Source organism: Actinopolymorpha sp. B17G11 (genome assembly GCF_040196095.1).
GTDB lineage: Bacteria > Actinomycetota > Actinomycetes > Propionibacteriales > Actinopolymorphaceae > Thermasporomyces.
Map to the genome: position 1 here is coordinate 114,649 of NZ_JBEFTW010000006.1, position 56,898 is coordinate 171,546.

Here is a 56,898-nt window from a genome sequence, read left to right on the forward strand (position 1 = left end):
CCGCGCGCGGCTCCTCGCGATCGCCCAGGAGCAGGCGGATGCCGAGACGGCGGCGGCGCGGCGCAGCCAGGTACGCACGGTCGACCGTTCCGAACGGGTGCGGACGTACAACTTCCCGCAGAACCGCATCACCGACCACCGGGTGGGGTTCACGGCGTACAACCTCGACCAGGTACTCGACGGTGAACTCGACCCCGTGATCGGTGCCCTCATCGAGGCGGACCAGGCCGAACGCCTTGCGGCATTGGAGAATCAGCCCGGATGAGCAGGCCCCGCGTGAGCTTGGTGCGTGGCCTGCTCGACCAGGCGGCGGAGCAGCTCGCCGCGACGGGCGTCGCCTCGCCACGCTTCGACGCCGAGGAGCTGCTCGCCCATGTCCTAGGCGTTCCGCGGAGCCGACTGGGCCTGTGTACCGACATGCCGCCGGCGGCTCAGGACCGGTACGCCCACCTGGTCGCCCGCCGGGCTGCCCGCGAACCGCTCCAACATCTCACCGGGAAGGCGCCGTTCCGACATCTGGAGCTCGACGTCGGTCCAGGTGTGTTCGTTCCACGGCCCGAGACCGAGGTGGTGGCAGGTTGGGCGATCGACGCGCTACAGGCGACGAAGCGCACCGGACCACCCGGCGCCACGCTCACCGCCGTCGACCTGTGTACGGGATCGGGCGCGATCGCGGCTTCCATCGCCGGTGAGGTGACCGGTGTCCGCGTCTTCGCGGTCGAACTCGACGATGCCGCTCACGCGTGGGCTGCCCGCAACCTCGCGGGCACGCGCGTCACCCTGGTCCACGGCGACGCGGCATCGGCTTTCCGTGAGCTGGACGGCACGGTGGACCTGGTGGTCGCGAATCCGCCGTACATCCCGTTGGAGGCCTACGACGGTGTCGAGCAGGAGGTGCGTGACCACGATCCCGCGCTGGCCCTGTGGTCAGGCGATGACGGGCTCGACGCGATCCGGATGGTCGAGCGGTCCGCGCGACGGCTGCTGCGACCCGGCAGCGGCCTCGTCGTGGTCGAACACGCCGACGTCCAGGGCGAGAGTGCTCCCGCGATCTTCGCCGCCACAGGTCACTGGTCCCGCGTCCGCGACCACACCGACCTCGCCGACCGCCCGCGCTTCGTCACCGCCCAACGGATCCGCCCCTGACCCTGATCATGATGGATTCTCGGCGTATGGCCGACTTTCTCACCGCGCCTGAAGTTTGCGGCGCCACCGGGTGAGGAGATCGCGGAACCACGGCTCCCAGAAGTAGAGGTGCCGCACTGTCACCGAACCCATGTGGCAGGTGCCGGTGACGGTGAGGCGGAGCTGCGCCGTGCTGGCGTACTCCGACGGTGTGTCCGTGCGGACGTGGGTGCTCCCGAAGCTGGTCTTCAGATCGCTCGTGTCGACCTGGGTGCCCGGTGGAACGACGATGGTGACCGAGCCAGCCGATGCGTCGAGGGCAATCTCGACGTCCTGGGACAGCAGTCGCGCCTGGGTGAGGTCGAGCATCGTCGAGCCGGCCTTGCCCTTGACCGAGACCTTCCGGGGCACGACCCACGTGCCGCGACGGGAGACCGACGAACCCACGGCGTGCAGTGTGATCTCCGCCGGCCCGGTGGGGGCGGGCGCCACGGACGTGCCGTCGAGGAGATCGGCGGTGAGCGGAGCGAGTTCGGCGAACGTCTTCGCGGTGTAGGCCGCCGACATCCGCTCCTCGAACTCCGCCAGGTCGAGGCGGCCATCGGAGGCCGCGGCTCGCAGGCGTTCGACCACCGCTTCGCGGTCGGCATCGCCCGCACGGTAGGCCGACCGGTCCGGGAGGTTGTCGCTCACGCGCGTCAGCCTACTGGCGCTTCCTCCCGACATCAGCCCGTACGCCGGCAGCGGTCGACGCGAGCCTCCGCCGGCGTCGTACGTTCGTCAGTGGAGACGAGTTGATCAATGGCGGGACCGGACGGCCACCGCGTCGGCCGACCGATTCGTCCACCGTTGATCGACCTCGGGCCCAGCACGCCGGGCATCGCGTCGTTCCCTCAGCTCGGCATGGCACGATGAGCAACTGTGAGCGAGCGCTACGCATGCAAGGACCGGGACGAACGCACCATCGGCCTGGAGATCGCCGCCTCCGCCATCAGGCGCGGCGACCTCGTGGTCCTGCCGACAGACACGGTTTACGGCATCGCGGCCGACGCCTTCGTCCCTGAGGCCGTCGCCGCCCTGCTTTCGGCCAAGGGACGCGAGCGGTCCATGCCCCCGCCGGTGCTGGTGGGCTCGCTCGGTGCTCTCGACGGCATCGCGACCGACATCCCGGAGTACGGCAGGCGCCTGGTGGAGGAGTTCTGGCCGGGCGCCCTCACCCTCATCTGCCATCAGCAGCCCAGCCTGGTCTGGGACATCGGGGACTCAGGCGACACGGTGGCCGTACGCATGCCCGACGACGAGATCGCGCTCGACCTGCTCAACAAGACCGGACCGCTCGCGGTGAGCAGCGCCAACCGGTCCGGTGACCCGCCGGCGGTGACCTGTGCCGAAGCACAGGACCAGCTCGGTAACAATGTCGCGGTCTACCTCGATGCCGGGCCCACCAGAGGAGCCGTGCCGTCGACCATCCTCGACCTGACCGGACCGACACCGCGGATCCTGCGCTCCGGCGCTGTTTCGATCGAGCGACTGCGTGCCGTCGTTCCGGATCTCGACCTGCGTGTGACACCCTGAGGCCGGCCGGGATGGACCAGCACCTGTGTGACGAGGAGCGACTGCGGCCATGACCACGTTCTCGATCATGTTCGTGTGCACCGGCAACATGTGCCGGTCTCCCATCGCCGAACGCCTGGCCGTCTCCGCCCTGGAGCGTCACCTCGGCGACGCCGCGGGGACGTTCCGGGTCTTCGGCGCAGGTACCGGTACCTATGCCGGCCGGGAGATGACGCCGGAAGCCGCGGCGGTCGTCTCGGCCTACGGTGGGGATCCCGACGGGTTCCGGTCGACCGAGCTCACCGCGGACCTGGTGGGCGCCGCGGACCTGATCCTCACCGCCACCCGGGCCCACCGCAGCGCGGTGGTCACGCTCGACCCGGGCGCGTTGCGCCGAACCTTCACCCTGACCGAGTTCGCGCGTACGACGGCCGCCCTCGCCGACCGGGCACCCGAGCCCGACCCGGCGGTCCTTTCGGCCGCGACGGAGGTCGCTGCCGCCTCGGGCGCGGTGGGAGCGACCAGCCTCGCGGCCACCGACCCGGCAGGCACTGCCGACCGGTTGGCGGCGGCGTCCGAGGCCGAGGGCGACGGGGCGGTCGACGCGTCCCCCACCGATCCGGTCGAGCGGGCCCGTGCCGTGGTGGCGCTGGTCGCCCGGCAGCGCGGTACGGTCCGGCCGGGCACCCCGGACGAGGACGACATCCCCGATCCGATCGGGCGACCCATGGCGGTCTACGAGGCGGCTGGTGCGACGATCTCCCAGGCGGTCGCCACCTCCATCGCCGCCCTCGTGGGTGCCCGCGCACGAACGCCGCACGACGGCCGCGCACGAACGCCGTACGACGGCCGCGCATGAACGCCGTACGACGCGCATGCCCAGGCAGTGCGAAGGCTGGGGGAGCCGCTCGTGCGTGAGTACGTCCTGGTTCTCATCGTCGCCGCGGCGACGACGTACCTCCTGGGGGGCGTTGCGCGCCGGTTCGCGGCCAGGATCGGGGCGGTCAAGCCGATCCGCGACCGCGACGTCCACTCGGTATTGATGCCCCGCCTCGGTGGCATCGCCGTCCTGGGCGGCGTGGCCGCCGGATTCGTCGTGGCAACCCACCTGCCGTTCCTCGGGATGCTGCCGGAGATCAAGGAGGATGCGTGGGGTCTGTTGATCGCCGGGTTCGTGATCGCCGTCGTGGGAGGCGTCGATGATGTCGTCGACCTCGACGCGCTCACCAGGCTCGCCGGGCAGGTGGTGGCCGCGGGAATCCTCGTCGTCTACGGGGTTCAGCTGAACTGGCTGCCTCTGCCCGACGGGACCCTGCTGTCGTTGTCGCCGGCGCAGAGCGCGGTCATCTCCGCCTTGATCATCATCATGATGGCCAACGCGGTGAACTTCGTCGACGGCCTCGACGGCCTGGCCGCTGGCGTGGTGTTCCTGGGGGCTGCGGCGTTCTTCACGTATTCGTACGGCCTGACCGTCGGGCTCTCCCTCAACCGCGCCACCACGGCCACGCTCGTGACCGCGATCATGGCCGGCGCCTGCCTCGGGTTCCTTCCCCACAACTTCTTTCCCGCCCGCGTCTTCCTGGGCGACTCCGGTGCCTACCTGTTGGGTCTGCTGTTGGCGGCCTCGACGATCAGCCTGACCGGTTGGCTCGACCCGAGCGTGATGTCGAGCCCGCAGAACGAGAGCCGGAGCCTGCTGCCGGCGCTGCTGCCGTTGGTGTTACCGATCGCGGTGATGGCGCTGCCGTTCATCGACCTGTTGCTGGCGGTGATCCGCCGGACCAAGGCAGGCCAGTCGCCGTTCGCCGCCGATCAGAAGCATCTCCACCACCGGCTCCACCTCGAACTCGGCCACTCGCACAAGGGCGCCGTCCTGGTCATGTACCTCTGGGCCGGGCTGCTCGCCTTCGGTGTCGTCGTGATCGGCCTGTGGGCGACCTGGGTGACCGCCTCCATCGTGGGTGTCGTCGTCGTGGCGGCGATCGCCTGCACGGCTCTCCTGCCGCGCCGCAACCACCTTCCGCACCCCCGCTGAATGGCGCCACAAGGTTCGGGCTCGCCGGGGCCGATTCGGCGTACGCCCGGACCTTGTGCTAAGTTTCACAAACCCCCACCGCACGAGGGACGGCCGCCATCATGACGACCGACAGAGTCACCCCCCTGATCCGCGGAGCGTTGAAGCCCACGCTCGCCGTCGCCGCAGTCGCCATCGCGCTGAGCACCGTGCTCGCCGGCACCCGCGGACTCGCCGGCGCCGTCCTCGGCGCCCTCGTCGTCGTGTCGTTCTCCGGTGGCGGGCTCTACTCCCTCCGGCTCGTACGACAGACCTATCCCGAGGTCGTCCTGATGGTCGCGGTCGCCAGCTACTTCGTCCGCGTCCTGATCTTCGGCGGCCTGCTGGCGCTCCTCGGCTCGCTCGAGGTCGTGGACGTCTACGTCGAACGTATGGCGACCAGCCTCACCGTGATCGCCTGCGTCGTGGCGTGGTGCACCGGCGAGATAAGAGCGTTCGTCCGGATGCGGGTGCCGCTCTACGATCTCGACGGACGTACGACCGGGACCGGCGCAACTGGGTCGGCCGAAGCCACAGAATCGACCGGCGCAACGGGCACAGCGGCCGTGACGCCCTCGATCGCGCCGGACGACGCGCCGTCAGGAAGATCATCATGAGCGTCCTGACCTGCGCGGATGCCCTGCGCATGGGCGCGACCCGCACGGATTTACTTTCTCTTTACCCCAGTCTCAGCGCGCTCCGTGCCGGCTGCTACAGTCCGGTGCGCGATGAGCCAGAACGGGTCGCCCCCCGAGTCATCGGGCCCAGCACCATCGGGGGCAGGGCACGGCGCTTGGGGCGTCTTCGGTTACCTGGTAGCCGGAGTCGGGATCTACGGCGGACTCGGCTGGCTCGGGGACCACTACTTCCGAACCTCGTTCCTACTGCCGGTGGGAATCCTGGTCGGTCTGGCGCTGGCGCTGTACCTCGTGTTCAAGCGGTACGGCCACCACGAACCCAAGGACAGCACGTGATCGTGAGCGAGCGCAGCGAGCGAACCAATGAGCACAGCACGCGGGTTCGCAGCGAAGCAAGAACCCGCGTGCCCACCACCGATGTTCGACCGGTGCGAGAGGAGAGCCCGTGAGCGTGACGATCCTCGCCTCGGGGGGGTTCACCCCGCCGGGTCCGGCCGACTTCCTGCTGCCCCCCTTCGTCGCCGGTGTCACCAAGCCGATGGCGCAGTTGGTCCTGGCCGCGGTCCTGGTCGGAGGTTTCTTCGTCCTTGCCGCGCACAAGCAGGCAATGGTGCCGGGCCGCATGCAGTACGCCGGAGAGATCGCCTACGGCTTCGTCCGCAACTCGATCGCCCGCGACATGATCGGTTCGCGCGATTTCCTGAAGTTCGTGCCGTACCTCGTCGCGCTGTTCTTCTTCATCCTGGTCAACAACCTCTTCGGGATCGTCCCGTTCATCCAGTTCCCGACGTTCTCCCAGGTGAGCTTCGTCTATCCGCTGGCGGCGATCACCTGGATCGTCTACAACGCCGTCGGGATCGCGCGGAAGGGTTTCTTCGGCTACCTCAAGCACCAGACGGTGACGCCCGGCATCGCGCCGGCGATGCTGGTGCTCCTCATTCCGCTGGAGTTCGTCTCCAACATCATCGTCCGGCCGTTCACGCTGGCTCTCCGGCTCTTCGCCAACATGTTCGCCGGGCACCTGGTGCTCGCGCTCTTCGCACTCGGTGGCGAGTACCTTCTGTTTCATTCCGACGTTCTCTACTTCAAGCCCATCGGCGTCATCTCGATGGTGCTCGACGTCGCGTTGTTCTTCCTCGAACTCCTGGTGATCGTGCTCCAGGCGTACATCTTCACCCTCCTGACCGCCAACTACATCTCCGGCGCCCTCGCCGAAGAGCACTGATCGAAACAACCAAAGATTAGAAGGGAACGTACGAATGACTGGCTCGCTCGCGATCATCGGCTACGGCCTGTCGGCCATCGGCCCTGGTATCGGTGTCGGCCTGATCTTCGCGGCCTACATCAATGGCGTTGCCCGCCAGCCCGAGGCGCAGGCTCGACTGCAGACGATCGCGATTCTCGGATTCGGTCTCACCGAGGCGCTCGCGATCATCGGTATCGCGCTCGCCTTCGTCTTCGCTGGCTAGCGACGGAGTCTTGCCATGACTGTGTACTTCGCGAAAGAAGCAGGGTTCCTCGCGGCGGAAGAAGGGGTGCCCAACCCGCTGCTTCCGCACACCACGGAGATGCTGCTCAGCTTGGTTGTGTTCGGCATCCTCTTCTACGTGGTGCGCCGGTGGGTGGCGCCCGCGTTCGAGAAAGCCTTCGCCGAACGTACGAAGGCGATCGAAGGCGGCCTCAAGCAGGCCGAGGAGACACAGGCCAAGGCCGAGGCAGCTCTGGAGCAGTACCAGCAGCAGCTCGCCGAAGCCCGGCACGAGGCTTCGCGGATTCGGGAGGACGCCAGGGAGCAGGGCGCGGCGATCATTGCCGAGCTGCGCGCCCAGGCGCAGGCGGAGTCCCAGCGCATCGTGGCGCAGGCCCACACGCAGATCGACGCCGAGCGGCAGCAGGTGCTCGCCCAGCTCCGTACCGAGATCGGCGAGCTCTCCACGCAGCTCGCCAGCCGCATCGTGGGGGAGTCGCTGGAGGACGAGGCGCGTCAGCGTCGTGTCGTCGAGCGCTTCCTCGCCGAGTTGGAAGAACCTCAACCGGTCGGTGAACCGTCATGATCGACTTCCGCGGGGCGTCTCGCGACTCGCTCGCCTCGACCCGGCAGGTGGTCAAGGACCTGCCGGGCGGCGCGGGTGAGCTCGAGACCGCCGGTTCGGAACTGTTCGCCGTGACCGCCCTCCTCGACGAGGAGACAGCGTTGCGTCGGGCGCTCACCGACCCGGCGCGGACGCCGCAGGAGCGGGCCCGGTTGGCCGAGGAACTGCTCGGGAACCGGATCGGTGCGGATGCCCAGGCCGTGGTGACCACCGCGGTGAAGGGTGCGTGGGCACGCACCCGGGACCTCGCCGACGCGTTGGAGCACGCGGGGGTTCTCGCCCTCATCCGCTCGGCCGACAGCGCCGGCCGGCTCGACGACCTCGAGGACGAGCTCTTCCGCTTCGCCCGACTGATCGAGAACGACGCCCGCCTGGCACAGGCGTTGACCGGGCGTACGCTGCCGGTCGAACGACGGGTCGAGCTGGCCCGCGGGCTGCTGGCCGGCAAGGCACAGCCGTCGACCGTACGCCTGGTCGAGCAGGCTGTGGCCGCTCCACGTGGGTTGGCGCTGACCGAGGCGCTCGACGGCTACGGCAAGGTCGCCGCGGCATGGCGTGAGCGCCTGGTCGCGACGGTTCGCAGCGCCGTACCCCTCGGCCAGGCCGATCGTGACCGACTGGCCGGTGCGCTCAGCCGGCAGTACGGACACGACATCCATCTCAACGTCCTGCTCGATCCAGAGGTGATCGGAGGCCTGCGGGTCGAGCTGGGTGACGAGGTCATCGACGGAACCATCGCCGGCCGGTTGGACGACGCGCGTCGCCGGCTCGCCGGATAGGCACGCTTCCCGCACCAAGAGACGAGATTGCCGAGAGAGCAGGGACCAACAGATGTCGGAGCTGACGATTCGCCCGGACGAGATCCGGGACGCACTGGAGCGCTTCGTCTCGAGCTACGAGCCGGAGGCCGCGGCAGCCGAGGAGGTCGGCACGGTCGTCGACGCCGGTGACGGTATCGCTCACATCGAGGGCCTGCCCTCGGCGATGGCCAACGAACTGCTGGAGTTCGAGGACGGCACGCTGGGTATCGCCCAGAACCTCGACGTCCGCGAGATCGGTGTCGTGGTGCTCGGCGAGTTCGGCGGCATCGCGGAAGGCCAGACCGTACGCCGGACCGGCCAGGTGCTGTCGGTGCCGGTCGGTGAGGGCTACCTCGGCCGGGTGGTCGACGCGATGGGCAACCCGGTCGACGGGCTCGGCCCGATCGAGGGCCTCGACGGACGCCGCGAGCTGGAGCTGCAGGCGCCGGGCGTGATGATGCGCCAGGAGGTCCGCGAGCCGATGCAGACCGGCATCAAGGCCATCGACGCGATGTTCCAGATCGGTCGCGGCCAGCGGGAGCTCATCATCGGCGACCGCAAGACCGGCAAGACCCAGATCGCCATCGACGCGATCCTGAACCAGAAGAACGGTTGGGAGAGCGGCGACCCGAAGAAGCAGGTGCGCTGCATCTACGTCGCGATCGGGCAGAAGGGTTCGACCGTTGCAGCCGTCCGCCAGGCGCTCGAAGACGCCGGCGCGATGGACTACACGACGATCGTCACGGCACCGGCGTCGGACTCGGCGGGCTTCAAGTACATCGCGCCCTACACCGGCTCGAGCATCGGCCAGCACTGGATGTACGCCGGCAAGCACGTGCTGATCATCTTCGACGACCTGTCGAAGCAGGCCGAGGCATACCGCGCGATGTCGCTGCTGCTGCGCCGCCCACCCGGCCGTGAGGCCTACCCCGGTGACGTCTTCTACCTGCACTCCCGGCTGCTGGAACGCTGCGCCAAGCTCACCGACGAGCTCGGCGGGGGTTCGATGACCGGCCTCCCCGTCATCGAGACCAAGGCCGGCGACATCTCGGCGTACATCCCGACGAACGTCATCTCCATCACCGACGGCCAGATCTTCCTGCAGGCCGACCTGTTCAACGCCAACCAGCGGCCGGCCGTCGACGTCGGTCAGTCGGTGTCGCGGGTCTCAGGCGCGAAGTCCAAGGCGATGAAGAAGGTCTCCGGTCAGCTCAAGCTCGACCTCGCGCAGTACGCCGAGATGCAGGCGTTCGCGATGTTCGCCGCCGACCTCGACGCGGCGTCGCGGCGACAGTTGGAGCGCGGGCGCCGGCTCACCGAGCTGCTCAAGCAGCCACAGGCGTCGCCGTTCCCCGACGAGGAGCAGGTCGTCTCGATCTGGGTCGGTACGGCGGGCAAGCTCGACGAGGTCCCGGTCGAGGACGTGAGCCGGTTCGAGGCCGAGCTGCTCGACTTCCTCCGCCGGGAGCGTGCCGGCATCCTCGAGGCGATCCGGGAGACGACGGACTTCTCCGACGACACGGCGAAGGCCCTCGATGAGGCTGTCACCGACTTCAAGGCGACCTTCGAGACCTCCGAAGGCCGGCTTCTGGAGCCTGGGCGTGAGGAGTTCGAGGCGCTCGAGGAAGACAGCGTGGAGCAGGAGCAGATCGTTCGGCAGAAGCGGGGCTGACGCGCATGGCCGGCAAGCTACGTATCTACCGCCAACGCATCCGGGCGATCTCCTCGATCGGCAAGATCACCCGGGCGATGGAGTTGGTCGCGGCCTCACGCATCCGCCGCGCCCAGGAGCGCTCGCGCGCGGCCACGCCGTACGCCCGCGAGCTCACCCGCGCGGTGTCGGCACTCGTGACCTACTCCAACGTCGATCACCCGCTGACCGTCGAGCGGACGAATCCGCGGCGCGCGGCGATGCTGCTCATCACCAGCGACCGCGGCCTGGCCGGGGCGTACTCCTCCAGCGTCATCCGCGAGGGTGAGCGGCTCGCCGAGCTGGTCCGTGGCGAGGGCAAGGAGGTCGTCCCGTACCTCTGCGGGCGCAAGGCGGTGGCCTACTACCGTTTCCGCGACCGCGACATCGCCGCCGAGTGGACGGGATTCTCCGACAATCCGCAGTACGCCCACGCCAAGGAGGCCGGCGAGGCGCTCATCGAGGCGTTCCAGGCCGGTGGCGAGGACGGCGGGGTCGACGAGATCCACATCGTCTACACCCGCTTCGTGTCGATGATGACGCAGCGGCCGGAGGTCATCCGCCTGCTGCCGCTGGAGGTCGTCGAGGGCGAGGAGGCACCCGCCTCCGACGAGGTTCTTCCGCTGTACGAGTTCGAGCCGTCGGCCGAGGACGTGCTCGAGACCCTTCTGCCGCGCTACATCGAGAACCGGATCTACCACTGCATGCTGCAGTCGGCCGCCAGCGAGCATGCGGCGCGGCAGCGTGCGATGAAGTCGGCGACCGACAACGCGAAGGAACTCGTCGGGACACTGACCCGCGAGGCGAACGCCGCGCGCCAGGCCGAGATCACCCAGGAGATCAGTGAGATCGTCGGGGGCGCGAATGCCCTTGCCGACGCAGTTGCGGCGGAGCGATGAGCCAGGGTGCGAAAGCGACCATCTTTCTGAGCAGAGTGAGTGAGAGATTGAGATGACAGCCACCGTTACGGAGAAGGGCGCCGAGACGCCGCAGGCCGCCGTGGGTCGAGTTGCCCGCATCATCGGTCCGACCGTCGACGTCGAGTTCCAGGCCGGCCAGGTTCCGCCCATCTACAACGCGCTCGAGGTCGACGTCACTCGCGGCGGCACGACCGTGACTCTGACCCTCGAGGTGGAGCTGCACCTGGGCGACAACGTGGTGAAGGCGGTCGCCCTCCAGCCCACCGACGGCCTCGTCAGGGGTACTGAGGTCCGCGACACCGGCGCGCCGATCTCGGTGCCGGTGGGCGATGTGACCAAGGGCCACGTGTGGAACATCGTCGGCGACTGCCTCAACGCCAAGGACGGCGAGAAGCTGGAGATCACCGAGCGGTGGCCCATCCACCGGCCCGCTCCGTCGTTCGACCAGCTCGCGCCCAAGAGCGAGATGCTGGTCACCGGCATCAAGGTCATCGACCTCCTGACGCCGTACGTCCAGGGTGGCAAGATCGGTCTGTTCGGTGGTGCGGGCGTGGGCAAGACCGTGCTCATCCAGGAGATGATCATCCGGGTCGCCCGCAACTTCGGCGGCACCTCGGTGTTCGCCGGTGTCGGTGAGCGAACCCGTGAGGGCACTGACCTCATCGTCGAGATGGAGGAGAGCGGAGCGCTTCCGGACACCGCCCTGGTGTTCGGACAGATGGACGAGCCGCCTGGCACCAGGCTCCGCGTGGCGCTGTCCGCACTCACGATGGCGGAGTACTTCCGTGACGTGAAGAACCAGGATGTCCTGCTCTTCATCGACAACATCTTCCGGTTCACCCAGGCGGGTTCGGAGGTGTCGACCCTGCTCGGCCGGATGCCGTCGGCGGTGGGATACCAGCCCAACCTGGCTGACGAGATGGGCCTGTTGCAGGAGCGCATCACCTCGACGCGGGGGCACTCCATCACCTCGATGCAGGCGGTCTTCGTCCCCGCCGACGACTACACCGACCCGGCGCCTGCCACGACCTTCGCCCACCTCGATGCGACGACCAACCTGTCACGTGACCTTGCGGCGCAGGCGATCTACCCGGCGATCCACCCGCTGGAGTCGACCAGCCGGATCCTCGACCCGCAGTACGTCGGTCAGGAGCACTACACGGTCGCCAACCGGGTCAAGGGGATCCTCCAGCGCAACCAGGAGCTCCAGGACATCATCGCGATCCTGGGTATCGACGAGCTGCCGGAGGAGGACAAGATCACGGTCGCAAGGGCGCGCCGGATCCAGCGCTTCCTCTCCCAGAACACCTTCGCCGCGGCACAGTTCACCGGCATCGAGGGTTCCTTCGTCCAGCTCGAGGACAACATCGAGGCGTTCAAGAAGATCTGTGACGGCGACTACGACCACGTGGCCGAGCAGGCCTTCTACATGTGCGGCGGCCTCGATGATGTCGAACGCAGGTGGGCTGAGATCCAGAAGGAGAACTGAGCGGCTGAGGACAGTCCGGTCAGTCCCGGAAGAGGAAGTACTTGCCGAATGAAGGGCTTTTGGCCCGGCAGGTAGGGACTTGTCTCCTGCGGGTCAGGTGTTGGGTGGGGGTACGCGAGGGCAGAGCTCTCGCAGGTGGGTATTCTCCCGAGAACGATTCAGGCCAGGAGGATCTACGGTGGCAGAGCCCTTGCACGTCGAGCTCGTCGCGCCCGACCGCACGGTCTGGTCCGGCGAGGCGGCCACCGTCATCGCACGGACGATCGACGGCGATATCGGCATCCTGCCCGGACACACCCCCCTGCTCGGCTTGCTCGCCGACGGTGTGGTGGAGATCCGCAACCAGGAGGGCGACATCTGGGTAGCGGCCGTCTACGGCGGCTTCCTCTCGGTCGCCCACGACCGGGTGTCCATCCTGGCCGAGTACGCCGAGATGGCGCACGAGATCGACCTGGAGCAGGCGCGGCGCGAGCTCGATCGCGCGCACGCTGCCGGCGGGGACGACGAGGAGGCGCTCGAACACGTACGCCGTGCCGAGGCCCGCATCCGCGCCGTCGAGATGGCTTCCTGAGTCCGGGCGTGGTGGGCGTGCGGTGGCGGAGTCCGGCGGTGCGGCAGGGCAGTGTGGACCAGGTCCCGCACGCACTGCCGCGATGTCCGGCTGCCACCTCCGGCCGCTAGGTCGATGTCAGGGCGTGCGCGTCGCACACGTCTCGGGCTCCGGGGTCGACCGTCCGGCCGCTGATGACATCGGCGCCCGGTCAGGTGGCGCCCGGTGATCCAGATCATCCTCGACGCCGCCGGAATCATCCTCGCTCTGGTGCTGATGACTCTGGCGGCGTTCGCCGTCCGGCGGCGGTTGCTCCAGCGTGGTGGGGGCACCTTCGACTGCAGTGTGCGGCTGCACACGGGTACGCCCGGCAAGGGTTGGGTACTCGGCATCGCACGCTATTCCGGCGATTCGGTGGAATGGTTCCGGGTCTTTTCGTTCGGGCTGCGGCCTCGCCGGGTGTTCCAGCGCAATGACCTCACGGTCGAGTCACGTCGCGAGCCACTGGCCGCCGAGGCGCTCGGCCTCTACGCCGGACACGTCGTGGTGGAGTGCGTCCAGGCCGGCAACTCCGTGGTGGAGCTGGCGATGGCAGAGGACGCGCTGACGGGATTCCTGGCCTGGCTGGAGTCTGCGCCGCCCGGGCGTACGCACGCCCCGATCTGACTTGTCCGCGCCGCGTGACGTGGGTCAGGCGGCGTCCGGTGGCCTTGGTCCGTTAGCTGTCCGCGGTGAGCTCGCGGCCGGAGATCGACTCCAGCATCGGCAGCGACAGGGACAACGTGCCGCCCTCGCTCGCGGCGGGAGCTTCCGTGTCCGCTTCGGTCGGCGTACCCGTCAGGGAGAAAAGCGGCAGCGGCAGTGGCAGCACCGTCGGAAGCGGGATGGGGAGCGGGAGCTGCGGCAGAGGGATGCCGGGCTGTTCCGGCTCGGGCGCCGGCGTGGTGGGTGCCGGTGTGGGAGTGGGCGTGGGACGCGGCGCGGACGTCCGGCTCGGCTCGGGCTTGGGCGCTGGAGCTGGTGCGCTCGTCGCCGGGCCGTCTCCAGGTTGCCCGCCCGTGCCCGTCTCGCCGGTGCCGGAGCGGCGACGGTCAGAAGACTCAGGCGTGGCGCTGGCGCGCGGGTTCGGGGACGTCGGGTCCGGGGTCGTCACCTCGGGCGTGGGTGTCACGTCGACATCGGGCTCGTCGGGGTAGGGCTTGTCCTCCTCGACGGTCGTCGACGTGTCGGACCCGAGGGCGACTCGGTATCCGTCGGGGAACCAGGGCAGCTTGCCGGAGTCGGAGCTGCCGAGGGTGGCCCAGGAGCTGGACGCGAGCGCCAGGGGCAGCAGGACGACGAGCTGGCGAGCCCAGCGGCTGCCACGGTTGGAAGTGGTACGCCGGCGTGCTCGGTGCCTCGCGCTCGGCAGGGTCGGAGCCTGCGGATCGTAGAGCGGCTCCACGATCGCGGGGTAGTCCGGGTGCTCGGTGGGGTCGTCGGGCCGGCGGTAGGACGGTCGGTCGAAGGGCCGGTACGGCGGGTAGGGGGTCGCACCGGTGGCGTCGTCGGCGACAGGCGAGGCGTACCGGTCAAACGAGCGGTGTCCCGGATGGTCGGTGGGCTGCTCGGTGCGCCGCGGCGCCGGACGATCGGGAACGTGGCCGACGCTGTGGCTGCCGATGCGGTCCGCGGGCGGGTAGGCCGGGCCGTCGTCGAGGGGATCCGCGCGGCGGTAGGTCGGGCGGTCGCCCGCGCGGTACGCCGGGTTGTCGACAGGCGGGTTGCCGGCAGGGCGGTAGGTCGGCCGGTCACTCACCTGCTCAGAGGGGCGGTACGCAGGGCTGTCAGAGGGGCGGTACGCAGGGCTGTCGGAGGGGTGGTAGGCCGGGCTGTCGGACGGGCGGTAGGCCGGGCTGTCGGTGGGGTGGTAGGACGGGCGGTACGCAGGGCTGTCGGAGGGGTGGTAGGCCGGGCTGTCAGTCGGGCGGTACGCCGATTCGTCGGCAGTGCGGTTCGGCGGCTCGTCGGTCACCTCTGCGCCGAGCCAGATCTCGGACGTGTCGGACAGGACTTCGCGGCCAATCGGCGCACGGTCCGACTGCTCCAGCCAGTTGGGGCCGGAGTGGCGCTCCTGCCGTGGCTGGCGTGCCGACATCGGCTGTTGGTCTTGTCCTGGACGTCTGCCGTCCACGTCAGCCTCTTTCGCATGCATCGACCGGCCACCTGCGCTGGCCGGAAAGGTCACACACTTGTGGTGCGTTTATGGGGATTCGCACCACTCGCCCCAGCACGACTGATCAACCTAGCGCCGAGACCAGTTGGATGGCGAGGTCCTCTTGGTAAAGAAATGCGCTCTGTCGTATTTCGCCAGTTATGAAATACCGAGATATCGCCGCAAGTGGGACAAATTCGGAAAGGTGGCTTGCGAGCGATCACGCGTGGTGATCTTTATGCGTCGGGGCCGCCAGGCTCCCACAGGACGTCTCCCTCGGCACCGTTGGCCACCCGGGCGAGGACGAAGAGCAGGTCGGAGAGCCGGTTCAGGTACTTCGCCGCGACCGGGTTCATCGTCTCGCCATGGACGTCCAGTGCCGCCCAGGTCGTCCGTTCGGCACGCCGGGCGACCGTCCGCGCGTTGTGCAGCAGTGCCGCGCCGGGGGTCCCACCAGGCAGGACGAACGAACGCAGTGGCTCCACCCGGGCGTTGAAGTCGTCGCACCAGGCTTCCAGGCGTTCGACGTAGGACTGGTCCACCCGCAGCGCGGGGTGCTCGGCGGGGGTGGGTGCCACGGGGTTGCCGAGGTCGGCCCCGACGTCGAAGAGATCGTTCTGGATCCGGACCAGCACGGCGCCGATCTCCGGACCGAGGGCGCCGAGAGCCAGTGCCATGCCGATGGCCGCGTTGGCCTCGTCGACGTCGGCGTAGGCCTGGAGCCGGCTGTCGGTCTTGGCGACCTGGGAGTTGTCGACCAGGCGAGTGGTGCCGTGGTCGCCGGTACGCGTGTAGATCCGGGTGAGCCTGACCATACCCGCAAGCCTAGGTCACGCCCGGGACGACGGCGGCGCGCTCGACACGCCGGGACGACGCCGGGGCACGGCGCGGCGCACCGTCACAGCGCACCGGCACGGCACGTCAGGACAGGGGAACTGCCGACGGGCCGGACGCGGGCCTCATAGCATGCCTTGGGTGGAACGGTTACGGATCGAGGGTGGGGCCCACCTCACAGGCGAGCTCACCGTCGCGGGCGCGAAGAACAGCGCCCTCAAACTCATGGCCGCAGCCCTGCTCACCGAGGGGCAGACAGTCCTGTCGGGGGTGCCGGACATCCTCGACGTGCGCTACATGGCTGATCTGCTGGAACGCCTCGGGTGTCAGACGGCGACCGAGGCGGACGCGTTGACCATCGACGTGCCCGCGTCGATCGACCACGAAGCCGACTATCAGCTCGTCCGCCGGCTCCGGGCGTCCATCACGGTGCTGGGTCCGCTGCTCGCACGGTGTGGCCGGGCCAAGGTCGCGCTCCCAGGCGGCGACAGCATCGGTTCCCGCGGGCTCGGCATGCATGTCTCAGGCCTGGCGAAGATGGGTGCCGACATCGACATCGAGCACGGCTATGTCGTCGCCAGCGCCCCGAACGGTCTGCGGGCGGGGGAGATCTTCCTCGACTTCCCGAGCGTCGGCGCCACCGAGAACCTCCTGCTCGCCGCGACGCTGGCGAAGGGGACGACGCTGATCGACAACGCCGCTCGCGAACCAGAGATCGTCGACATCGCCGAGATGCTGTCGCAGATGGGGGCGAAGATCGGCGGAATCGGCACGTCCACGCTCGAGGTCGACGGTCCGGCGACGCTGCATGCCGTCAAGCACACGGTGGTACCCGACCGGATGGTCGCGGGCACCTGGGCCATCGGAGCGGCCGTTGCCGGCGGTCAGGTGAGGGTGCGCAACGCCCTCGCCCACCATCTGGAGATCGTGCTGGACAAGCTGATGGCCGCGGGCGCGGCGATCGAAGTCGGCCCCGACGAGTTCACGGTACGCATGGAAGGCCGGCCGCGCGCCGTCGACACCGTGACGTTGCCGTACCCCGGGTTCCCGACCGACCTGCAGGCGATGATGGTGACGCTCGCCTCGGTCAGCGAGGGGACCTCGATGGTGACGGAGAACCTCTTCGACGGGCGGTTCCGGTTCGTCCAGGAGCTGGCGCGGCTGGGTGCGGACGTACGTACTGACGGTCATCACGCCGTCATCCGTGGCAAGCCGATGCTCTCCGGTGCGCCGGTGGAGGCCACCGACATCCGGGCGGGTGCCGCGCTGGTCCTGGCTGGCCTGGTCGCCGACGGGGAGACGCTGGTGTCGGGGGTTCACCATCTCGACCGGGGTTATCCCGACCTGGCTGGCGTCCTCACGAGGCTCGGGGCGCGGGTCGTCCGGGAACCTGACGGCTTCGACCCGCCTGGGTAGTCGCCGCGAGATTCCCCGGCCCAAGGGGAGCCGAGCGGGTCGAGAGACCGGCAGCGCGCGAATTCTGGTGAGAGGTCGTTTCGTCGCGGTCGAGTCGCACACTATGTAGTCGATTGTGTGCTTACCGTTGCGGGATGGCCGCAACCGACCGTGTCCGCCGGGCCGCCCTGGTGATCGTCCTCGCGACGGTGACGGGCCTGGTCGGCGCCCAGGCGTCGGCTGCCCCGTCAGCGCGTCAGGTCGCACGTGGCGGCACCACGGTCACGGATCTCATGATCGACGTACGAACCGGGCCGGACCGCGACCAGCGCGTCAACCTGGACGCCCGGCTCTACCGCCCGGCGAGCGTGACGGCCGACCGGCCCGCGCCGGCGGTACTCCTCGCGCACGGCTTCGGCGGTACCAAGGAAAGCGTCGACGACCAGGGACGAGTTCTCGCCGGCCACGGCTACGTCGTCCTCACGTGGACGGCGCAGGGCTTCGGACGTTCAGGCGGACGGATCCACCTCAACAGTCCCGACTACGAGGTGACCGACGCCCGTCAGCTCCTCGACTGGCTCGCCCGCCGGAAGGACGTACGCCAGGACGCGCCCGGCGACCCACGGGTAGGTGTCGTCGGATCGTCGTACGGCGGTGCGCTCGCGCTCCTCCTCGCCGGCCATGACCGGCGGGTGGACGCGATCGTGCCCCAGGCCACCTGGAACGACCTTGGCCATGCCCTGTTCCCGGAGTCGAGCGGCGGCGGTCCCGCGCAGGGGGTGTTCAAGCGGGTGTGGGCCGGCTGGCTGTACGCGGCGGGCTTCGGTGGGCGCGGATCTCTCCCCGTGCTCGCACCGGTTCCCGGCGACGACTCGTTGTCCCGACCGAGTGGGCTGCTGGCACTGGCGATGCCGGCCGACCAGGCCCGCGCGGGTCGCGCGGCCCCGGGCCAGGTGCCAGATCACAGCAGGACACCGGCGCCGGCCGTGGGTGGGGCAGCGGCCGGGTGCGGCAGGTTCGCGGTCCCTGTATGCCGGATGTACCAGCGGGCGGCTGTCACCGGGCGCGCGGATCCCGCCACCGTTTCCCTGCTGGCCCGGTCGAGCCCCGCGAGCGTCGTCGAGCGGATCAGGGCGCCGACCCTGCTCGTCCAGGGCACGCAGGACACGTTGTTCCCCCTCGCCGAAGCCGACGCGAACGCCGTGGCCATCCGCTCGTCTAGTACGCCGGTCCGCGTGATGTGGTTCTCGGGCGGGCATGACGCGGGTGCGGGTTCCGCGCTCGACCAGACACGGTTGCGCCGGTTGACAGTCCGCTGGCTCGACCATTTCCTGGGCGGCACCGCCGAGCGCCCGGCCGGAAAGCGGCCGCGGAAGTCCTTCGCCTTCAGCCGGATCACCGGCATCGACTACGACGACTTCGCCGTACGTACGCTCGGCCTGTACGCCCCCGCCGGCTATCCGGGAATGGACGGCGACGCGCCCGGGCGGGAGATGCGGCTCTCCGGCGAACCGGGACAGGTCGCCAACCCACCCGCCGGCATGCCGGCCGCGATGTCCTCGGTCCCCGGGCTCGGCGCCCTGAGCGGCGTGTCGTTGACCCGCGTCAGCCTCGACATGCCGGGGCAGTTCGTGTCCTACGACTCCGCCCTCCTCGACCAACCGGTCGACGTCACCGGAGCACCGACGGTGCGGATCCGCGCGGCGTCGTCCTCGGGCACGGCCGTGCTGTTCGCCAAGGTGTACGACGTGGCCTCGACCGGCGTCACCGAGTTGCCCGGGGGCGCGGTCGCTCCGGTCCGCCTCCACGATCTGCCCGCGACGCTCGACGCCGCCAGACCCGTCAAGGTGACCTTGCCGGGGCTGGTGCACCGCTTCCGGGCAGGGCATCGGATCCGCGTCACCCTCGCGACCTCCGACCAGGCGTACGCCGGTCCGGTCGAGCCGCAGACCTACGTCGCCGGCCTGGCGGGTGACTCGATCCGCCTGCCCCAGGTGGTGGCCCAGGGTGCCGAACGCACCGTCATGCCCTGGCTGGCCGCGGCCGGTGGGCTCGCCGCGACCCTGCTGGTTGCCGCCCTGGTGACCTGGCTGCTGGTCAGGCGCCGCGACAGGAACCGCCCCGGCAGGTTCGACCCCGACCACGCCGAGACGCCGTTGGTCGTACGGGGCCTCACGAAGACCTTCGCCAAGGGCCAGGACGCCCTGCGGGGCGTGGATTTCACCGTACGAGCCGGTGAGGTGGTCGGACTCCTCGGACCCAACGGTGCCGGCAAGACCACCTGCCTGCGCATCCTCACCGGCCTGGTCCGCCCCACCGCCGGACAGGTGCACGTCTTCGGCCACCTCCTCACGCCCGGCGCGTCCGTCCTGGCCCGGGTCGGCCTGCTGGTCGACGGGCCAGGTTTCCTGACGCACCTGTCCGGGCGTACGAACCTCGAACTGTTCTGGGACGCGACCGGGCGGCCACGTGACGAGGCCCGCCTCGACGAGGTACTGGAGATCGCCGGCCTCGGCACCGCGATCGACCGCAGAGTGGGGGAGTACAGCCACGGGATGAGCCAGCGGCTGGCCGTTGCCCAGGCGATGCTCGGCATGCCGTCGCTGCTCGTCCTCGACGAACCGACCGACGGCCTCGACCCGCCGCAGATCGCGGCCCTACGTCAGGTGCTCAGGCGATACGCGGCGGGTGGCCGGGCGGTGCTGGTCTCGAGCCACCTGTTGGCCGAGGTCGAACGGACCTGCACGCACATCGTGGTCCTCCACCGTGGTCGCCGACTGGCTGCGGGCCCGGTGGGAGACGTCGTGGGCGACACGGCGTCGGTCGTCCTCGACGTGAACGACGTCGGCCGGGCCGAGTCGTTGCTCGCGGGCCTCGCGGTCAGGTCGGTGGCTCGGCGGAACGGTGGACTCGTGGTCGACTGCGACGGCGTATCCCGATCCGAGCTCGTGCGCACCCTGGTGGTCGGCGGGGTCGGCGTCTGCGGGCTCGCGCCCCGGATCCGGCTCGAAGACGCGTTCCTGACGATGGTGGGTGTCGACCACGACGGTCACGGGCAGGGTGGGAACGAACCGGACGGGCAGGGAAACAGAACAGGGGAGCCGCGATGAGTGAGTCCGCCCTCTCCGATGTCAGGGCGCTCGACACACCGGTCGACGACGTGGCGTCGTTTCACCGCGCTCGCGCGAGCCTGACGGTCCGCACCGAGTTGCGGCGGCAGTTCTCCTTGCGCAGGACCCGGCTCGCGCTCGGACTCGTCGTCGTCCTGCCGGTGCTGCTCGTGGCGGCGTTCGAGTTCGGCGGCGACGAGGCGGGCGACCTCTGGTCGCTCGCGGCCCTCGCGACGTTCAGCGCCGCGAACTTCACCGTGTTCACTCTCGGCGCGTCGGCGGGGTTCCTCCTGATGGTGATCGTCGCCCTGGTGTGCGGCGACGCGGTGGCAGGCGATGCGAGCAACGGAAGCCTGCGATACCTGCTGACGCTTCCGGTGTCGAGGGGGCGCCTGCTGGGCGTCAAGCTGCTCGCGAGCCTGGCGACGTCGGCGGTCGCCCTGGTGGCCCTGACCGTGACGGCGCTCGGCGTGGGGGTGGCGGCGTTCGGCCGGGGTCCGCTGCGTACGCCTCGAGGCGACGCCCTCGCGCTGGCCGAGGCGGCGGCGCGGATCGGCGGCATGGTGGTGTACGTGGCCGTGACGCTGCTCGTCGTCGCGGCGCTCGCGTTCTGGTTGTCGACGACCACGGACGCACCACTCGCGGCCGTGGGTGGGGCGGTGCTGGTGGTGATCGTGTCCACCATCCTCGACCAGGTGAGCGCACTGGGCGCCGTGCGTACGATGCTGCCGACGCACTACGCGGACTCCTGGCGCGGCCTGTTCGACGACCCGATGCAGCTGGAAGCCATGGCCAGAGGCTCGCTCGCCACGGTGATCTACGCGGGGTTCTTCCTCGCCTGTGCCTGGTGGACGTTCCTGCGCAAGGACGTACTGTCCTGAACGCGCGTCGGGCGGCGGGTTCAGGACAGGGCGCCCTCAGCAGGCGGGCTCGACCTGGGCGCCCAGGTCCTCCAACTTGGTGAGGAACGCCTCGTAGCCACGGGCGATGATCCCGACGCCGTGGACGGTCGAACGTCCCTGGGCGGCGAGTGCCGCGATGAGGTAGGAAAACCCGCCGCGCAGGTCCGGCACCCGCAGATCGGCACCGTGCAGTGACGACGGACCGGAGATCACCGCCGAGTGCGAGAAGTTGCGGCGGCCGAACCGGCACGGTGTCGCGCCAAGGCACTCGCTGTAGACCTGGATGTGGGCGCCCAGCCGGACCAGGGCGTCGGCGTACCCGAGGCGGTTCTCATAGACCGTCTCGTGCACGATCGACAACCCGCTCGCCTGCGTCAACGCGACGACGAGCGGCTGCTGCCAGTCGGTCATGAACCCCGGATGGACGTCCGTCTCCAGCGCCAGCGCGTCGAGCTTTCCACCCGGATGCCAGAACCGGATCCCGTCGGCCGTCACCTGGAAGGCCCCACCCACCCGGCGGTAGACGTTGAGGAACGTCATCAGGTCGACCTGCCGGGCGTTACGGACGAAGACCTCGCCGCCGGTCGCGAGCGCCGCGCAGGCCCAGGACCCGGCTTCCATCCGGTCGGGCACAGCCTCGTGGATGTAGCCACCGAGGCGTTCGACACCGGTGATCCGGATGATCCGGTCGGTGTCGATCGAGATGATCGCGCCCATCTTCTGCAGGACGCAGATGAGGTCGATGATCTCCGGCTCGACGGCGGCGTTGCGGAGTTCGGTCACCCCCTGGGCGCGGACCGCGGTGAGCAGCACCTGTTCGGTCGTACCGACGCTGGGGTACGCGAGCTCGATCTTCGTCCCCGTGAGGCCTCTCGGGGCACTGATGTGCAGCCCTTCGGGACGCTTCTCCACCACCGCACCGAACTGCCGGAGCGCGTCGAGGTGGAAGTTGATCGGCCGGTCGCCGATCTTGCAGCCACCCAGGTCAGGGATGAACGCATGGCCCAACCGGTGCAGCAGCGGCCCGCAGAGCAGGATCGGGATCCGGCTCGCCCCGGCGTGCACCTCGATGTCGGGGAGGGCGGCCTGCTCCACCCGGGACGGGTCGAGGACGAGGGTGTCCGCCGCCTCACCGTCGGCCACGGTGACGCCGTGCAGCTCCAGCAGGTTGCGGACGATCTCGACGTCCCTGATCTGGGGAACGTTGGAGAGGACGGACGGATAGTCGCCGAGGACGGCGGCCACCATCGCCTTCGGCACAAGGTTTTTCGCTCCCCGGACGGCGACCTCGCCGACGAGCGGGGTTCCACCGGACACCACCAGGGTGTCGACGGTGCTGTGGTGACTCACGGCCTCACTTCGTTGGCTCATGTGCATCCCTCCAAGTGCGTCAGCCCCCGCGCCCAGCTTGATGCCACACCAGTCTTCTGCGGAGTGTACGACCGTCGAGAATGGCCGCGCCTGCGAAACCACCTCGCAGCAGAAGCACGACATACCGTAACGGCTGTTCGGAATTTGCATAGGCTGCCCCCATGGCGGAACTCACTCCTCGGACGCTCGCGGTGGTCGGCGCCGGCCTGATGGGATCGGGAATCGCGCAGGTCGCGGCGGCCGCCGGCTGGCAGGTCACGATGCGCGACGTCACCGACGAAGCCCTCAAACGCGGGGTCGACGGGATCCGCGCGTCGCTCGGCAAGTTCGTCGAGAAGGGCCGGCTGAGCGCCTCTGACGCCGAGGCGGCGGTCGAGCGGATCACCACCACGACCGACCTCGACGCCGTGGGTGGCGCGTCGATCGTGGTCGAGGCCGTGTTCGAACGCATCGAGGTCAAGCAGGACGTCTTCCGCGACCTCGACCGGATCTGCCCCGACGGCGCCATCCTCGCCTCCAACACCTCGGCGATCCCGATCACCAAGATCGCGGCGGCGACGCAGCGGCCGGAGTCCGTCGTGGGCACGCACTTCTTCTCGCCGGTGCCGATGATGGCGCTGTGCGAGCTGGTCCGAGGGCACCGGACATCGGACGACACGCTGGCACGGGCGCGGGCGTTCGCCGAGGCGGTCGGCAAGACGTGCGTGGTGGTGACGCGGGACGTGGCCGGATTCGTGACCACCCGGCTGATCTCCGCGCTCGTCGTCGAGGCCGTACGCCTGGTGGAGTCCGGCGTCGCCACGGCCGAGGACATCGACACCGCCTGCAAGCTCGGCTTCGGCCACGCCATGGGCCCGCTCGCGACCACCGACCTCACCGGTGTCGACGTCCTTCGCCATGCCACGCAGAACATCTGGGACGAGACGGCGGACCCGAAGTTCTTCCCGCCCGAGTTGCTCACCCGGATGGTCGAGGCGGGGGAGCTCGGCCGCAAGTCCGGCCAGGGCTTCTATTCCTACGACTGACGTTCCTTGCCCTGGCGCCGAGCCGCACATGACCACGCCGGGCATGCCTGTGGTCGCCGGGCCAGGCATGGGCACCTGGTCAGTCGTCCGTACGCATGGGCACCGTGGTCATTGTCCACGGGTTGGCAGACATGCCCTAGGCTCGACAGGTGACGGAGACGCTGCTCACCGCCGTCGTGCTGCTGGCCGTCGTCGGCCTGGTCTCCGGTCTGGCCAGGCGTCTCGGGTTGCTCGCCCCGTTCCTGTTGATGGTTGCCGGTATCGTTCTGTCCTTCCTGCCGGTCGGTCCGCGAGTCCGGCTCGAACCCGACCTCGTCCTCGAGGGGATTCTGCCGCTGCTGCTCTACGCCGCGGCGATCCGCACCTCCGTGCCCGCCTTCACCAGGCTGCTGCGCCCCATCGCTCTGCTGGCCTTCGGGCACGTGTGGTTCATCACCGTCGTGGTCGGCCTGGTGCTGCACGCCATGGTGCCGCAGATCCCGCTGGCGGCGGCGTTCGCTCTCGGGGCGATCGTGGCGCCGCCGGACGCGGTGGCGGCGACCGCGATCGCCCGACGGTTGGGACTCCCGCGCCGAGTCGTGGCCATCCTCGAAGGCGAGAGCCTCGTCAACGACGCGACCGCGCTCGTCACCCTCAGGGTGGCGATCGCCGCGGTGGCTGGTGGTGCGGCGGGAGTCGTGGCGATGACCTGGCGTCAGGCGGGCATCGAGTTCCTGGTGGCGGCCCTCGGCGGACTCCTGATCGGTGGGGCCGTCGGCGTGTTGGCGGCCTGGCTGCACAGTCGTACGGACGACCCGCTGCTCGACAACACCCTGTCGATCCTCACGCCGTTCGTGGCATTCGTACCGGCCTTCGCCGTCGACGCCTCGGGAGTGGTGGCCGTCGTCGTCTGCGGGCTCTACGTCGGGCACAAACGCCCGGTCCTCATGGGTGCGGCGTCGCGCCTGCAGATGGACGCGTTCTGGCGGGTGACCCAGTTCCTGCTCGAGGGCGTCGTCTTCCTGCTCGTCGGTCTGCAGCTGCGCGACATCGTGGACGCCGTGTCGGAGTCCTGGCCGACTGTCGCCGCGGTGACGGCGGCGGTGGTGGGCACCGTTCTGGTGGGCCGTTTCGTCTGGGTCTTTCCCGGTGCGTACCTGCCGTTCCTGATCCCCCGGATCCGGCGCCGCGAGCAACCACCTCCGGTTGCGAACACCGCGGTGATCGCCTGGGCCGGCATGCGCGGAGTGGTGTCACTCGCGGCGGCGTTCAGCCTCCCGTTCGACTTCCCTTCACGTGACCTGCTCATCTGGATCACGTTCGTCGTCATCGCGGTGACGCTCATCGGCCAGGGCCTGACCATCCCGCTGGTGGCCCGGCTGCTGGGTGTGCGACGCGACGACCCCCAGGCCGACGTGCTCGCCGAAGCCGAGGTGCGCCAGGCTGCCCTGCGTGCCGCCCAAAGTACCCTCGCAGAGCACCGCGGAAACGCGCCCGACCACGTGGTGGAGCGGTTGGACGCCTGGGCCGAGGCACGCGCCAACCAGGTGTGGGAGCGGCTGGGCGACCCGTCCCGCGAAGTGCCCGCGGAGGCGTTCCGGCGGTTGCGCCGCCGGATGATCGACGCCGAACGCAAGGTGTTCCTCGAGGCACGCAACGCGGGAAGGATCCCTGACGAGATACGCCGCCAGGTCGAGCTCGAGCAGGACCTGGAGGAACTGATGCTCCCGCGTGGCCGGAAGGACGACGAATGAACGGGTGCCCGCACCTTGCCGAAGCGCCGACCGAGGTGGGCGGCGATTCCGGCGTACAACCGAGCACGACGCAAGGGTGTGAGGACTGCCTGGCGCTGGACCGGGACGACTGGGTCCACCTGCGGATCTGCCTGGCCTGTGGCCACGTGGCCTGCTGTGACTCCTCGCCGTTGCGCCATGCCTCGGCGCACTACGCCGCCGTGCACCATCCGGTGATCCGTTCGTTCGAGCCGGGGGAGAACTGGCGCTGGTGCTTCGTCGACGAACGCATCGGTTAGCGCCACCGGTCTCGGGAGCTATCTTCTCCTCAGGCTAGGGGACGTCCGCTCGGACCTGCCGTCGGCGGGTCGGTGGCCGCAGAAGGTGGGGAGCCGTCATGCATCTGTGGCACAGCGGCGCTGTGGGGTCGCGATGACCGACGTCGCCGATCTGCTGGCGCGCGCCGAGGCCGCGTGCGCGGTGCTTGGCCCCACGTCGGGAGCCGGCTCGGCCGTGGTGGAGGGCATCCCGTGCGTGAGCTACCGGGTCGACCAGCCGTGGGCGTGCCAGGCCAAGGCCATGGTCCCGCCGACGTCAGCCGCCCTTGACGCGGCGACCGACTGGCTGGAGGCGCACGCGGTCACCCGTCGCGAGTGGACGGTCATGACCCGGCAACGCCACGTCGGCGCTCCGGTCTTCTCGGCGGCTGGCCTGTCGCCGTGGCTCACGCTGCCGATCCTCGCGCTCGGCCGCGCGGACCTGTTGGAGCGCATCGCCGCCGTGGACGGCCTCGACGTCGGTCCGGCGTCGGGTGCGGCGGAGTTCCTGGCCGTCTACGGCGAGGAACTCGCTCCGCTGATCACGCCCGGCATCCTGGCCGACCCGACGCATCACCACTTCGTCGGCCGGGTCGACGGCCAGCCGGTGGCCTGTGTCCAGGTGCGGGAGGTGGCGAACACCGCGTACATCTCGGGTGTGACGGTCATCCCGGCGTGCCGCGGCAGAGGCATCGGGACTGCGATCTCGGTGGCGGCGACCCGGTTCGCCCTCGCCAGCCATCCACGGGTCGTGTGGCTTGCCGCCGAGTCGCACCTGCACCCGATGTACGCACGGCTCGGGTTCGGCCAGGTCGGAGTCCATGTGCTGCTCCGCCCCGGTGACTGAACCCAGGTCCTGCGAAACTCCGGTGGGCTGGGACGAGGTGGATGGAGCGGCAGCGTCTGCCTGCGAGCGAGTGGGTGAAGGTTGCGCTGGTGGTGTCAGCGGCCGCGTTCGAGTTGGCGTGCTGCCCGGCGGGCCTCCTTGAGCGACTTGCCCTTGGCCTCGGCCGGCAGCCGCCACACGTCGATCCCACCCATCAGGGAGTACGCACGGATCCGGATGACCGGTGCTCCGGGGCGGGCGGGGCGGCTGCTGCCGCGTTCGTCGTTGCCGCCCATCAGTGCGAAACCTTCGACGATCACCTCGACACTGTCGGGGACGTAGATGTCGGTCCCGCCCATCACGGCGAACGCGTTGATGAGTACCTCGTCGCCGTCGATCTCGGCGTCGCGCAGGTCCACGGTGTCGCCGCCCATGACGGCGATCGAGTGCACCGTGCCGCTCAGCCGGAACCGCCCCCGCCGGTCGGAGCCACCCATGATCGCGACGAACCAGCGGGTGACGCGTCGACGCGGCCGTTCGACGGCGTGCCGGTCGGCAGTCGGCTGGTCGGCGGTCGGCTGGTCGGCGGTCGGCTGGTCGGCGGTCGGCTGGTCGGGCAGGTCCCGGGTGAGGGCGTCGAGTTCGCCGCGGGTCTTGGCGTCGTAGGCCTTCTGGGCGCGTTCCTCCAGCTCGGCAAGGGTGAGCCGGCCGACGGCGGCGTGGTCGCTCAGGAGTTCGACCACGCGGTCGCGCTCGGCGTCGGAGGCGCGGACCGCGGCGGTGTCGGGGGGCTCGCTAACCGGTGGCGGGTGGGCGGGAAGGCGTTCGCCGTCGTCCACGGCGGCTCCTTTCGTACCGTGGCCCGGATGACCAGGTCCGGGGGTCGCCTGACCCGAGGCTTCCCCTGGAACAGGGCGTCGAGCACACCGTAGCCGCAGGATCGGCGTCCGGTTACATGAGGCGGTCGGCGTTCGCGGCATCAGGTCGGCGCGCGTGCGCGGACCCGCTCGACCACCTCGTCGGCGCAGCCCCACGACAGGGTGACGCCGGCGCCGCCGTGGCCGTAGCAGTGCACGACGAGCCGGCCACCGGGGAGGTGCACGGGCTCCAGACGGACGTTCGGTCGGGCCGGTCGCAGCCCGACCCGGTGCCGGAGTACGCGCGCCTTCGCCAGGACGGGAACGAGGGCCCGCGCCTGGGTGAGCAGTTCGCGGGCGGTCTCCTCTCGCGGGCGCGCCTCCCAGTCACCAGGCTCCGCCGTGCCGCCGACCACGATGTCGTGCAGCCGTGGAACGACATAGATGGGGCGCGAAGGGGTGTTCTCGGCGATCAACCATTCGGTGAGGCCGACCTGTTCGAGGACGCAGACCTGGCCACGGACCGGGGTCACCGTGTCGTCGTCGGCCAGCAGGCGAGCGCCGAGGCCTGCGCAGTCGACGACGATCGGGGCGGTGTTGGGCAGTCCAGCGAGTGCGTGCCGGGTGACGGTGCCGCCGAGCTCGTCGAGGCGCCCGGAGAGCCACGGGAGATAGACGCTCATGTCGACGACAGGTGTCGCGAACTCCCAACCGCCCGAGTATCCCGCCGGCGGTGCGCTCACCGGGCGGAGATCGGGGACCGCTGAACTCCACCAGGGCGGCTCGCCGGGGGTGCGGAGAAGCTCACGACCGGTCCGCATGCGTACACCGGCGGCCGGTGTGTCCTCGGCGATGCGGGCGAATTGGTCGTACGACGTCGCGCCCCACCCGGTCACACGGTCCAGCGGGAATGCGCGGTAGGGGTACCACAGCGCGGCCGCGACGGCGGAGGTCGTCTCGAGGGGGAGATCGCGGGCGACGACGTTGACCTCGTATCCCGCCTCCGCGAGCCGCACCGCGCAGGTGAGTCCGATGACGCCGGCGCCGACCACGAGCACCCGTGGCCGCGACGGCACGTCGACAGGCGCGGGGTCCGGCACGGAGACCGGGCTGTTCGACGTCACGGCTCCACGCTAGCGATCCCTGGACAACGCCGCCGGTGGCCGCGAAGGACCTCACTGCCCGCCGTCGACGTGCGCGTGTCGGTCAGTGGGGTCCGGCCACGAGGTCCTCGGTGCCGCACGGGCCACCGCCGACACTTTCGGCCAGCTCGACCGGAGCGCCGTCCATGGTGAGGGTCCTGTAGTGCCGCGAGATCCGGTCGCAGGACTCCCGCCCGACGTAATGACAGATGAACGAACGCCGGAACCGGTCGGTCGTGGTGTTGGGCCCGGATCCGTGCACGAGGCTGCCGTTGAAGAAGAGCATGTCGCCCGGCTCCATGTCGACAGGCACCGGCGCGAGCCCCGGCGGCGGCGGCACGTACTCCCGGGTGAAGGACACGTCCATGTCCGCGTCCTCGGGGCAGAACACGTCCATCCGGTGCGTACCCGGAACGACCTCCAGCCCACCGTTGGCCCGGTCGATGACGTCGCAGGCCAACCACGCGGCGACGCAGGTGCCCGGCTCGACCCGCAGGTAGAAGTTGTCCTGGTGGAGTGCCTGGCCGCGGGCGCCCGGCGGCTTGAAGTAGAACATGCTCTGGGCGGCCAGTGGCTCCTCGCCGAGCAGCTCGGTGAGGATGCTGCGTACGCGGGAGTCGAGCAGGTAACGCAGGGCCAGGGCGTTGAACTGGTGCGGGTGCATGACCCTGGGAAACCTGCGGAGCACGTCGGTCGGGCCGTCCGGGTTCGACGTCGCCGGTTCGAAGTGGCCCGGCACCGGCCCAGCGGCATGGATCGCCATGAACTCGTCGCGGATCTCTCCGACCTCCGCAGCGGTGAACAGGCCCTTGATGACGGCGAACCCGTCCGTGGCGAACCGCGCGCGATCCTCCGCACTCAGGACGTCCGACGCGACCGGGGTCGACGTGCCCGGCGGGGTCGTCGACCCGCCCGGCGGGATCGCCGTCGATACGCTCTGCTGGGTGGATGTCATGCGACCTCCTCGGTGCGCGGACCTTTGACGACTACCTCGACGTTACGGCGTGTGCTGCCATAAGGGGATGCCCGTGGACGCTGCGGAGCTGTCTGATTCTGCTGAGGAGTCAGGTGGTACGCCCGCACCGCCGGCCGAACTGGTCCTCGCGGGGCGGTTCGACGTCGGCCCGGACTACGCGGTCCACCGGGCCCGCGGCGCGGAGAGCACGCTGCTGGCCTGGACCATGGACGGAGCGGGTCGCTTCGAACAGGGCGGCGTCGAGGTCACCGCCGTACGCGGCGACCTCGTCGTGCTCGGTCCTCGGGTCGCACACTCCTATGCGGTGGCACCCGGCGCGCGCCGGTGGTCGTTCTGGTGGGTCCACTACCCGGCGCGGGTGACGTGGCCGTCGTGGCTGGAGCCGTACGCGGTGGGGGAGCAGGTCTTTGTGGTGGCCGGCGTACCGGCAGTCGTCCGAGAGCGGATCGACGCCGCGTTCCGGCGGCTGCATGCCGACGCCCGCTGGTCCGGGCATGGCCCGCCTCCCGCGGCCGCCACGGCCGAGGGGCGGACCGTACCGCCCGCGGTGGCAGGGGGCACGCCGGCCCGCGAGCTCGTCCTCGGCAGGGTCGAGGAGGTCCTGGTTCTCGCCACGACAGCGACCGGATCAGCGCTCGCCGAACGCCACGGCGGGCCCTTGAGCGGCGAGGTCGACCCGCGGGTCACCCAGGTCGAGGCGCTGGTCGTGGCTGATCCCGCGGCACCCCACACCGTGGGCTCGTTGGCCGACCATGTGGCGCTGTCGCCGTCGCGGCTCGCCCATCTGTTCTCGCAGCAGACCGGTCGTACGCCGATGCAGGCCGTCCGCGACGCCAGGCTTCGCCACGCGGCCCGGCTGCTGGAGCGGACCGACCTGCCGGTGGCGAGCATCGCGGCCGCGTCGGGGTTCGTGAGCGCGTTCCACTTCAGCCGGGTGTTCCGGGCCAGGTTCGGCGTACCACCGAAGGACTACCGCACCGGCGTCCGCTGAGGCTCGGTCCGGCTCGGGCGGGGTTCCGCGTTCGTCCGGTGTCTAGATGAGGGGACCCCTCCACCAAAGTCAGCCCCGGTCGATGGACGACCCTCGCCGTCGGGGCGGTGGCGGGTCAGAACAGGCGCATGGACGGGTCGTCGAGGCCGCGCAGCGCGTCGTAGTCGACCGTGACACAGTCGATTCCACGGTCGCCCGCGAGGACCCGCGCCTGCGGCTTGATCTCCTGCGCGGCGAAAACCCCCCGGACAGGGGCCAACAGCGGATCGCGGTTGAGCAGTTCGAGGTAGCGGGTGAGCTGTTCCACGCCGTCGATCTCGCCCCGCCGCTTCACCTCGACGGCGACCGCGGACCCGCCTGAGTCCCGGCACAGCAGGTCGACCGGTCCGATCGCGGTGGGGAACTCGCGGCGGACAAGGCTCCAGCCATCGCCGAGCGTCCCCGGATGTTCTGCGAGGAGCTCCTGCAGGTGGGCCTCGACGCCGTCCTTCTGCAGGCCGGGGTCGACACCCAGGTCGTGCCGGGAGTCGTGCAACACCTCGTCGATCGTGATGACCAACTGACCGCCGTCCTTGCCGGTGACCGTCCAGCGGTCCGGTTCGCCGTCCTCGCCGGGCTGCTCCTGGAGTGTGCACGGCGGGCTCATCCAGTTCAGCGGTTTGTACGCCCGGTCGTCGTTGTGGATCGACACCGAACCGTCGGCCTTGATGAGGATGAGTCGGGTGGCGCGCGGAAGATGGGCGGTCAGGCGGCCGGCGTAGTCGACCTGGCACGAACAGATGACGAGACGCACGGCCGATCACACTATCGGGCGTACGACCGGACGCCGTGAGCCCGGCCCGTGTCGCGGTTGCGGGCTTAGGCGATCTGGCCGAGGAGCGCGATCAGCGGACCGGCGATGTCGAGGCCGTCGAGCTCGGCGACGTCGAGCCACAGAGGTTCGTAGGTGCCCCTGGCGGCGCGTTCCTCCGGCGGCAGGACGGCGAAGTCCGGCCACGTACCCGTGCCGAACTCACCGCCGGTGATGCGCGCGGTAGAAGAGGAACCGCTCCCCTTTCCTGTCCTCCTCGGCGAGCAACTCCTCGCACACCACCTCGACCCCCAACTCCTCCATCGCCTCGCGCTCGCCCGCCTCCACGAAGGTCTCGCCGGGCTCGACGCCGCCGCCGGGCATCACGTAGTACGTGTGGCCAGCGCGTCGGCGGCGGATCAGGGCGACGCGGCCCTTCGCGACGATGACGAGGCGTACGCGGGCAGGTCGAGCTTCGGCCATGGGCGAGCGGATCGACGACGGAGTGTCGTAGGTGAAGGCAGGTGGCGGTGGGGCGAGGCGGTCAGCCGCAGCCGCACGCACCGCCGCAGCAACCGCCACCTCCACCGGCCGGACCCACGGCTGCACCGGTCGAGCGGCCGCCGAGCGTAACGGTCGACAGCAGCTTCACGGTGTCGTCATGGCCTTGGGGGCACGGTGCGGGCGACCCCGCCTCGCTCATGGGGCGGGTCTGCTCGAACGTGGCGCCGCAGCTGCGGCAGCGGTACTCATAGCGGGGCACGCGACCAGCGTAGATGACGGCGCCCCCAACAGCCCGCCTGACGGGCGTCCGTACGTGGCCCAGCCGGCGCCGGCCAACAGTTGGACGGGACAATGATCGGGTGGCTCGCCGTCGTCCTCGCCGTGGCTCGAGAGGGCCGGACCCGTCGCCGCGCCCACCCCGTGGTGGTCATGAGCGGGTGGAGGAGTGGCCGGACGGGGAGTGGGTCGTACGCCAGATCACCGGTGCCACGAGCTCCAAGCCCTACCGCTGTCCTGGCTGCGACCAGCTGATCCTGCCGGCGACCCCGCACGTCGTGGCGTGGCCGGTCGACCCTCGCTCGTTCACCGGTCCCGGCCTCGACGAACGCAGGCACTGGCATACGGCCTGCTGGCGCGCCCGCGACCGCCGTCGCCGCCGCCGGTAGGGGCGTGTCGCGCCGGGCCGGGCACAATCGGTGGGGTGAGCACCGAGCAGATCCGGGCAAGCAGCGTCCTACCGGCCAAGCGCACACCTCTCACGCTCGAGACCGCCGACGGGCTGAAGCTGGTCGGCGAGCTGGCCGAGCCGCTGGACCGGCCCACAGTCGCCACCCTCGTCTGTGTCCACCCTCTCCCGACCCACGGCGGGATGATGGACAGCCACGTGATCCGCAAGGCGTCGTACCGCCTGCCTGCTCTGGCCGGGATCGCGGTCCTGCGTTTCAACACCCGCGGGACGGCGAGCGTCCAAGGGCGTAGCGAGGGGGAGTTCGACAACGGCCGTGGTGAGGGGCTCGACGTGGCGGCGGCGCTGGAGTACGCCGAGTTCGCCGAACTGCCCCGGATCTGGCTGCTCGGCTGGTCGTTCGGAACCGATCTTGTCCTGATGTACGGATGCGATCCGGAGGTCGAGGGCGCGGTCCTGCTCTCACCGTCGCTACGGTTCGCCGGCACAGAGCATCTCGCTGCCTGGGCGGAGTCGGGCAAGCCGGTCGCCGCCCTCGTCCCCGAGCTGGACGACTACCTCAGGCCGGCGGAGGCGCGGGAGCGGTTCGCCGCGATCCCCCAGGCCGAGGTGGTGGCGATGGACGGGGTCAAGCACCTGTGGGTCGGAGCGGCCGAACGTGCCCTGGACGAGATCGTGGCACGGATCTCGCCGTCCGCCGGGCCCCTGCCGACGACGTGGGACGGACCGATGGAGTGGGCCGACACCAGCGCGTACGCCGACAGGACGGTCGCGGCGTACTCCCATGTCCCCATGCCGGAACGCGAGGCGTAGCCGAGGTAGCCGGTGCCGGAACGCGAGGCAGGAGCACCGTCGCCGCACGCGAGACAGGAGCACCGTCGCCGCACGCGAGACAGGAGCACCGTCGCCGACCGCGAGACAGTAAGCGCCGGCGCGCGGGACCGCGGAACCCGGTGGCAAGCCGCGGTGTAGTCCGTACGTCCCGTGGGTTCGCACGTCGAGGGGGTCTCATGAAGCGACGCTTCTGGCTGGTCACCGTGGTGGCGGCACCGGTCCTGCTCGTGGCCGGCATGCTCGGTCTTGCTTCGCCTTCCTACGCCAAGGGGATGACCAACCTGACCATCTCCGGTCCTGGCCTCCACGAGCCCATCACGGTGGGCCCCGACACATCCGAACCGCCTTTCATCCATGATCTCTTCGCCGAAAGCGGGGCCGCGTTGGTCACGGGCGAAGGGCTCGTCAGGCGCGATCGCGAGGCTCCCGCCGGGGAGCTTGGTCCGCGGTACACCATGATCTACTCCGCACCGGGGACGCAGCTGGTCCAGGACGCCTACCCGTTCGCCGCGGCGGGGCCGATGACCTACACGCCGCCCGGCCAGGTCGTGTGGGGGACCGCTGCTGTGGCGTCGGGTTGGTGCATGGTGCCCGAGCTCCTTCGTACGAACCTCGTGGCGCTCGGGGTGCCGCGCCCGACAGCATCAGCCGAACCGGCTGCTGCCACATCGGTGCCGCGATCTGTCGCGAAGGTTTCGCAGCGAGCCGACGCGGGCTCTGGGTCGGCAGGCACGGATGGCAGCGCATCGACGTTGCCGTGGTGGTTTGCCGCGATCGGGCTCGCGGCAGCTGCCGGCTTCGGCACCGGCACGCTGGTGGCCCGCCGGTCCGCGACCCGACGGCCGCACTGAAGGCGGGCCCGCGGCGTCTCCGGCACGGTCGCGGATCGGGCATGATCGACTGTGGACCTGGCCGGGGTTGGCCAGAAGGGCCAGCGCCTGCGCCGCCCGAAAGTGTCGGAAGTCCTCCCTACACTGAGTAGCGATGAGCGAGAATTTATCGGCGGCTGCCTCCAAGGCGGCCGCCCCTTCTGAGTCCACCCGTACCGAACCCGTGGTCCCCGAACCCGTCCGACCTCTGAGGGTGGGCGTCGTCGGTCTCGGGTTCGCCGGACAGGCCGCCCTCAAGGGCTACAAGGAACTGCCCGACGTCGACGTCATCGGCCTCGCCGGGCTGGAGGCCGACCGGCTGGCAGAGCTCGGCAAGGAACACGCCATTCCTTACCTCTACGAGCGCTGGCAGGATCTGCTCGAACGGGACGACCTCGACGCCGTGAGCGTCGCCACACCCACCCAGCTGCACGCCCCGATCGCGATCGCGGCGCTGGAAGGCGGCCGGCACGTCCTGAGCGAGAAGCCGCTGGCGCGTTCCGGCGACGAGGCGCAGCGGATCACCGAGGCGGCGATCAAGGCCGGCCGCGTGCTGAAGGTGGTGTTCAACCACCGCAAGCGCGGCGACGTCACCGTGCTCAAGCGGCACATCGACGACGGCCAGCTCGGTCGGGTCTACTACGCCAAGACCCACTGGATGCGACGGAACGGCATCCCGGGCCTCGGCAGCTGGTTCACCAACCGTGAGATGGCCGGCGGTGGGCCGCTCATCGACCTCGGCGTCCACATGCTCGACATGGCGATGTACCTGCTGGGTGAGCCGAAGGTCCTGAGCGTCAGCGCGTCCACGTTCGCCGAGCTCGGGCCCCGCGGCCTGGGCGGCTCGGCCTGGTCGACGAAGGTCGGCGTCGGGTCGGCGTACGAGGTCGAGGACCTCGCCACGGCCTACCTCCGCCTCGACGGCGGGGGAGTGCTGGCACTCGAGACCAGTTGGGCGACGTTCCGGCAGTCGGGCGACCACTTCGGCGTGACGCTCTACGGCACCGACGGTGGCGCCGAGATCGCCGTCCCCAACTACGCCGTCGAGGACACGCTCCGCATCTACACCGACGTGGGCGGGGCCGCGGCCGAGATCCGGCCGGAAGTGCGACGCGGTGAGGGCCACCGGGCCGTCGTCCGCGAGTTCGTCGAGACCATCCACGGCGGTGACTGGTCCGCGCACGTGGGCCGCGACGGCCTGGCGCGGGCGCGCATCATCGACGCCTGCTACCAGTCGGCGCTGGAGGGCCGAGAGGTGCCGGTCCTCGACCTGCTCTGACAGGTCATGATGGACCCTGGCCGCGAAACGTCAGGGTCAGTCCACAGTCCAACGGTCCCGCGATCCACCTGTAGAGCGGACCAACCCACCTGCCTTGAAGCGCGAGGGAGCAACACATGAGCGCGTCCCCCATCCGGGTCACAGTCTGGGGCGAGAACGTCCACGAGCAACGGGACGCATCCGTCAAGGAGATCTACCCCGACGGCATGCACGCGGCGATCGCCGCCGGCATCAGGGCCAACCTCGGTGACGGTGCGGTCGTACGCACGGCGACCCTGCAGGAGCCGCAGCACGGACTCACCGACGAGGTCCTCGCCGAGACCGATGTCCTCACCTGGTGGGGACACGCAGCCCATGGCGAGGTCTCCGACGAGGTGGTCGACCGGGTGCAGCAGCAGGTGCTCTCCGGCATGGGACTGCTCGTCCTGCACTCGGCCCACTTCTCGAAGATCTTCCGCAAGCTCATGGGTACCAGCTGCGTACTCGACTGGCGCAGCGAGAACGACCGTGAGCTGGTCTGGACGGTGGCCCCGCACCACCCGATCGCGGCGGGTATCCCCAGCCCGATCATCATCCCGGCGCAGGAGATGTACGGCGAACACTTCGACATCCCTCAGCCGGACGAGTTGATCTTCATCAGTTCGTTCAGCGGCGGTGAGGTCTTCCGCAGCGGCTGTGCCTATCGCCGGGGACACGGGCGGGTCTTCTACTTCAGTCCTGGCGACCAGGAGTACCCCGTCTACCACCACCCGGACGTCCTCAAGGTGATCGCCAACGCTGTGGCGTGGGCCGCGCCGACGGAGCCGGAGCGCCGGACGCCGAGCGTGTCGCGGCGCCCGACCGGGTGGTACGAGACCGGCGAGACGCTCTCCACGGCTGACCCGCGCCTGGCCCAGTCCTGACGGCCCGTGCTGGTCGGTAAATGACCACGCTGAGCAGGCGTTCGGCACCCGGAACGGGTGTCGACGCCTCTTTGGCGAACACGGGCATGCTCAGCGTGGTCATTCAACCGCTGCGCGCGTGCTCAGCGTGGTCATTTGCCGCCAGCGGCGCGGGGACGCAGCAGGCTGGGACGCAGCGGGCTGGGCTGGTGTCAGGCGTCTTCGAGCCGTGGGTGGATCACTTCACGGATGAGCAGCAGGATCGCGGCCGCGGTGGGTACGGCCAGTAGTGCCCCGACGATTCCCAGCAGCGAGCCGCCCACCATCGCGGCGATGACGATCACGGTGCCGGGTACGTTGACCGACTTCTGCATCACCCGCGGGTAGATCACGTAGTTCTCGATCTGTTGGTAGATGACGAAGTAGATCAGGCAGGCGACACCGATCCGCCAGTCGATCAGCAGCCCGACCGACGTTGCCACCACGGCGGAGATGGCGCCACCGATGAGCGGGATCAGGCCGAGGACGGCGACCACGATCGCGAGCGCGAGTGCGTACTCCCGTAGCTCGGAGAACATGAAGAAGATGAACGCCGACACCGCGGCGATGGCAGCGACTCCGATCTGGCCACCGACGTAGCTGCCCACCCGGTCGAGCATCTCGTCGCCCAGCTGGGTGACTCTGGTGCGGCGTGACCGCGGGAAGAACTTGTACAACGTGCTCTTGGTCGCGGGCAGTGACCCGAGGAAGTACAGCGTGAGCACCAGCACGGTGAAGCCGGAGAAGAGCGTGCTGAACACGATCTTCCCAGCGCCGAGCACCCCGCCGAAGAGGCGTTCCGCGAGACCTCCGCTGGTGATGTAGTCCTCGACCCGCTTGGTGATCTCGTACTCCTCGTCGAGCCGCCGGAGATTGTCGTCGGATTGCAGCTGTTTGAGCCAGTCCGGCACCTGGTTGACGAGGGCGGTGACCTGTTCGGTGACGACCGGGATGATCGCCAACCCGATGAGCCCGAAGATCATCGCGACGCCGACGAAGACTGCCGCGACGGCGAGACCGCGTCGTACCCTCCGGCGGACGAACCACTCGACCACCGGGTTGAGTCCGACGGCGAGATACATCGACACCACGAGCAGGAGAATGACGCTGCGCGCGGAGGCGAGCATGCCGGCGAGCTGCCAGGCGAGCAGGGCACCGAGGGCGCCGAAGAAACCGATGTAGAACGGCGAATGGCGGCTGAGCCGAGCCCCGGGCAGTCCGAGGGAAGACGTGGGTCCCGCGGTGCTGGAGGCCGATGCACCGCCCTGCGCGGGCGCCGTCCCGGCCCGACCCTCGTCCGCTGCACCGGTCGGCGGGCGGCCCGAAGGTCCGGTCGCTGGGCCCTGGGTGGTGGGTCCCGGCACCGAATCCAAATCCGCCGGATCTGCGGCCGCCGACTCGGGGGTCGGGTGCACGGAACCACCATTGCTGGTCTCTGTCGGGGCCGATCCTGGCGCCGCGTCCTGCGGAGGTGGCGCCATCACGTGCCCGTCACCCATACCGCCTGCCCAGCCACTGCGAGCCACCTCTCACACCGACGTCCGTGACGGGTCTCACCGTACGGCGACTACCGCCGATGGCGGCAGCCGGGTGCGACCGACGGTCCTGGTGTGGCCTTCAGCGGGCCCGCTGGTTGCTGGCGCCGGACTGGGGCCGGTCTGGCCCGCTGCCACCGGAGGGCTTTCTGGTCGACGGCTGCGAGGGTCCGGACTTCTTCGCGTCGGGGGGAGTGCCACCACCCGGGCGGGACGGGTGGTCGGCGGATGCCGCTGACCGTGCCGCGCCGGCTCCCGCGCCCGCCGCGCCGCTCGGGGCCTGCGGGCTCGGGCTCGACGGCGGTCCGTTGGTCGGGGCACCGATGGGGCCGGTCGGCGCGCCAGGACGGGCGGGACCCATTCCCATGGCGCGCTGCTGGTCGGGTACGCCGGTGATGACGCTCACGTGGTCACGCAACCGGGTCAGGCTTTCGATCAGGTCGTCGCGCTGGCGGCGCAGGCTGGCGATCTGTCGTTCGGTCGCCGCGGCGTCCTCGCGGGACCTCGCGTCGGCCTCGCGGGTGATCCGTTCGGCTTCGGCGCGGGCTTCCTTGCGGATCTGCTCGGCGTCACGGCGCGAGCGCGAGAGGACCTGGGTCACCCGGTCGTTCGCCTTGCGCAGGCGCTCCTCGGTGCTTTGGTCGCTCTCCTGGGCGCGCTTCTCGGCATCGCGAAGGATCTGCTCGGCGTGGGACGTGAGGCGTTCGGCCTCGGCGGTCGCGTTGGTGTGCAGGGTGGCGGCCTCGCGCTGGGCCTTCTCCAGGATTCCCGCGACGGTGCTGCGCCGCTCGGCCACCTCGCGCTCGGCGGCCGCGAGCATCGCCGAGACTTCGTGCTCGGTGCTCTGGCGCTTGGTCTTGAGCTTCTGCTCCAGCTCCCGCAGCTGCCGGGTGGCGGTCTCGCTCGCCTGCGACAGGATGTCCTCGCGACGCTTCTGCGCCGCCTTGATGATCCGGTCGGCTTCTTCCTCGACGGCGTTGCGGATCTTCTCCGACTCGTCGGTGGCACGGCGCCGGGTCTCCGCCGCCGTGCGCTCGGCGTCGTCGCCAAGTCGGCGGACATCGCTCTGGGCGGAGGCGCGAACCTCCGCCGCCTTCTCCTCGGCGCGGGTCTCGACGTCGATGGCCTGCTCTTCGGACAGCCGCAAAATTTCCTGGGCGCGCCGGCCCAGCTTGGCCCAGGTGGGCTCGCCAGCCGCCTCGAGGGCACGCTGGGTGGCTACCAGGTCGCGGTGCAGCTCACCGATGTTGCGGTCACGCTCGTCAAGCCTCGACTCGAGCATGCCCACACAAGTGTCTACCTCTTGCCGGTCATACCCGAGGAGGACGGTCGTGAAGGTGCCGACGGCACTACCCGTGTCCAGCAGGTCAAGGCCCTCGTCGGGTTCAGACATCTGCTCTCCTCACCGCCTCGGCCAATCTCCCCATGGTGCCCGTCTTCACGCTATGTCGCCAGCTCGGGGCGGTGGGGTGCCGACATCGGTCCGCCAGGTCACCAACTGAGAAAGTTGGCCAATCCCGACGTGCCCCGGCCAGCCCCATGCGCTCCACGTCCAACCTTGGCATGTCGCGCTCGCTCGCGGGGAGCCACCGCGGCGGATTCTCATTTTTCTCCTCGAACCGGCAGTGCGTGCTGGGTGTGTCACCTGGACGGACCCGACGACGCGTCGGGGTGTTCGACGAGTTCGACCAGGACCCCTCCGGCGGTCTTCGGGTGGACGAAATTCACCCGCGATCCCCAGGTGCCGGCGTGCGACCGCTCGTAGAGGGTGTCGACGCCACGCTCCCGCAGGGTCGTGGTGGCGGCCTCCACGTCGTCGACCGTGTAGGCGATCTGGTGGAGCCCTTCGCCGCGGGACGCCAGAAATCTGGCTACCGGCGACTCCTCGTCCAGCGGAGCGATCAGCTGCAGGAGCGGGCCCGACTCGCCGACCTCGAGCATCGCCTCGCGGACGTGCTCGTCGGCGTTCGTCTCGATGTGGACGACGCGCATACCGAACTTCTCCGCGTACCACTCGATCGCGGCGTCCAGGTCGTGGACCGCGATGCCGATGTGGTCGATGGAACGGAACACCGCAGGTGTCGGCTCGGGGTCTCCGGTCGGGGCGGCTGCCGGGTCTGGGTTCTTCTCAGGCATGGACCCATCCTCTCCGTCACTGCCGACTCCATACCCCTCGGCTCGCGCCCACCTGCCGACGGCGGCGCTCACGCGTAGGGTTGAGAGGGTGAGAACGGTCATCGTCGGGGGCGCGCGCACCCCCATCGGCCGGCTGGCCGGTGCGCTCAAGGACTTCTCCGCCGTCGATCTCGGCGGCATCGCGATCAAGGCCGCCCTGGACCGCAGTGGGGTCACACCCGGGCAGGTGCAGTACGTCATCATGGGCCACGTCCTGCAGGCCGGGACGGGGCAGATCACCGCACGTCAGGCCGCCGTCAAGGCCGGCATCCCGATGACAGTCCCCGCGCTGACGGTCAACAAGGTGTGCCTGTCGGGTCTGGACGCGATCGCTCTTGCCGACCAGCTCATCCGCGCCGGTGAGTTCGAGGTGGTGGTGGCCGGCGGAATGGAGTCGATGACCAACGCACCCCACCTGCTCCCCGACTCGCGCCGCGGTGTCCGCTACGGCGACGCGACGCTCGTCGACTCGATGGTCCTCGACGGGTTGTGGGACGCATTCACCGACGCGGCCATGGGCGAGCTGACCGAGACGCACAACGCCAAGCGCGGGCTCGGCCGGGAGGAGCAGGACGTCTACGCCGCCCGGTCCCACCAGCGGGCGGCGGCGGCCCGCAAGGACGGCGTGTACGACGACGAGATCGCGCCAGTCGAGGTTCCCCAGCGCAGGGGCGAACCCCTGGTCGTCGCCGAGGACGAGGGAATTCGGCCCGACACCACCGCCGACCGGCTCGCCGGCCTCACACCGGCCTTCGGTCCCGACGGCACGATCACGGCCGGTTCGTCGTCCCAGATCTCCGACGGCGGATGCGCCGTGGTGGTCGCGAGCAAGGAGGCCGCGGAGCGGCTCGGCCTCGCGTGGATCGCCGAGATCGGCGCGCAAGGCGTCGTGGCGGGGCCCGACTCGTCTCTGCAGTTGCAGCCCGCCAACGCGATCCGTGCCGCCTGTGAGAAGGAGGGCATCGACCCTACGGCGCTGGACCTCGTGGAGATCAACGAGGCGTTCGCGTCCGTCGCGGTCGCGTCCCTCCGCGAGCTGGGTCTCGACGAGGAGAAGGTCAACGTCCACGGCGGAGCGATCGCGGTCGGCCATCCGCTCGGCATGTCGGGGGCTCGCATCGTCCTCCACCTCGCCCTCGAGCTCCGTCGCCGGGGCGGAGGCGTCGGCTGCGCGGCGCTGTGCGGTGGCGGGGGGCAGGGTGACGCCCTCGTCGTACGGGTGCCGGCGGTTGGCGAGTGACGGTCCGGCGGGCGACGGCGGAACGATGAGGGTTAGACAGCAGATGACGGTGGGGCGACGTTGACCGCGGTCCTACGCCGGAACCAGCCGGTCTCCGAGCTGGTCGAACACGCCCGCGCCGGCGATCCACGAGCGATCGGCCGGCTGATCTCCCTGGTCGAGGACGCGGCGCCGGAACTCCGCGAGGTGGCGGCCGCGCTCGCACCGTACTCCGGCTCGGCCGAGGTCATCGGCATCACCGGCGCACCAGGTGTGGGAAAGTCCACCTGCACGTCGGCCCTGGTGACGGCGTACCGGCAGCAGGGTCGGCGGGTGGGGGTCCTTGCCGTCGACCCCTCGTCGCCGTTCTCCGGCGGCGCGCTGCTCGGCGACCGCGTACGCATGCAGGATCACGCCACCGACCGCGAGGTCTTCATCCGGTCGATGGCGGCCCGCGGCCATCTCGGCGGGCTGTCCTGGGCGACGCCGCAGGCGCTGCGGGTCCTCGACGCCGCCGGGTGTTCGGTCGTCCTCGTGGAAACCGTCGGTGTCGGGCAGTCGGAGGTGGAGGTCGCCGGCCTCGCCGACACGACCCTCGTCCTGCTCGCCCCCGGCATGGGCGATGCGGTCCAGGTCGCCAAGGCCGGCCTGCTCGAGGTGGGTGACGTCTACGTCGTCAACAAGGCGGACCGGGACGGCGCGGACCGGCTCGGTCGCGATCTTCGTCACATGCTGAGCCTCGGCGAGCGGCCGGAGGGCGCGTGGCGGCCTCCCATCGTGCGTACTGTCGCACCCTCCGGCGACGGCATCGACGCCCTGGTGGAGGCGGTCGCGCAGCATCGGGACCATCTGCGCGCCAGCGGGGAGCTCAGCTCGCGGCGGACCCGCCGCGCCCGGGAGGAGATCGAGGCACTGGCCCTGGTCGACCTGCGCAAACGCCTGGACCTGCTGCCGCACGACCGGCGCGTCGACGCACTCGCGACGCGGGTGCTTGCCGGCGAGCTCGACCCCTATTCCGCTGCCGACGAACTGGTGGCCGAGGTCGTCGGCGAGGGCACCGGATCCGCGCGGCTTCGAGGGTCCGCGGCGACCTGAAACCTCTTTCGCGGGTTCGCCGCGCCTGGCGGCCTCAGGCGGCCACCATGTCCTAGGCTTTAACGGCCAGGCGATGACATGTACGCCGATTGCAGTTTGCGGCGGGTAACTTCGTACTTAGAGTTTGTAGTGGGCTACAGCACGCATAAAGGCCGAGTAGGACTCATCGGGAGGAGTGGCAAGCGTGACAGCTGGTACGAAAAAGGTGGTGAGCTGGCTTGCTATCGCCTTGGTCGCGTTCTATCTGGTCACCAACCCACAGGGTGCCGCGGTAGCGGTCCGGGGCGCGGGAGGCATGATCGGTGACGCGTTCGAAGCCATCATCGCGTTCCTGACCTCCGTCTTCGCGTGACCGGACCCGTTCGCTGGCTTCGGCGCGCGATCGCTGATCCCAAGATCGTGCGTCATCTCCTCGCCGACGAGGGGGAGGTCGTCGTCGACGAGGTACGCCACCACTGGGTGGTCTATCTCATGCCTGTCCTGGAGTGCCTCGTCGCACTCGCGCTGTTCGTCGCGATGCTCTACCTGCCGGTCGAGGCGGCGTGGGTGCCGTTCGCGGGCGCGCTCATCATCTTGGGCCATGCGGGGTGGCGTGCGCTCTGCGAACACATGGACCGGTTCGTCATCACCAACATGCGGGTCTTCCGCGTCAGCGGCGTTCTCACCAAGAAGATCGCGACGACGCCCATCATGCGAATCCTCGACATCACCGTCGACAAGCCGTTCATCGGCCGGATCCTGGGCTACGGCCACTTCATCTTCGAGTCCGCCGCGCAGGAGCAGGGTTTGCGCGACATCAAGTTCGTCGGCAAGCCCGACCAGCGCGACCTCACCATCCAGCGGCTGCTCCAGCGGGCCGGCCTGCGCGCCACGGCCAAGGAACAGGACGAGGATGACCAGGCCGCCGCGGAGGCCGCCGGCGGCGGCGGTGCGTCCAAGGTCGTCCGCACTGTCCGGGCCAACCATCCACGCCGCCCCGGACCGCCGACCGCCCGCCGCCTTCCTCGCTGAGCCGACGGCTGCTGCCTTTTCAGGCACGCTGGGTAAAGTGCATCTCGGACCGTGCACCGTCCGGATGAGAAAACCGGGATGGATGTCCTGGTTCCGGTGAGGATACGGTGAACTGTTCGGTAACGCTCCGCGACAAGACGCGGTAGCAGGAACTCCGCCGAGGCGCCCCCCGTCTATCGTCGAGTACGCCATGAATGACGGCCGCCCGCGGAGGTGGCCCCATCGTCGAGCGAGAGGAGTCGGCACGTCATGCACGGTCGAGTCTCGGGTGAACACCGGGACGAGTCGAGCGCCGGGCGCCTGGCGTTGCCTGCTCTGGCGGTGGGGCTCTATGCCGCCGCTCTGGTGATCTTCGCCGATCTCGGTCGAAACGGTCCGATGATCCGGCTGGACGCCTGGGCGGCGAGCATCTGGCCCTACGAGGGGCCGTACTCCTACTACATCGCGGACATGATCGACCGGATCGGGCAGCGGCAGGTCTGCGTACCGCTCCTGATCATCGTCGCCTGGGTGGTGTGTCGGCGGATCGGCAGCATGCGCGCGCTCGTGATCAGCACGGTCCTGACCATCACGCTCAACTTCGCTGTCGGCGTCCTGAAGCTCGCGAGTGGGCGGGAGAGCCCGCGCACCGGTGGGCCGGAGATGTTCGTCGGCGACAACGTGCTCTTCCCGTCCGGTCACGCCGCCAACGTGATCTTCCACTACGGCCTGGTCGCGGCGTTGCTTCTCCGCTACACCTACGTGCGGGAGTGGCAGCGCAAGGTCCTGCACATCGGCGTGGTGTTCCTGTTCGTCCTCATGACGTTCGTCTCGGTGTATCGGCACACGCACTGGTTGAGTGATCTGATCGCCGGCGGGTTGATCGGCACATCCCTGCTGTGTGTCTCCCTCGCCGCCGACCGGGAATGGGTACCGCTGGTCAACTGGCTCCGGCGGCTGGCCGGGCCGACCTGGGTGGTCGCCGAATGGGTGATCGAACGCCTCCGCCCCGTCGTCGTGGGTAAGACGAAGCCGGCGATGGCGAAGCTTCCGCAGCCGGTGACGAGAGAGCTGGCGCACAGTGCCCGGGCATCCTCGTCCCGTGGTGGGCGCGGATTGGTGCCCACCACGCGGCATCCGGCGGCCCCCGGTTCCACGTCGGTCGGCGGCGTCGTGTCCCGCCGGAAGGGCGGACGTGAGGATGCCGGCCCGGACGGTCGCGAGCCCGAGGCTGTTGTCAGGCCGCGGTCCTCGTCCTGGTCCTGACGACCCGTGTCGAGGTGGCCGGGCCCGGTATGGAGCCGGTCCTGCCCACCGCCTGGGTCGTGAACCTGGGCCGCCCAGGCCCCTGTTACGTTCCTCGTCATGGCTAAGAGGAGGCCCCTGCCGTTCGACCCGGTTCAGGAGGCGGCCCGGCAGTGGGAGAGCCACTTCGGCGCCGACGCGGCCGTCGAGCCGATGCGGGCGGTCACGTCCTTGATGCGGGTGCAGCAGATCGTCCTCCGCCGGCTCGACGACGTGTTGCGGCGATACGACCTGACCTTCGCGAGGTACGAAGCGTTGGTGCTGTTGACCTTCACGCGGACCGGCGCGCTGCCGCTCGGCAAGATGGGCGAGCGGCTCCAGGTGCATCCGACGTCGGTGACCTCGATCGTGCGGCGGCTCGAACGCGACGGCCTGGTCCGGCGTACACCCCATCCGGAGGATGGTCGTGGCGTCCTGGCGGAGGTGACCGATGAGGGTCGCGCGGTCGTGGGGGCCACCACCAAGGAGCTGGTGGGGATGCGCTTCGGGCTGGACCCGCTCGATGACGAGAGTCTTGCCGGGGTGCACGACATACTGACCCGGGTCCGTCGCGACGCGGGCGACTTTCTCCCCTGACTTCCGGAATGCCGGGCTGATCCTCGTCCCGGAGTCCGTCGATCCCTGAGGTTCCGACCGGTGTTCACGGCGCGGTAGTTGGACGTCCTACTATCCTGGCGGTGGGCGCCTCACAAGGGCACCTCACAGCCGGGAGGAACCATGAGCGTCGAGGACATCGAAGCCGGTCGGGGCCGCTGGCAGGAGCGGTACGAAGCGGCAGCGCGCAAGATCCGGTCCGGAGGGCCGGGCGGCGGCGGGCAGGACTTCCGGCGTACGACGATCTCCGGCGACGAAGTAGCGCCGGTCTACGGTCCGCCGGAAGGTGCCGACCTCCCGCGTTTCGACCGGATCGGCTGGCCGGGGGAGTTTCCGTACACCCGCGGGCTCTATGCCACCGGCTACCGCGGGCGGAGCTGGACGATCCGGCAGTTCGCCGGGTTCGGCAACGCCCAACAGACCAACGAGCGCTACAAGATGATCCTCGCGAACGGCGGCGGTGGGCTGTCGGTGGCGTTCGACATGCCGACCCTGATGGGACGCGACTCCGACGAGCCACAGTCACTCGGCGAGGTGGGGCACTGCGGGGTGGCGATCGACTCCGCTGCCGACATGGACGTGCTCTTCGCCGGCATCCCACTCGGAGAGGTCACGACGTCGATGACCATCTCCGGTCCGGCCGTGCCGATCTTCTGCATGTACCTCGTCGCGGCCGAGCGCCAGGGCGTCGACATCGCCAGCCTCAACGGCACGCTGCAGACCGACATCTTCAAGGAGTACATCGCGCAGAAGGAGTGGCTGTTCCCGCCGCAGCCGCACCTGCGGCTCATCGGCGACCTGATGGAGTTCTGCGTCAAGGAGATCCCTGCGTACAAGCCGCTGTCTGTGTCGGGCTACCACATCCGCGAGGCGGGCTCGACGGCCGCGCAGGAGTTGGCGTTCACGCTGGCGGACGGGTTCGGCTACGTCGAGCTGGGACTCTCGCGCGGGTTGGACGTGGACCTGTTCGCGCCGGGGCTGTCGTTCTTCTTCGACGCGCACATCGACTTCTTCGAGGAGATCGCGAAGTTCCGGGCGGCGCGGCGGATCTGGGCGCGCTGGCTGCGCGACGTCTACGGCGCGAAGACCGAAAGGGCGCAGTGGCTGCGCTTCCACACGCAGACCGCTGGCGTGTCCCTGACGGCGCAGCAGCCGTACAACAATGTCGTTCGTACGGCGGTGGAGGCACTGGCCGCTGTTCTCGGTGGCACGAACTCCCTGCACACCAACGCGCTCGACGAGACGCTCGCCCTGCCGTCGGAGCAGTCCGCAGAGATCGCCCTGCGTACCCAGCAGGTTCTGCGGGAGGAGACCGAGGTCGCGAACGTCGCGGACCCCCTGGGCGGGTCGTGGTACGTCGAGGCGTTGACGGACCGGCTCGAGGCCGAGGCGGAGGAGACCTTCGCCCGGATCAAGGACATGGGCGGTGACGGGACCATCACCTCCGGATTGCTGCGCGGCATCGAGGACGGATGGTTCATGGCGGAGATCGCCGAGGCCGCGTTCGACTACCAGCAGGCGTTGGAAAAGGGCGAGAAGAAGATCGTCGGCGTCAACGCCCACACCTCCACCGTGACCGGCGAGGTCGAGATCCTGCGGGTGAGCCACGAGGTCGAGGCCGAACAGGTCCGCGTGCTGGCCGAACGCCGCAAGGCGCGGTCGCGCACCGAGGTCGACGCCGCACTGAGACGGTTGCGGGAGGTGGCGCGGACCGAGCAGAACGCCGTCCCGGTGATCCTGGAGGCGGCGCGCGCCGAGGCGACCCTCGGGGAGATCTGCGGTGCGCTCAAGGAGGAGTGGGGCGACTACCGCGAGCCCGCGATGTTCTGAGGGCCGCTCGAGTTCTGGCCCGGACTGGCATCCAGGTCCGGACTGGCATCCAGGTCCGGACTGGCATCCAGGTCCGGACTGGGATCAGCTCCGGACCTGGATCAGGGCGTAGCTGCCGCTGGTCCGCCAGTCATCGCTCGTGGCGTCGAGGGTCTCCACCGCCGACGCGGGCAGGCCGGCGACGACATCAGACTTGAGGATCCGCAGGGCGGCTACCGCGCTGGGGAAGTACGCAGTGAGCTCCTCGAAGGGCGTGGTCGGTGCCCAGACGCGATCGTCGACGAGTCGCCGGTAGTTCAGGTCTCCCTTGACGATCGTGAGGCTGGCGTCTGCGAAGTCCGCCCGCAGGTCGACGGGCATCGCGTGGAACGTCAACGGAGCACACCAGAACGGGTGCGTGGCGAGCGTGAGCCGTCCGGTCCTGATCGCCTCGGCGAGGCGCTGCCCGCGTACCGACGCCTGCCCGCGCGCCGCGGAGAGCCGGCGGAGGCAGGCGAGCGTGTCGGCGGTGGTGGCGTCAGAGACGTAGTAGGGGTACGGCTTGACGTGCAGGACGACCACGTCCGCCCGACCGGAGTGCAGTAGGTGGTCGACGAGGACGAGGTCGGGCAGCAGTTCCTGTGCCGCGTTGTCCGCGATGACACAGACTTTGCCCGGACGCGCCGGGTCGAGCAGGGTCCAGAGGCGAGCGCTGTCGTCGACGATCGTCCCCGGCGTTGCCCCGTCGGTTGCTGCGTCCGTTGTTCCGTCCGTTGCTCCGTCCGCGATCATGCGGAAGCCGAGGTCCGCGCGGTTGCCCCACAGCGCCGCCTGGAGCACGGCCCGGTCGACTTCGTCGTCGGGGAGGTCGGTGAGCTCGTCCAGCCCCGCCAACTCGGCCTCGACTCCGGCGCCTCGCAGTTCGGCGTCCTTGATCGGCGCGAACGGGTCGACGCCCTGCCAAGGACCGGGGTCGAAGTAGCCAACCGCTGCGAGGACCTTGCGGTAGAAGTAGCTCTCGGCCCACAGCCACGGCACGTCGTACCACCGTTTGCCGAGGTACGGCCGGGCCGACTCCCGCCAGCGTTCGTGGTCGCCCGCGGTGTCGTCGAGAGGCTCGATCACACCGCCGGTGGCCTGCTCGAGAAGCAGCCGCAGCCGATGCTGGTGCCGGGGTGGGTACGGATGGCTGTCGAGAACCCGGCGGATCAGTTCCGGGTGACGGTCGTGGAGAACGCTCCACGGGAACGAGCCGGGCTCGTTGCTGTGGATCGTCGGCGGTCGGTCGGATGTCTCTTGCACGAGTGGCGTCCGCACCTACTTCGATGATGGCGACTGGTGCCACCGAGGTTATTCGGCTCCTCCCACTCGACACGACCAACCGGGTCGAGTGGGAGGCGTCGGCACCCCTCCTGACCGTTACCGTTGAAGCGTCGCAGCCGTCGTGGTCAGGGAGGCCCGCGTGGAACACGGTGGTGGGTCCAGCCCGCGGACCGGGTCCGGCGGGGATCACGAGGCGATCTGGTTGGGCGTCGACCTGGGTACTCAGGGCGTCCGCGTCATCGCTGCCACCGGGGACGGGCAGGTGGTAGCGCGCGCGGGTGTCGCGCTGACGAGTGTGCGGGACGGTCACCGGCACGAACAGGACCCGGAGGACTGGTGGTCGGCGTTCATCCGTGCCGCCGGGTCCGCCACGCGCGACCTTGACAGCGCGCGGATCCGTGGCTTGTCGGTGTGCAGCACGTCGGGGACCGTCCTCTTCGTGGAGTCCGCGGGTGACGAGCCGTCGCGGCCGGTGTCGCCGGCACTGATGTACGACGACGGTCGGGCAGTGGAGTACGCCGACCGGATCGGTCAGGCGCCGGCGCCGGGATGGCTCACCGCGGGCGCCCGGCCGCAGGTGACCTGGGGACTCGCCAAGGCGCTGTGGTTGCTCGACCACGCCGACGTGCCGCGCCGGGCGCGACTCGCCCACCAGGCAGACGTCGTGACCTCCCGGCTGGTCGGCGTACCGGTCGCGACCGACTGGAGTCACGCGCTGAAGACCGGTGTCGACCTGGAGACCGGCGAGTGGCCGGTGGACGTTCTCGAGCGCTGCGGGCTCGACGCCGCTCGGCTGCCCGCTGTGGTCCCGCCGGGGGCGATTCTCGGAGCGGTCGGCGCGGGGGCCGCCGCGCTCACCGGGATCCCTGCCGGCACGCAGGTCTTCGCGGGGCTCACCGACGGATGTGCCGCGCAGGTCGCTTCAGGTGCGCTGGCAGTCGGCTCCTGGAACTTCGTCCTCGGCACGACGCTGGTCCTCAAGGGCGCCACGAAGGAGCCGCTGCGGGATCCGAGCGGTGCGGTCTACTCCCATCGCAGCCCGGACGGGACATGGTGGCCGGGCGGCGCATCGAGCGCGGGCGCGGGTGCGCTCGCGGCGGAGTTCGGCAGCGCCGACCTGGCGTCGCTCGATGAGGCCGCCGCCGCGCGGGAGCCGGCTGGGTGCCTGCGATATCCCCTCGTGGGAACGGGGGAGCGGTTCCCGTTCCGGCGCGCGGACGCGGTGGGGTTCACGGTGGGGTCGCCCCGCGATGATGCCGATCGTTACGCCGCGCTGTTGCAGGGAGTGGCTTTTGTCGAACGGTTGAGCCTGGACCACGTGCGCGGGTTGGGCGCGTCGGTCGGTACGTCGGTCCGACTCACCGGCGGGGGAACCCGCAGTGCGTACTGGTGCCAGCTCCAGGCCGACATCCTCGGTGGCGAGGTGGTGGTGCCGGAAGTGGCGGACGGAGCGTTCGGGATGGCGGTGCTGGCGGCGCGGTCGGCGTACGGCTCGCTGGAGGACGCGGCGGCCAAGATGGTGCGGATACGGGGGCGATTCGTACCCCGGGCCGAGGCGTCGGAGCGGCTGAGTGAGGCCTACGTCCGATGGCGGGCCGAACTCCGCTCCCGCGGCTGGCTGTCCTGATCGGGACGTCCGCCCAGACCCTGCGTCCCGTGATCATGATCGTGATCATGAAAGTTTTGTCGAGTATGCGCCACTTTTCCTTCATCATCACGGCGGACACTTGCGGTCAAGAAGTTCCGCGGGCGAGGTCAAAGCACGGCCGAGCCGTCATGATCACGGCGGACACTTGCGGTCAAGAAGTTCCGCGGGCGAGGTCAAAGCACGGGCGAGCCGTCATGAACACCAGTCGGGGCGCATGGCGGGCGTAGGGGTTGCGGCGACGGTCTATGGTCGATGCGTGACGAGGCGCACCAGCACCCAGGTGACCGTGTTCCTGATCCGCCACGGCGAGACGCCCTACCACGCAGAGAACCGCTATGCCGGCAGGACCGACCTGCCGTTGACCGATCGCGGCCAGGCGCAGGCGCTCGAGCTCGGCGAGTGGGCGGCGGCTGCCCGGCTGTCCGGCATCGTGGCCTCGCCGCTTCGGCGGGCGCGCCAGACCGCGGAGCCGGTGGCCAGCAAGACCGGGCTCGACCTGGTGCTCGACGAACGCCTGGTCGAGCTTGACTTCGGCGCCGCCGACGGCCTGACCGCCGCCGAGATGCGGGAGCAGTTCCCGGCGGAGCGGGCGGCGTTCGAGGCCGATCCGTACTCCCATCCGTTCCCGGGCGGCGAGGCGCCGTGTGACGCGCTGACCCGCGGGCGGGCGGCCTTGGCCGACCTCGCCTCCGGCGAACGCGGCGAGCGGGTACTCGTCGTGGCGCACGGCACCTTCCTGCGGATCGTCCTTTGCGACCTGCTCGGCCTCCCGCCTGGCCGTTACCGCTCGGCGTTCCCGGTGATCCGCAACGCCACGGGTGCGGTGTTGCGGCGTACGGCAGATTCCTGGGGTCTGGTCGCGTGGAACCCGCCGCTCGTGCTGGGGGCGCACAGCTGGTGACCGGACTCGTCGGATGACGTCGGATGACAGGGGGTCAGCGACCCGGTGACCGCGCGAGGGGGATGTGGTGATCATGAAGCCTGACGGGTCCGTGAAGGATGACGGGGCTGTGGAGCCCGGAAGTCTTCATGATCACGATCATGATCACCGGATTCTGGCGGTGGGGGATGAGTTCGTACGTACGGACCTGTTGGTGCGGGCTCTGCGGGACCGGATCGGTGCGGGACCAAGGATCCAGGAACTCGCGCTGGATTGGCCGACGACACCGTGGGGCGATGTCGCGGAGGTGACCGAGGCGGCGGGCGATGAGGACACGATGATCGACGCCCTCGCCGGAGTCCACGCCGTCGTCACCCACCTGGCACCGTTCACCGAGCGCGTCTTCGCGGGCGCCCACGACCTGCGGCTGGTCGTCGTGTCCCGCGGCGGGCCTGTCAACGTCAATCTGACCGCGGCCACCGAGGCCGGCGTGACCGTCTGCTACGCACCCGGACGCAACGCCCAGGCCGCGGCGGAGTTCGCTGTTGGCCTGCTCCTCGCGACGTGCCGCAACATCGCGGCCGGCTGCGCCGAGCTCCGCAGCGGTAGCTGGCCCGACCACTACTTCCGTTACGACTCCGCCGGCTTCGAACTGCACGGGTCCACCGTCGGCCTGGTCGGCTACGGCGCCATCGGCCGGATCGTCGCCCGGATCCTCACCGCGTTCGGCGCCCATGTCCTGGCGTACGACCCGGTCGCGCCGGCGAACGCGTTCGGTCCCGAGGTGGAGCGGGTCGACGTCCTCGCCGATCTCCTGGCGCGGTCGCGCGCGGTGAGCCTGCACGCGCGGCTCACCCCCGAGACGACACATCTGATCGGTGCCGCCGAGCTGGCAGCCATGCCCGAGGACGCGGTGCTCGTCAACACCGCACGGGGTGGGCTCCTCGACTACGACGCACTCTGCGACGCGCTGGACTCCGGCCACCTCGCCGCATCCGGTCTCGACGTCTACCCGGCCGAACCCCTCCCGCCGGACTCGCGTCTCTTCACCACCCGCGGCATCGTGATGGCACCGCACATCGCCGGCTGCAGTCGCGAGGTGGCCGAACGCGCGGCCCGGATCTGTGCCGACGAGGTGGGTAGGTGGCTCGCCGGCGAGCCACCGCGGCACTGCCCCAACCCGGACGTGCTGGGGGCCGCCACGGGAGCTATCTCGGCGACGACATCGGTAACTCGGGCAGCCAGGCCGCGAGGTTCGACACCCATGGTCGCCAGCGCCCGGGCGCGACCCACACCGCACAGGTCGTGAGCCCGCGGCCGGGGTGGTTCGAGCAGGACATGGACGACGTCTTCGCGGCGGTCGCGGGCGTGATCGGGCAGCTGGTGGGCGGCGGCGCGGCGCCCCCGGAGCTGATCGCCCTCACCGGGCAGGGCGACGGCGTGTGGCTGGTCGACGCCGACGGTCACGCCGTCCGTCCGGCCGTGTCGTGGATGGACGCCCGCGCCGCCGGGATCGTCGACCGGTGGCAGGCCGACGGCACGGTCGAGGCGGCGTTCCGGCGTACGGGTGGGGCGATGTTCCCCGGGTCACCAGGGCCGGTGCTCGCCTGGCTCGATGCGTACGAGCCTGACGTTCTCGACCGAGCCCGCACGGCGGGTTACTGCAAGGACATGGTGATGCAGCGGCTCACCGGCCTGCGGGCGACCGACGCCTCCGACGCGTCGCAGCCGTTCCTCGATCCGGCCACGAGGACGTACGCACGAGACGTTCTCGACCACTGCGGCCTCGCCCACCGGGCAGACCTGCTGGCGCCCGTGGTCGAACCCGTGCCGGCGGCCGGTCTTACCGGGAAGGCGGCGACGTTGCTCGGCCTGCCGGAGGGTACGCCGGTCACCGCCGGGCCGTTCGACCTGCCGGCCTGCGCGCTCGGCTCCGGCGTCACCGCACCCGGCCAGGGTCACCTCATCGTCGGCACCACCCTCGCCTGTCAAGTCATCGTTGACACCCTCGACCTCTCCGGCGAGGTCGCCGGGCTCACGCTCGCACTCACCACGCCCGGCCAGTGGTTGCGGGCGATGCCGGCGATGGTGGGTACGGCGGCGCTGGACTGGATCCTCGCCCGCGTCGGGGTTCCCCATGCGGAGGTCGACGACCTGCTCGCGGAAACGGAGCCGGGTGCGGGTGGGGTCGACTGCCTGCCGTACTTCTCGCCGGCGGGGGAGCGGGCGCCCTTCGTCGAGTCGGGTGCACGCGCCCGCCTCGACGGGCTCACCCTGCACACGTCGACCGGCGAGCTGGTACGTGCGGTCTGCGAGGGCATCGCGTTCGCCGCCCGACACTGCTTCGAGGCGGCCAGCGCCGGTGGGACGACCCTGCAGGAGGTCACGTGCTGCGGCGGCGGGACCCGGAGCCGGCAGTGGCTGCAGTTGTTCGCCGACGTCCTCGGCCGGGAGGTCCGGGTCGCCGCCAAACCGGAGGTGGGAGCCTATGGGGCAGTACTCGCCGGGCTCGCCGCAATCGACACTGGGGTCGACACCGGCGTCGACACCGGCGGATGGACCGAGCCGGCCGCCGTCGTGCAACCCGCGCCCGCGTCGATGGGTGTCTACGCAGAGAAGTACGCGCGATACCTCGCCGCCGTCGGCCGGGCCCGCACGGAATGGAAGGAGCGTTCGTTGACTCATCCGTCCGACGCAGTTCGCGGCGACCCTGCTGGCGCCGACGACCAGCCCGGCGCATCTGGAGGTCCGGCATGAAACTGGAGCGGGAGCGCGCTGAGGTCGTGCGGTACGCACAGTCGCTGCGCCCCGACGGCCTCGTGGTCGGTACGTCGGGCAACCTCAGCATCCGGGTCGGCGATCTGGTCGTCGCGACGCCGAGCGGCCTCGACTACGACGCCCTCACCCCCGAACTCGTCTGCGTGTGTGACCTCGAGGGCCGGCTCGTCGAGGGGCCGCTGGAACCCACCTCGGAGATGCCGCTGCACCTGTCCGTCTACACCACGACCGCCCACCAGGCGGTGGTCCACACCCACGCGACCGCCGCGGCCGCGGTTTCGCTGCTCGTGGACGAGTTGCCGTCGATCCACTACCTCGTCGCACTGTTCGGCGGAGCGGTCCGCGTCGCGCCCTACGCGACGTACGGCACTCCCGAACTCGCCTCCTCGGTGATCGAGGCCCTCGAAGGACGGACCGGCGCCCTGATGGCCAACCACGGGACGGTGACGGTCGGCGCGAGCCTCGCCCAGGCGTACACCCTGAACCACTACCTCGAATGGCTGTGCGAGGTCTGGCTGCGGGCCTCGACCGCAGGCGGCGCGATGGGCCTGCGGCCGCGCGAGCTGCCACCGGAGGAGATCGAGCGGGTGATCGCGAAGTTCGCGACGTACGGCCAGGCCGTCCCGGTGGACCAGGCTGAGCCGTCCGGCGAGACCAGCGGCGGGTGAGGATGGACCGGTCCCGCCTCTCCGCCGCTCGCCGGGAAGAGCAGCTGCGGACGCTTGGCGCCCGCAGCTTCGACCTCGCGGTCGTCGGTGGTGGCGTGACCGGTGCTGGCGTCGCGTTGGACGCCGTGGCCCGCGGGCTCACCGTGGTGCTGGTCGAGGCCGACGACCTGGCGAGCGGTACGTCATCGCGATCGGGCAAGGTCTTCCACGGCGGGCTGCGCTATCTCGAACAGCTCAACTTCGGGCTCGTCCGGGAGGCCCTGCTCGAACGCGACCTGATGGTCGAACGGCTGTGCCCACACCTGGTGGAGGCCGAGCCGTTCCTCTTCCCGTTCACCCGACACTGGCAGCGTCCGTACGTCGGGGCCGGTGTCGCGTTGTACGACCTGTTCCGGTTGAGCGGCTCGCGCAGCGTGCCGGGGCACCGGCACCTGCGGCGGCGGGCCGTCCTCGCCGAGATGCCCGCGTTGCGGCCGGACCGGATCACCGGCGGGGTGCAGTACCACGACGTGCGCGTCGACGACGCCAGGCACACGATGACCGTCGCCCGGACAGCCGCGAGTCTCGGCGCGACGATCATCACCCGGGCGCGCGTGGTGGCGACCATCCGCGAGGCCGGGCGGGTGCGGGGCGTACGCGTCCACGATCTCGAGTCCGGCCACCACGTCGATGTGTCGGCGCGAGTCGTCGTCAACGCCGCCGGTGTGTGGGCCGACGAGGTACAGGCGCTCGCCGGTCAGCAGAACCTCATGGTGACGGCGGCGAAGGGGGTCCACGTCGTCGTACCCGCCGACCGGATCGAGTCGCGTACCGGCCTCATCGCGAAGACTCGCGACAGCGTCTTCATCATCCGCCGGTGGTTCGACTACTGGCTGATGGGGACGACCGACACCGCGTGGGAGTACGACCGGGACCGTCCACTCGCGACCAGGGCCGACACCGACTACCTGCTCGACCATGCCAACCGCTGGCTGCGGCGCAAACTCACCTACGACGACGTGGTGGGCGTCTATGCCGGTCTGCGGCCCCTCCTCGCCCGTACCGGGGGAGGTGCGAGCGGCCTGCTCGGCACCGACTCGACCGCGGCGGTCCGGCGGGACCACACCGTGGTCGAAGGACCGCTGGGCATGGTCACGGTGGTCGGCGGCAAGTACACGACGTACCGGCTGATGGCCCGCGACGCGGTCAGCGCCGCCGCCCGCCCTCTTCGTCGTACCCTCCCGGCGTCCACCACCGACCGGCTGCCGCTGCTCGGTGCGGTGGGGTTCGAGGCCCTGCGGCACCAGCGGGAGGCGTTGGCCCGCGAGGCGGGTCTCGACGTGGAGTGGATCGACCACCTGCTCGGCCGTTACGGCACCCTCGTCACCGAGGTGCTCGACCTCATCGCCGACAACCCGGCCCTCGGCCGGCCCCTGCTCGGTGCGCCGCACTATCTCGCCGCGGAGGTCGTGTACGCGGTGCAGGCCGAAGGTGCGCTCCATCTCGTCGACGTGCTGGCTCGCCGCACGCGGGTGTTCATGGAAACCGCTGACCGGGGTACGCATGCGGCGCCGAACGCGGCCCGGTTGATGGGCGAGGTCCTGGGTTGGGACGACACGCGGCGGGGCGAGGAGATCGCGGCCTATCGCCGGATGGTCGACGCCGAGCGCCGGGCCGCGGAGATGCCGACCGACGAGAAGGCCGTCGAGACCTGGCGCTCTCTCGCGGATTCGCCGGAGTCGACCTGATCCGTGATCATGATCGTGATCATGAAGAGTCTGCGGATCTCCCATGATCAAGAGGCGGAAACCGGGCGTTTGAGGCCGGCAAAAGCCCCGTAAGTGACTCTTGATCATGGACGCCGCCGGGTGCTGGACTCCTGGCGGAGCCACGACGCCGCTCCGCGCGTGGACCAGCGCTGCCGCCCGCGCGTGGACCAGGACGGCCCGTCCCGCGTGGACCAGTACGGAAGAGGCGTGTCAGTAGCCGTAGCGCCAGCGGGTGGGTGCCGTGAGCGTGGACACGACGAGCCGCCGCACCGGGTCGAGATCGTCGCGCCACCTCGTGTCCGCGCGTACGGCGACCGCGCCGGTGGTGAACCGCATCGGGTTGCCTGAGACCGCGTGGCTGCTGGACAGCCGTGCCACCTGGTCGGCACCCAACGGCACCGCACCGCGATGACCGGCGAAAGCGGCGACTGCCCGGAACTCCTCGACTGGCCTCGCGGCGAAATCTTCGTACCGCACGCGGCGGGTCGGCACGCCCCGACGGGCGAGTGCGGCGAAGACGGAGTTCTGCGCCATCCACTGTGCGGCGGCCACGCCCGGTGAGTACCGCGCCATCTCCTGCTCGGGGCTGGTTGCTGTCGCCTCCGGTCGCCGGACCTGCTTGTTCCAGGCGTACGCCACCGCCCGCGGATCACGCACCACGTGGACCACCTGGAACCGCGCGCCGT

At 70.0% G+C, this 56,898-nt stretch carries 57 protein-coding genes (2 of these 57 cut by a window edge); 42 read left to right on the forward strand and 15 right to left on the reverse strand.

All coding sequences use genetic code 11. The features are described from left to right. Both prfA and prmC read left to right on the forward strand, forming a co-directional pair. Window positions 1-265, forward strand: the 3' end of a protein-coding gene (gene prfA / locus ABN028_RS08965) for a peptide chain release factor 1 (RefSeq protein WP_502877528.1). It extends 830 nt beyond the left edge of the window; the window shows 265 of its 1,095 coding nt (coding positions 831-1,095); its start codon lies beyond the left edge, outside the window; the stop codon is at window positions 263-265. Next, entirely contained in the window at window positions 262-1,146 is an 885-nt protein-coding gene (prmC, locus tag ABN028_RS08970) for a peptide chain release factor N(5)-glutamine methyltransferase (RefSeq protein ID WP_349696272.1), read from the forward strand. Before prfA ends, prmC begins: the two co-directional genes overlap by 4 nt. A gap of 39 nt (window positions 1,147-1,185) precedes the next feature. Here the strand turns inward: prmC and ABN028_RS08975 are convergent, their stop codons facing one another. Continuing rightward, window positions 1,186-1,818: a DUF1707 SHOCT-like domain-containing protein gene (locus tag ABN028_RS08975; RefSeq protein ID WP_349326012.1), complete on the reverse strand. Its 633-nt coding sequence runs from the start codon at window positions 1,816-1,818 to the stop codon at window positions 1,186-1,188. 228 nt (window positions 1,819-2,046) lie between these two features. Between ABN028_RS08975 and ABN028_RS08980 the strand changes: the two genes are divergently transcribed. From ABN028_RS08980 to ABN028_RS09045, 14 genes are all read left to right on the forward strand, one after another. Beyond that, entirely contained in the window at window positions 2,047-2,700 is a 654-nt protein-coding gene (locus ABN028_RS08980; RefSeq protein ID WP_349326013.1) for an L-threonylcarbamoyladenylate synthase, read from the forward strand. Between the two features lie 49 nt (window positions 2,701-2,749). Next, complete coding sequence (locus ABN028_RS08985) at window positions 2,750-3,538, forward strand: arsenate reductase/protein-tyrosine-phosphatase family protein (RefSeq protein WP_349696273.1); 789 nt, start codon at window positions 2,750-2,752, stop codon at window positions 3,536-3,538. 51 nt (window positions 3,539-3,589) lie between these two features. Beyond that, window positions 3,590-4,714 carry an MraY family glycosyltransferase gene (locus tag ABN028_RS08990; RefSeq protein WP_349696274.1) on the forward strand — a complete coding sequence of 375 codons (1,125 nt, stop codon included), beginning with the start codon at window positions 3,590-3,592 and terminating at the stop codon, window positions 4,712-4,714. 101 nt (window positions 4,715-4,815) lie between these two features. Then, window positions 4,816-5,349 (forward strand): Cg1360 family ATP-synthase-associated protein, encoded by a 534-nt coding sequence (locus tag ABN028_RS08995; protein WP_349696275.1) that lies wholly within the window; start codon window positions 4,816-4,818, stop codon window positions 5,347-5,349. 111 nt (window positions 5,350-5,460) lie between these two features. After that, window positions 5,461-5,706, forward strand: coding sequence for an AtpZ/AtpI family protein (locus ABN028_RS09000; protein ID WP_349326017.1), 246 nt, complete (start codon window positions 5,461-5,463; stop codon window positions 5,704-5,706). A 109-nt stretch (window positions 5,707-5,815) separates the two neighbouring features. Then, complete coding sequence (atpB, locus tag ABN028_RS09005; RefSeq protein ID WP_349326018.1) at window positions 5,816-6,595, forward strand: F0F1 ATP synthase subunit A; 780 nt, start codon at window positions 5,816-5,818, stop codon at window positions 6,593-6,595. Window positions 6,596-6,629: 34 nt separating this feature from the next. Further along, complete coding sequence (gene atpE, locus ABN028_RS09010) at window positions 6,630-6,839, forward strand: ATP synthase F0 subunit C (protein ID WP_349326019.1); 210 nt, start codon at window positions 6,630-6,632, stop codon at window positions 6,837-6,839. Window positions 6,840-6,854: 15 nt separating this feature from the next. Next, entirely contained in the window at window positions 6,855-7,424 is a 570-nt protein-coding gene (locus ABN028_RS09015) for a F0F1 ATP synthase subunit B (RefSeq protein ID WP_349326020.1), read from the forward strand. Continuing rightward, window positions 7,421-8,242, forward strand: coding sequence for a F0F1 ATP synthase subunit delta (locus tag ABN028_RS09020; RefSeq protein ID WP_349696276.1), 822 nt, complete (start codon window positions 7,421-7,423; stop codon window positions 8,240-8,242). The genes ABN028_RS09015 and ABN028_RS09020 overlap by 4 nt, the downstream gene beginning before the upstream one ends. Window positions 8,243-8,294: 52 nt before the next feature. Beyond that, window positions 8,295-9,935 (forward strand): F0F1 ATP synthase subunit alpha, encoded by a 1,641-nt coding sequence (atpA, locus tag ABN028_RS09025; protein WP_349326022.1) that lies wholly within the window; start codon window positions 8,295-8,297, stop codon window positions 9,933-9,935. Between the two features lie 5 nt (window positions 9,936-9,940). Further along, on the forward strand, window positions 9,941-10,852 hold the full coding sequence (locus ABN028_RS09030) for a F0F1 ATP synthase subunit gamma (RefSeq protein WP_349326023.1): 912 nt from the start codon (window positions 9,941-9,943) through the stop codon (window positions 10,850-10,852). Between the two features lie 52 nt (window positions 10,853-10,904). Further along, window positions 10,905-12,362, forward strand: a complete 1,458-nt coding sequence (gene atpD, locus ABN028_RS09035; RefSeq protein WP_349326024.1) for a F0F1 ATP synthase subunit beta — start codon at window positions 10,905-10,907, stop codon at window positions 12,360-12,362. 178 nt (window positions 12,363-12,540) lie between these two features. Continuing rightward, window positions 12,541-12,933: a F0F1 ATP synthase subunit epsilon gene (locus ABN028_RS09040; RefSeq protein ID WP_349326025.1), complete on the forward strand. Its 393-nt coding sequence runs from the start codon at window positions 12,541-12,543 to the stop codon at window positions 12,931-12,933. A gap of 204 nt (window positions 12,934-13,137) precedes the next feature. Then, window positions 13,138-13,578, forward strand: a complete 441-nt coding sequence (locus tag ABN028_RS09045; RefSeq protein WP_349326026.1) for a DUF2550 domain-containing protein — start codon at window positions 13,138-13,140, stop codon at window positions 13,576-13,578. Window positions 13,579-13,630: 52 nt separating this feature from the next. Here ABN028_RS09045 and ABN028_RS09050 read toward each other — a convergent pair whose 3' ends face one another. Both ABN028_RS09050 and ABN028_RS09055 read right to left on the reverse strand, forming a co-directional pair. Next, window positions 13,631-15,049 (reverse strand): chromosomal replication initiator protein DnaA, encoded by a 1,419-nt coding sequence (locus tag ABN028_RS09050; RefSeq protein ID WP_349696277.1) that lies wholly within the window; start codon window positions 15,047-15,049, stop codon window positions 13,631-13,633. A 293-nt stretch (window positions 15,050-15,342) separates the two neighbouring features. Next, window positions 15,343-15,921: a cob(I)yrinic acid a,c-diamide adenosyltransferase gene (locus tag ABN028_RS09055; RefSeq protein ID WP_349326028.1), complete on the reverse strand. Its 579-nt coding sequence runs from the start codon at window positions 15,919-15,921 to the stop codon at window positions 15,343-15,345. A gap of 160 nt (window positions 15,922-16,081) precedes the next feature. Here ABN028_RS09055 and murA (ABN028_RS09060) point away from each other — a divergent pair, with 160 nt between their 5' ends. The 3 genes from murA (ABN028_RS09060) (at window position 16,082) to ABN028_RS09070 (ending at window position 21,326) form a co-directional block, all read left to right on the forward strand. After that, window positions 16,082-17,356 (forward strand): UDP-N-acetylglucosamine 1-carboxyvinyltransferase, encoded by a 1,275-nt coding sequence (murA, locus tag ABN028_RS09060; protein ID WP_349696278.1) that lies wholly within the window; start codon window positions 16,082-16,084, stop codon window positions 17,354-17,356. Window positions 17,357-17,490: 134 nt separating this feature from the next. Next, window positions 17,491-20,445 carry an alpha/beta fold hydrolase gene (locus ABN028_RS09065; protein WP_349696279.1) on the forward strand — a complete coding sequence of 985 codons (2,955 nt, stop codon included), beginning with the start codon at window positions 17,491-17,493 and terminating at the stop codon, window positions 20,443-20,445. Next, entirely contained in the window at window positions 20,442-21,326 is an 885-nt protein-coding gene (locus tag ABN028_RS09070) for an ABC transporter permease (RefSeq protein WP_349696280.1), read from the forward strand. The genes ABN028_RS09065 and ABN028_RS09070 overlap by 4 nt, the downstream gene beginning before the upstream one ends. A gap of 36 nt (window positions 21,327-21,362) precedes the next feature. Here the strand turns inward: ABN028_RS09070 and murA (ABN028_RS09075) are convergent, their stop codons facing one another. Further along, window positions 21,363-22,718 carry a UDP-N-acetylglucosamine 1-carboxyvinyltransferase gene (murA, locus tag ABN028_RS09075; RefSeq protein WP_349696281.1) on the reverse strand — a complete coding sequence of 452 codons (1,356 nt, stop codon included), beginning with the start codon at window positions 22,716-22,718 and terminating at the stop codon, window positions 21,363-21,365. 161 nt (window positions 22,719-22,879) lie between these two features. Between murA (ABN028_RS09075) and ABN028_RS09080 the strand changes: the two genes are divergently transcribed. From ABN028_RS09080 to ABN028_RS09095, 4 genes are all read left to right on the forward strand, one after another. After that, complete coding sequence (locus ABN028_RS09080; RefSeq protein ID WP_349696282.1) at window positions 22,880-23,743, forward strand: 3-hydroxyacyl-CoA dehydrogenase family protein; 864 nt, start codon at window positions 22,880-22,882, stop codon at window positions 23,741-23,743. 149 nt (window positions 23,744-23,892) lie between these two features. Next, entirely contained in the window at window positions 23,893-25,476 is a 1,584-nt protein-coding gene (locus ABN028_RS09085) for a Na+/H+ antiporter (RefSeq protein ID WP_349696283.1), read from the forward strand. Next, the gene (locus ABN028_RS09090) at window positions 25,473-25,754 is read left to right on the forward strand and encodes a UBP-type zinc finger domain-containing protein (RefSeq protein WP_349326035.1); all 282 of its coding nucleotides are present in this window, start codon (window positions 25,473-25,475) and stop codon (window positions 25,752-25,754) included. The genes ABN028_RS09085 and ABN028_RS09090 overlap by 4 nt, the downstream gene beginning before the upstream one ends. Window positions 25,755-25,887: 133 nt before the next feature. Beyond that, entirely contained in the window at window positions 25,888-26,619 is a 732-nt protein-coding gene (locus ABN028_RS09095; protein ID WP_349326036.1) for a GNAT family N-acetyltransferase, read from the forward strand. Window positions 26,620-26,714: 95 nt separating this feature from the next. On the opposite strand, the gene ABN028_RS09100 is transcribed toward ABN028_RS09095, so the two are convergent. The 3 genes from ABN028_RS09100 to ABN028_RS09110 form a co-directional block, all read right to left on the reverse strand. Beyond that, the gene (locus ABN028_RS09100; RefSeq protein WP_349696284.1) at window positions 26,715-27,437 is read right to left on the reverse strand and encodes a DUF1707 SHOCT-like domain-containing protein; all 723 of its coding nucleotides are present in this window, start codon (window positions 27,435-27,437) and stop codon (window positions 26,715-26,717) included. Between the two features lie 140 nt (window positions 27,438-27,577). Beyond that, window positions 27,578-28,579 carry an FAD-dependent oxidoreductase gene (locus ABN028_RS09105; protein ID WP_349696285.1) on the reverse strand — a complete coding sequence of 334 codons (1,002 nt, stop codon included), beginning with the start codon at window positions 28,577-28,579 and terminating at the stop codon, window positions 27,578-27,580. A gap of 82 nt (window positions 28,580-28,661) precedes the next feature. After that, window positions 28,662-29,552 (reverse strand): phytanoyl-CoA dioxygenase family protein, encoded by an 891-nt coding sequence (locus tag ABN028_RS09110; RefSeq protein WP_349326039.1) that lies wholly within the window; start codon window positions 29,550-29,552, stop codon window positions 28,662-28,664. A gap of 73 nt (window positions 29,553-29,625) precedes the next feature. Between ABN028_RS09110 and ABN028_RS09115 the strand changes: the two genes are divergently transcribed. Beyond that, the gene (locus tag ABN028_RS09115) at window positions 29,626-30,564 is read left to right on the forward strand and encodes a helix-turn-helix domain-containing protein (protein ID WP_349696286.1); all 939 of its coding nucleotides are present in this window, start codon (window positions 29,626-29,628) and stop codon (window positions 30,562-30,564) included. Between the two features lie 115 nt (window positions 30,565-30,679). On the opposite strand, the gene nucS is transcribed toward ABN028_RS09115, so the two are convergent. The 3 genes from nucS to ABN028_RS09130 form a co-directional block, all read right to left on the reverse strand. Next, on the reverse strand, window positions 30,680-31,357 hold the full coding sequence (gene nucS / locus ABN028_RS09120; protein WP_349326041.1) for an endonuclease NucS: 678 nt from the start codon (window positions 31,355-31,357) through the stop codon (window positions 30,680-30,682). A gap of 219 nt (window positions 31,358-31,576) precedes the next feature. Further along, window positions 31,577-31,963 (reverse strand): NUDIX domain-containing protein, encoded by a 387-nt coding sequence (locus ABN028_RS09125; RefSeq protein WP_349696287.1) that lies wholly within the window; start codon window positions 31,961-31,963, stop codon window positions 31,577-31,579. After that, window positions 31,899-32,117 carry an FmdB family zinc ribbon protein gene (locus ABN028_RS09130; protein WP_349696288.1) on the reverse strand — a complete coding sequence of 73 codons (219 nt, stop codon included), beginning with the start codon at window positions 32,115-32,117 and terminating at the stop codon, window positions 31,899-31,901. The genes ABN028_RS09125 and ABN028_RS09130 overlap by 65 nt, the downstream gene beginning before the upstream one ends. Window positions 32,118-32,295: 178 nt before the next feature. Here ABN028_RS09130 and ABN028_RS09135 point away from each other — a divergent pair, with 178 nt between their 5' ends. From ABN028_RS09135 to ABN028_RS09155, 5 genes are all read left to right on the forward strand, one after another. Further along, the gene (locus tag ABN028_RS09135) at window positions 32,296-32,523 is read left to right on the forward strand and encodes an Rv1322 family protein (RefSeq protein ID WP_349326043.1); all 228 of its coding nucleotides are present in this window, start codon (window positions 32,296-32,298) and stop codon (window positions 32,521-32,523) included. Between the two features lie 35 nt (window positions 32,524-32,558). Continuing rightward, entirely contained in the window at window positions 32,559-33,356 is a 798-nt protein-coding gene (locus ABN028_RS09140) for an alpha/beta hydrolase (RefSeq protein ID WP_349326044.1), read from the forward strand. Between the two features lie 197 nt (window positions 33,357-33,553). After that, on the forward strand, window positions 33,554-34,228 hold the full coding sequence (locus tag ABN028_RS09145) for a hypothetical protein (RefSeq protein ID WP_349696289.1): 675 nt from the start codon (window positions 33,554-33,556) through the stop codon (window positions 34,226-34,228). Between the two features lie 133 nt (window positions 34,229-34,361). After that, window positions 34,362-35,525, forward strand: a complete 1,164-nt coding sequence (locus ABN028_RS09150) for a Gfo/Idh/MocA family protein (RefSeq protein ID WP_349326046.1) — start codon at window positions 34,362-34,364, stop codon at window positions 35,523-35,525. 116 nt (window positions 35,526-35,641) lie between these two features. Further along, window positions 35,642-36,427, forward strand: a complete 786-nt coding sequence (locus ABN028_RS09155; protein ID WP_349690858.1) for a ThuA domain-containing protein — start codon at window positions 35,642-35,644, stop codon at window positions 36,425-36,427. A 191-nt stretch (window positions 36,428-36,618) separates the two neighbouring features. Here ABN028_RS09155 and ABN028_RS09160 read toward each other — a convergent pair whose 3' ends face one another. The 3 genes from ABN028_RS09160 to mce form a co-directional block, all read right to left on the reverse strand. Further along, a complete protein-coding gene (locus ABN028_RS09160; RefSeq protein WP_349696290.1) occupies window positions 36,619-37,860 on the reverse strand; it encodes an AI-2E family transporter in 1,242 nt (413 codons plus the stop codon). A 202-nt stretch (window positions 37,861-38,062) separates the two neighbouring features. Further along, window positions 38,063-39,373: a hypothetical protein gene (locus ABN028_RS09165; protein ID WP_349696291.1), complete on the reverse strand. Its 1,311-nt coding sequence runs from the start codon at window positions 39,371-39,373 to the stop codon at window positions 38,063-38,065. Window positions 39,374-39,621: 248 nt separating this feature from the next. Continuing rightward, window positions 39,622-40,116, reverse strand: coding sequence for a methylmalonyl-CoA epimerase (gene mce, locus ABN028_RS09170; RefSeq protein ID WP_349326050.1), 495 nt, complete (start codon window positions 40,114-40,116; stop codon window positions 39,622-39,624). Window positions 40,117-40,204: 88 nt separating this feature from the next. Between mce and ABN028_RS09175 the strand changes: the two genes are divergently transcribed. The 7 genes from ABN028_RS09175 to icmA all read left to right on the forward strand — a co-directional run bounded on the left by ABN028_RS09175 (window position 40,205) and on the right by icmA (window position 47,188). After that, on the forward strand, window positions 40,205-41,395 hold the full coding sequence (locus ABN028_RS09175) for an acetyl-CoA C-acetyltransferase (protein WP_349326051.1): 1,191 nt from the start codon (window positions 40,205-40,207) through the stop codon (window positions 41,393-41,395). 60 nt (window positions 41,396-41,455) lie between these two features. Then, window positions 41,456-42,469, forward strand: coding sequence for a methylmalonyl Co-A mutase-associated GTPase MeaB (gene meaB, locus ABN028_RS09180; RefSeq protein WP_349326052.1), 1,014 nt, complete (start codon window positions 41,456-41,458; stop codon window positions 42,467-42,469). A gap of 184 nt (window positions 42,470-42,653) precedes the next feature. After that, window positions 42,654-42,821: a hypothetical protein gene (locus tag ABN028_RS09185; RefSeq protein ID WP_349326053.1), complete on the forward strand. Its 168-nt coding sequence runs from the start codon at window positions 42,654-42,656 to the stop codon at window positions 42,819-42,821. Continuing rightward, on the forward strand, window positions 42,818-43,480 hold the full coding sequence (locus ABN028_RS09190; protein WP_349326054.1) for a PH domain-containing protein: 663 nt from the start codon (window positions 42,818-42,820) through the stop codon (window positions 43,478-43,480). The genes ABN028_RS09185 and ABN028_RS09190 overlap by 4 nt, the downstream gene beginning before the upstream one ends. Window positions 43,481-43,729: 249 nt before the next feature. Then, window positions 43,730-44,725 (forward strand): phosphatase PAP2 family protein, encoded by a 996-nt coding sequence (locus ABN028_RS09195; RefSeq protein WP_349696292.1) that lies wholly within the window; start codon window positions 43,730-43,732, stop codon window positions 44,723-44,725. A gap of 99 nt (window positions 44,726-44,824) precedes the next feature. Beyond that, window positions 44,825-45,340 carry a MarR family winged helix-turn-helix transcriptional regulator gene (locus ABN028_RS09200; protein ID WP_349326056.1) on the forward strand — a complete coding sequence of 172 codons (516 nt, stop codon included), beginning with the start codon at window positions 44,825-44,827 and terminating at the stop codon, window positions 45,338-45,340. Between the two features lie 141 nt (window positions 45,341-45,481). Further along, window positions 45,482-47,188 carry a coenzyme B12-dependent isobutyryl-CoA mutase large subunit gene (gene icmA, locus ABN028_RS09205; protein WP_349696293.1) on the forward strand — a complete coding sequence of 569 codons (1,707 nt, stop codon included), beginning with the start codon at window positions 45,482-45,484 and terminating at the stop codon, window positions 47,186-47,188. An 84-nt stretch (window positions 47,189-47,272) separates the two neighbouring features. Here the strand turns inward: icmA and ABN028_RS09210 are convergent, their stop codons facing one another. Next, on the reverse strand, window positions 47,273-48,469 hold the full coding sequence (locus ABN028_RS09210; protein ID WP_349696294.1) for a damage-control phosphatase ARMT1 family protein: 1,197 nt from the start codon (window positions 48,467-48,469) through the stop codon (window positions 47,273-47,275). A 160-nt stretch (window positions 48,470-48,629) separates the two neighbouring features. On the opposite strand from ABN028_RS09210, the gene ABN028_RS09215 reads away from it, so the two are divergent. The 6 genes from ABN028_RS09215 to ABN028_RS09240 all read left to right on the forward strand — a co-directional run bounded on the left by ABN028_RS09215 (window position 48,630) and on the right by ABN028_RS09240 (window position 56,191). Beyond that, a complete protein-coding gene (locus tag ABN028_RS09215; RefSeq protein ID WP_349326059.1) occupies window positions 48,630-50,117 on the forward strand; it encodes an FGGY-family carbohydrate kinase in 1,488 nt (495 codons plus the stop codon). A gap of 277 nt (window positions 50,118-50,394) precedes the next feature. After that, entirely contained in the window at window positions 50,395-51,039 is a 645-nt protein-coding gene (locus ABN028_RS09220; protein ID WP_349326060.1) for a histidine phosphatase family protein, read from the forward strand. A 109-nt stretch (window positions 51,040-51,148) separates the two neighbouring features. Beyond that, complete coding sequence (locus tag ABN028_RS09225) at window positions 51,149-52,327, forward strand: 2-hydroxyacid dehydrogenase (RefSeq protein ID WP_349696295.1); 1,179 nt, start codon at window positions 51,149-51,151, stop codon at window positions 52,325-52,327. Then, window positions 52,243-53,775: an FGGY family carbohydrate kinase gene (locus tag ABN028_RS09230; RefSeq protein WP_349696343.1), complete on the forward strand. Its 1,533-nt coding sequence runs from the start codon at window positions 52,243-52,245 to the stop codon at window positions 53,773-53,775. Before ABN028_RS09225 ends, ABN028_RS09230 begins: the two co-directional genes overlap by 85 nt. Then, window positions 53,772-54,464, forward strand: a complete 693-nt coding sequence (locus ABN028_RS09235; RefSeq protein WP_349696296.1) for a class II aldolase/adducin family protein — start codon at window positions 53,772-53,774, stop codon at window positions 54,462-54,464. Before ABN028_RS09230 ends, ABN028_RS09235 begins: the two co-directional genes overlap by 4 nt. A gap of 2 nt (window positions 54,465-54,466) precedes the next feature. Then, window positions 54,467-56,191: a glycerol-3-phosphate dehydrogenase/oxidase gene (locus tag ABN028_RS09240; protein ID WP_349696297.1), complete on the forward strand. Its 1,725-nt coding sequence runs from the start codon at window positions 54,467-54,469 to the stop codon at window positions 56,189-56,191. A 231-nt stretch (window positions 56,192-56,422) separates the two neighbouring features. Here ABN028_RS09240 and ABN028_RS09245 read toward each other — a convergent pair whose 3' ends face one another. Beyond that, window positions 56,423-56,898 carry the 3' portion of a sulfotransferase family protein gene (locus ABN028_RS09245; RefSeq protein WP_349326065.1) on the reverse strand. The gene runs 448 nt beyond the window's last position, so the window shows 476 of its 924 coding nt (coding positions 449-924); its start codon lies beyond the right edge, outside the window; it ends in the stop codon at window positions 56,423-56,425.

Bases quoted from the DNA above. Each gene is read 5' to 3' on its own strand.
- prmC (WP_349696272.1), top strand. From the start codon at position 262: ATGAGCAGGCCCCGCGTGAGCTTGGTGCGTGGCCTGCTCGACCAGGCG.
- ABN028_RS08985 (WP_349696273.1), top strand. From the start codon at position 2,750: ATGACCACGTTCTCGATCATGTTCGTGTGCACCGGCAACATGTGCCGG.
- ABN028_RS08995 (WP_349696275.1), top strand. From the start codon at position 4,816: ATGACGACCGACAGAGTCACCCCCCTGATCCGCGGAGCGTTGAAGCCC.
- ABN028_RS09000 (WP_349326017.1), top strand. From the start codon at position 5,461: ATGAGCCAGAACGGGTCGCCCCCCGAGTCATCGGGCCCAGCACCATCG.
- atpE (WP_349326019.1), top strand. From the start codon at position 6,630: ATGACTGGCTCGCTCGCGATCATCGGCTACGGCCTGTCGGCCATCGGC.
- ABN028_RS09015 (WP_349326020.1), top strand. From the start codon at position 6,855: ATGACTGTGTACTTCGCGAAAGAAGCAGGGTTCCTCGCGGCGGAAGAA.
- ABN028_RS09020 (WP_349696276.1), top strand. From the start codon at position 7,421: ATGATCGACTTCCGCGGGGCGTCTCGCGACTCGCTCGCCTCGACCCGG.
- atpA (WP_349326022.1), top strand. From the start codon at position 8,295: ATGTCGGAGCTGACGATTCGCCCGGACGAGATCCGGGACGCACTGGAG.
- ABN028_RS09030 (WP_349326023.1), top strand. From the start codon at position 9,941: ATGGCCGGCAAGCTACGTATCTACCGCCAACGCATCCGGGCGATCTCC.
- atpD (WP_349326024.1), top strand. From the start codon at position 10,905: ATGACAGCCACCGTTACGGAGAAGGGCGCCGAGACGCCGCAGGCCGCC.
- ABN028_RS09050 (WP_349696277.1), bottom strand. From the start codon at position 15,049: ATGTCGGCACGCCAGCCACGGCAGGAGCGCCACTCCGGCCCCAACTGG.
- ABN028_RS09055 (WP_349326028.1), bottom strand. From the start codon at position 15,921: ATGGTCAGGCTCACCCGGATCTACACGCGTACCGGCGACCACGGCACC.
- ABN028_RS09065 (WP_349696279.1), top strand. From the start codon at position 17,491: ATGGCCGCAACCGACCGTGTCCGCCGGGCCGCCCTGGTGATCGTCCTC.
- ABN028_RS09070 (WP_349696280.1), top strand. From the start codon at position 20,442: ATGAGTGAGTCCGCCCTCTCCGATGTCAGGGCGCTCGACACACCGGTC.
- murA (WP_349696281.1), bottom strand. From the start codon at position 22,718: ATGAGCCAACGAAGTGAGGCCGTGAGTCACCACAGCACCGTCGACACC.
- ABN028_RS09080 (WP_349696282.1), top strand. From the start codon at position 22,880: ATGGCGGAACTCACTCCTCGGACGCTCGCGGTGGTCGGCGCCGGCCTG.
- ABN028_RS09090 (WP_349326035.1), top strand. From the start codon at position 25,473: ATGAACGGGTGCCCGCACCTTGCCGAAGCGCCGACCGAGGTGGGCGGC.
- ABN028_RS09095 (WP_349326036.1), top strand. From the start codon at position 25,888: ATGACCGACGTCGCCGATCTGCTGGCGCGCGCCGAGGCCGCGTGCGCG.
- ABN028_RS09110 (WP_349326039.1), bottom strand. From the start codon at position 29,552: ATGACATCCACCCAGCAGAGCGTATCGACGGCGATCCCGCCGGGCGGG.
- ABN028_RS09145 (WP_349696289.1), top strand. From the start codon at position 33,554: ATGAAGCGACGCTTCTGGCTGGTCACCGTGGTGGCGGCACCGGTCCTG.
- ABN028_RS09150 (WP_349326046.1), top strand. From the start codon at position 34,362: ATGAGCGAGAATTTATCGGCGGCTGCCTCCAAGGCGGCCGCCCCTTCT.
- ABN028_RS09155 (WP_349690858.1), top strand. From the start codon at position 35,642: ATGAGCGCGTCCCCCATCCGGGTCACAGTCTGGGGCGAGAACGTCCAC.
- ABN028_RS09165 (WP_349696291.1), bottom strand. From the start codon at position 39,373: ATGTCTGAACCCGACGAGGGCCTTGACCTGCTGGACACGGGTAGTGCC.
- mce (WP_349326050.1), bottom strand. From the start codon at position 40,116: ATGCCTGAGAAGAACCCAGACCCGGCAGCCGCCCCGACCGGAGACCCC.
- ABN028_RS09195 (WP_349696292.1), top strand. From the start codon at position 43,730: ATGCACGGTCGAGTCTCGGGTGAACACCGGGACGAGTCGAGCGCCGGG.
- ABN028_RS09200 (WP_349326056.1), top strand. From the start codon at position 44,825: ATGGCTAAGAGGAGGCCCCTGCCGTTCGACCCGGTTCAGGAGGCGGCC.
- icmA (WP_349696293.1), top strand. From the start codon at position 45,482: ATGAGCGTCGAGGACATCGAAGCCGGTCGGGGCCGCTGGCAGGAGCGG.
- ABN028_RS09235 (WP_349696296.1), top strand. From the start codon at position 53,772: ATGAAACTGGAGCGGGAGCGCGCTGAGGTCGTGCGGTACGCACAGTCG.
- ABN028_RS09240 (WP_349696297.1), top strand. From the start codon at position 54,467: ATGGACCGGTCCCGCCTCTCCGCCGCTCGCCGGGAAGAGCAGCTGCGG.